The organism is Streptomyces sp. R33, assembly GCF_041200175.1.
Taxonomy (GTDB): Bacteria; Actinomycetota; Actinomycetes; order Streptomycetales; family Streptomycetaceae; genus Streptomyces; species Streptomyces katrae_B.
Genome location: NZ_CP165727.1, coordinates 4,097,692 through 4,154,591, shown reverse-complemented (window position 1 = coordinate 4,154,591; position 56,900 = coordinate 4,097,692). Strand labels below are relative to the sequence as shown.

The 56,900-nt window shown below is 71.7% G+C and carries 49 protein-coding genes, 1 tRNA gene and 1 pseudogene (2 of these 51 only partly in view); 36 read left to right on the top strand and 15 right to left on the bottom strand.

Features of this window, described 5'->3' with window-relative positions; all coding sequences use genetic code 11:
- From AB5J51_RS18960 to AB5J51_RS18935, 6 genes are all read left to right on the top strand, one after another.
- Nucleotides 1–802, top strand: the 3' portion of a protein-coding gene (locus AB5J51_RS18960; protein WP_369778124.1) for a TadA family conjugal transfer-associated ATPase. Its footprint begins 347 nt before the window's first position; the window shows 802 of its 1,149 coding nt (coding positions 348–1,149); the start codon falls outside the window, past its left edge; its stop codon occupies nt 800–802.
- Nucleotides 799–1,683, top strand: coding sequence for a type II secretion system F family protein (locus tag AB5J51_RS18955; RefSeq protein WP_369778123.1), 885 nt, complete (start codon nt 799–801; stop codon nt 1,681–1,683). The genes AB5J51_RS18960 and AB5J51_RS18955 overlap by 4 nt, the downstream gene beginning before the upstream one ends.
- Nucleotides 1,683–2,459: a type II secretion system F family protein gene (locus AB5J51_RS18950; protein ID WP_369778122.1), complete on the top strand. Its 777-nt coding sequence runs from the start codon at nt 1,683–1,685 to the stop codon at nt 2,457–2,459. Before AB5J51_RS18955 ends, AB5J51_RS18950 begins: the two co-directional genes overlap by 1 nt.
- 86 nt (nt 2,460–2,545) lie before the next feature.
- Nucleotides 2,546–2,743 (top strand): DUF4244 domain-containing protein, encoded by a 198-nt coding sequence (locus tag AB5J51_RS18945; protein WP_053787843.1) that lies wholly within the window; start codon nt 2,546–2,548, stop codon nt 2,741–2,743.
- Nucleotides 2,730–3,107 carry a TadE family type IV pilus minor pilin gene (locus AB5J51_RS18940; protein WP_063607422.1) on the top strand — a complete coding sequence of 126 codons (378 nt, stop codon included), beginning with the start codon at nt 2,730–2,732 and terminating at the stop codon, nt 3,105–3,107. Before AB5J51_RS18945 ends, AB5J51_RS18940 begins: the two co-directional genes overlap by 14 nt.
- A complete protein-coding gene (locus AB5J51_RS18935; RefSeq protein ID WP_369778121.1) occupies nt 3,104–3,562 on the top strand; it encodes an Rv3654c family TadE-like protein in 459 nt (152 codons plus the stop codon). Before AB5J51_RS18940 ends, AB5J51_RS18935 begins: the two co-directional genes overlap by 4 nt.
- On the opposite strand, the gene AB5J51_RS18930 is transcribed toward AB5J51_RS18935, so the two are convergent.
- Complete coding sequence (locus AB5J51_RS18930) at nt 3,559–6,024, bottom strand: DEAD/DEAH box helicase (RefSeq protein WP_369778120.1); 2,466 nt, start codon at nt 6,022–6,024, stop codon at nt 3,559–3,561. The two genes, AB5J51_RS18935 and AB5J51_RS18930, sit on opposite strands and share 4 nt — an antisense overlap.
- 81 nt (nt 6,025–6,105) lie before the next feature.
- On the opposite strand from AB5J51_RS18930, the gene bldG reads away from it, so the two are divergent.
- The 11 genes from bldG (at nt 6,106) to AB5J51_RS18875 (ending at nt 22,368) form a co-directional block, all read left to right on the top strand.
- Nucleotides 6,106–6,447: an anti-sigma factor antagonist BldG gene (bldG, locus tag AB5J51_RS18925; RefSeq protein ID WP_030152678.1), complete on the top strand. Its 342-nt coding sequence runs from the start codon at nt 6,106–6,108 to the stop codon at nt 6,445–6,447.
- Nucleotides 6,448–6,564: 117 nt separating this feature from the next.
- Nucleotides 6,565–6,999 (top strand): ATP-binding protein, encoded by a 435-nt coding sequence (locus AB5J51_RS18920; RefSeq protein ID WP_053787846.1) that lies wholly within the window; start codon nt 6,565–6,567, stop codon nt 6,997–6,999.
- A 276-nt stretch (nt 7,000–7,275) separates the two neighbouring features.
- The gene (locus tag AB5J51_RS18915) at nt 7,276–9,681 is read left to right on the top strand and encodes a sodium-translocating pyrophosphatase (protein WP_053787847.1); all 2,406 of its coding nucleotides are present in this window, start codon (nt 7,276–7,278) and stop codon (nt 9,679–9,681) included.
- Nucleotides 9,682–9,866: 185 nt separating this feature from the next.
- The gene (locus AB5J51_RS18910; RefSeq protein ID WP_053787848.1) at nt 9,867–10,433 is read left to right on the top strand and encodes a hypothetical protein; all 567 of its coding nucleotides are present in this window, start codon (nt 9,867–9,869) and stop codon (nt 10,431–10,433) included.
- Between the two features lie 170 nt (nt 10,434–10,603).
- Entirely contained in the window at nt 10,604–12,109 is a 1,506-nt protein-coding gene (locus AB5J51_RS18905) for a class I SAM-dependent methyltransferase (protein ID WP_053787849.1), read from the top strand.
- A 201-nt stretch (nt 12,110–12,310) separates the two neighbouring features.
- Entirely contained in the window at nt 12,311–12,508 is a 198-nt protein-coding gene (locus AB5J51_RS18900; RefSeq protein ID WP_369778119.1) for a hypothetical protein, read from the top strand.
- A gap of 312 nt (nt 12,509–12,820) precedes the next feature.
- Nucleotides 12,821–15,643 (top strand): type I DNA topoisomerase, encoded by a 2,823-nt coding sequence (topA, locus tag AB5J51_RS18895; protein WP_136224670.1) that lies wholly within the window; start codon nt 12,821–12,823, stop codon nt 15,641–15,643.
- A gap of 161 nt (nt 15,644–15,804) precedes the next feature.
- Nucleotides 15,805–19,047: a dTMP kinase gene (gene tmk, locus AB5J51_RS18890; protein WP_369778118.1), complete on the top strand. Its 3,243-nt coding sequence runs from the start codon at nt 15,805–15,807 to the stop codon at nt 19,045–19,047.
- 101 nt (nt 19,048–19,148) lie between these two features.
- Entirely contained in the window at nt 19,149–20,360 is a 1,212-nt protein-coding gene (locus AB5J51_RS18885; RefSeq protein ID WP_369778117.1) for a DNA polymerase III subunit delta', read from the top strand.
- Between the two features lie 198 nt (nt 20,361–20,558).
- Entirely contained in the window at nt 20,559–22,127 is a 1,569-nt protein-coding gene (locus tag AB5J51_RS18880) for an alpha/beta hydrolase (protein WP_136224668.1), read from the top strand.
- Nucleotides 22,128–22,294: 167 nt separating this feature from the next.
- Nucleotides 22,295–22,368 (top strand) — tRNA-Thr (locus tag AB5J51_RS18875).
- A gap of 392 nt (nt 22,369–22,760) precedes the next feature.
- Here AB5J51_RS18875 and AB5J51_RS18870 read toward each other — a convergent pair.
- Nucleotides 22,761–22,991: a hypothetical protein gene (locus AB5J51_RS18870; protein ID WP_369778116.1), complete on the bottom strand. Its 231-nt coding sequence runs from the start codon at nt 22,989–22,991 to the stop codon at nt 22,761–22,763.
- 7 nt (nt 22,992–22,998) lie between these two features.
- Nucleotides 22,999–23,319 carry a hypothetical protein gene (locus AB5J51_RS18865; protein WP_369778115.1) on the bottom strand — a complete coding sequence of 107 codons (321 nt, stop codon included), beginning with the start codon at nt 23,317–23,319 and terminating at the stop codon, nt 22,999–23,001.
- Between the two features lie 338 nt (nt 23,320–23,657).
- On the opposite strand from AB5J51_RS18865, the gene AB5J51_RS18860 reads away from it, so the two are divergent.
- From AB5J51_RS18860 to AB5J51_RS18845, 4 genes are all read left to right on the top strand, one after another.
- The gene (locus AB5J51_RS18860; protein ID WP_136224666.1) at nt 23,658–24,905 is read left to right on the top strand and encodes a serine hydrolase; all 1,248 of its coding nucleotides are present in this window, start codon (nt 23,658–23,660) and stop codon (nt 24,903–24,905) included.
- Nucleotides 24,906–24,909: 4 nt separating this feature from the next.
- The gene (locus AB5J51_RS18855) at nt 24,910–25,371 is read left to right on the top strand and encodes an N-acetyltransferase (RefSeq protein WP_053787857.1); all 462 of its coding nucleotides are present in this window, start codon (nt 24,910–24,912) and stop codon (nt 25,369–25,371) included.
- A 56-nt stretch (nt 25,372–25,427) separates the two neighbouring features.
- The gene (locus AB5J51_RS18850) at nt 25,428–25,943 is read left to right on the top strand and encodes a SigE family RNA polymerase sigma factor (RefSeq protein WP_053787858.1); all 516 of its coding nucleotides are present in this window, start codon (nt 25,428–25,430) and stop codon (nt 25,941–25,943) included.
- A 61-nt stretch (nt 25,944–26,004) separates the two neighbouring features.
- Complete coding sequence (locus tag AB5J51_RS18845; protein WP_053787859.1) at nt 26,005–27,240, top strand: hypothetical protein; 1,236 nt, start codon at nt 26,005–26,007, stop codon at nt 27,238–27,240.
- 36 nt (nt 27,241–27,276) lie between these two features.
- On the opposite strand, the gene AB5J51_RS18840 is transcribed toward AB5J51_RS18845, so the two are convergent.
- Nucleotides 27,277–28,980 carry a bifunctional 3'-5' exonuclease/DNA polymerase gene (locus AB5J51_RS18840; RefSeq protein ID WP_369778114.1) on the bottom strand — a complete coding sequence of 568 codons (1,704 nt, stop codon included), beginning with the start codon at nt 28,978–28,980 and terminating at the stop codon, nt 27,277–27,279.
- Between the two features lie 310 nt (nt 28,981–29,290).
- On the opposite strand from AB5J51_RS18840, the gene AB5J51_RS18835 reads away from it, so the two are divergent.
- Nucleotides 29,291–30,460, top strand: a complete 1,170-nt coding sequence (locus AB5J51_RS18835) for a DUF2786 domain-containing protein (protein ID WP_107093525.1) — start codon at nt 29,291–29,293, stop codon at nt 30,458–30,460.
- Nucleotides 30,461–30,753: 293 nt separating this feature from the next.
- Nucleotides 30,754–30,969: a DUF397 domain-containing protein gene (locus AB5J51_RS18830; RefSeq protein ID WP_051696354.1), complete on the top strand. Its 216-nt coding sequence runs from the start codon at nt 30,754–30,756 to the stop codon at nt 30,967–30,969.
- Between the two features lie 156 nt (nt 30,970–31,125).
- On the opposite strand, the gene AB5J51_RS18825 is transcribed toward AB5J51_RS18830, so the two are convergent.
- On the bottom strand, nt 31,126–31,644 hold the full coding sequence (locus tag AB5J51_RS18825) for an ATP-binding protein (protein WP_078987427.1): 519 nt from the start codon (nt 31,642–31,644) through the stop codon (nt 31,126–31,128).
- Nucleotides 31,645–31,983: 339 nt separating this feature from the next.
- Between AB5J51_RS18825 and AB5J51_RS18820 the strand changes: the two genes are divergently transcribed.
- The 6 genes and pseudogenes from AB5J51_RS18820 to AB5J51_RS18795 form a co-directional block, all read left to right on the top strand.
- Nucleotides 31,984–32,868 (top strand): helix-turn-helix transcriptional regulator, encoded by an 885-nt coding sequence (locus tag AB5J51_RS18820; RefSeq protein WP_078987426.1) that lies wholly within the window; start codon nt 31,984–31,986, stop codon nt 32,866–32,868.
- A gap of 89 nt (nt 32,869–32,957) precedes the next feature.
- The gene (locus tag AB5J51_RS18815; protein ID WP_053787295.1) at nt 32,958–34,415 is read left to right on the top strand and encodes an aldehyde dehydrogenase family protein; all 1,458 of its coding nucleotides are present in this window, start codon (nt 32,958–32,960) and stop codon (nt 34,413–34,415) included.
- Between the two features lie 74 nt (nt 34,416–34,489).
- On the top strand, nt 34,490–36,571 hold the full coding sequence (gene mrdA / locus AB5J51_RS18810) for a penicillin-binding protein 2 (RefSeq protein WP_136224662.1): 2,082 nt from the start codon (nt 34,490–34,492) through the stop codon (nt 36,569–36,571).
- Nucleotides 36,572–36,656: 85 nt separating this feature from the next.
- Nucleotides 36,657–37,214, top strand: coding sequence for a DinB family protein (locus AB5J51_RS18805; RefSeq protein ID WP_133897304.1), 558 nt, complete (start codon nt 36,657–36,659; stop codon nt 37,212–37,214).
- A 303-nt stretch (nt 37,215–37,517) separates the two neighbouring features.
- The gene (locus tag AB5J51_RS18800; protein WP_136224661.1) at nt 37,518–38,276 is read left to right on the top strand and encodes a MerR family transcriptional regulator; all 759 of its coding nucleotides are present in this window, start codon (nt 37,518–37,520) and stop codon (nt 38,274–38,276) included.
- A 145-nt stretch (nt 38,277–38,421) separates the two neighbouring features.
- Nucleotides 38,422–39,081 (top strand): annotated as a pseudogene (locus AB5J51_RS18795) (DedA family protein); the annotation flags it as partial.
- A gap of 137 nt (nt 39,082–39,218) precedes the next feature.
- On the opposite strand, the gene AB5J51_RS18790 reads toward AB5J51_RS18795, so the two are convergent.
- The 3 genes from AB5J51_RS18790 to AB5J51_RS18780 all read right to left on the bottom strand — a co-directional run bounded on the left by AB5J51_RS18790 (nt 39,219) and on the right by AB5J51_RS18780 (nt 42,614).
- Nucleotides 39,219–40,022 (bottom strand): hypothetical protein, encoded by an 804-nt coding sequence (locus AB5J51_RS18790; protein ID WP_369778113.1) that lies wholly within the window; start codon nt 40,020–40,022, stop codon nt 39,219–39,221.
- 275 nt (nt 40,023–40,297) lie between these two features.
- A complete protein-coding gene (locus AB5J51_RS18785; protein WP_053787290.1) occupies nt 40,298–41,938 on the bottom strand; it encodes a threonine/serine exporter ThrE family protein in 1,641 nt (546 codons plus the stop codon).
- A gap of 184 nt (nt 41,939–42,122) precedes the next feature.
- Nucleotides 42,123–42,614: an inorganic diphosphatase gene (locus tag AB5J51_RS18780; RefSeq protein ID WP_030300754.1), complete on the bottom strand. Its 492-nt coding sequence runs from the start codon at nt 42,612–42,614 to the stop codon at nt 42,123–42,125.
- Nucleotides 42,615–42,776: 162 nt separating this feature from the next.
- Between AB5J51_RS18780 and dacB the strand changes: the two genes are divergently transcribed.
- The 6 genes from dacB (at nt 42,777) to folE (ending at nt 50,318) form a co-directional block, all read left to right on the top strand.
- Nucleotides 42,777–44,225, top strand: a complete 1,449-nt coding sequence (gene dacB, locus AB5J51_RS18775; RefSeq protein WP_053787289.1) for a D-alanyl-D-alanine carboxypeptidase/D-alanyl-D-alanine-endopeptidase — start codon at nt 42,777–42,779, stop codon at nt 44,223–44,225.
- 47 nt (nt 44,226–44,272) lie between these two features.
- Nucleotides 44,273–45,400 (top strand): zinc-dependent metalloprotease, encoded by a 1,128-nt coding sequence (locus tag AB5J51_RS18770; protein ID WP_053787288.1) that lies wholly within the window; start codon nt 44,273–44,275, stop codon nt 45,398–45,400.
- A 291-nt stretch (nt 45,401–45,691) separates the two neighbouring features.
- A complete protein-coding gene (gene tilS, locus AB5J51_RS18765; protein WP_053787287.1) occupies nt 45,692–46,753 on the top strand; it encodes a tRNA lysidine(34) synthetase TilS in 1,062 nt (353 codons plus the stop codon).
- Nucleotides 46,754–46,818: 65 nt separating this feature from the next.
- Nucleotides 46,819–47,379 (top strand): hypoxanthine phosphoribosyltransferase, encoded by a 561-nt coding sequence (hpt, locus tag AB5J51_RS18760; RefSeq protein ID WP_030158549.1) that lies wholly within the window; start codon nt 46,819–46,821, stop codon nt 47,377–47,379.
- 197 nt (nt 47,380–47,576) lie between these two features.
- The gene (ftsH, locus tag AB5J51_RS18755) at nt 47,577–49,598 is read left to right on the top strand and encodes an ATP-dependent zinc metalloprotease FtsH (protein ID WP_053787286.1); all 2,022 of its coding nucleotides are present in this window, start codon (nt 47,577–47,579) and stop codon (nt 49,596–49,598) included.
- A 111-nt stretch (nt 49,599–49,709) separates the two neighbouring features.
- Nucleotides 49,710–50,318 carry a GTP cyclohydrolase I FolE gene (gene folE / locus AB5J51_RS18750; protein ID WP_053787285.1) on the top strand — a complete coding sequence of 203 codons (609 nt, stop codon included), beginning with the start codon at nt 49,710–49,712 and terminating at the stop codon, nt 50,316–50,318.
- 48 nt (nt 50,319–50,366) lie between these two features.
- Here the strand turns inward: folE and AB5J51_RS18745 are convergent, their stop codons facing one another.
- From AB5J51_RS18745 to AB5J51_RS18720, 6 genes are all read right to left on the bottom strand, one after another.
- On the bottom strand, nt 50,367–50,855 hold the full coding sequence (locus AB5J51_RS18745; RefSeq protein WP_136224658.1) for a DUF3180 domain-containing protein: 489 nt from the start codon (nt 50,853–50,855) through the stop codon (nt 50,367–50,369).
- A gap of 72 nt (nt 50,856–50,927) precedes the next feature.
- The gene (gene folK, locus AB5J51_RS18740; protein ID WP_234382180.1) at nt 50,928–51,536 is read right to left on the bottom strand and encodes a 2-amino-4-hydroxy-6-hydroxymethyldihydropteridine diphosphokinase; all 609 of its coding nucleotides are present in this window, start codon (nt 51,534–51,536) and stop codon (nt 50,928–50,930) included.
- Entirely contained in the window at nt 51,533–51,892 is a 360-nt protein-coding gene (gene folB / locus AB5J51_RS18735; RefSeq protein WP_030158540.1) for a dihydroneopterin aldolase, read from the bottom strand. The genes folK and folB overlap by 4 nt, the downstream gene beginning before the upstream one ends.
- A 130-nt stretch (nt 51,893–52,022) precedes the next feature.
- Nucleotides 52,023–52,466, bottom strand: a complete 444-nt coding sequence (locus AB5J51_RS18730) for a nuclear transport factor 2 family protein (protein ID WP_133897297.1) — start codon at nt 52,464–52,466, stop codon at nt 52,023–52,025.
- 49 nt (nt 52,467–52,515) lie between these two features.
- The gene (folP, locus tag AB5J51_RS18725; protein WP_053787283.1) at nt 52,516–53,388 is read right to left on the bottom strand and encodes a dihydropteroate synthase; all 873 of its coding nucleotides are present in this window, start codon (nt 53,386–53,388) and stop codon (nt 52,516–52,518) included.
- A 190-nt stretch (nt 53,389–53,578) separates the two neighbouring features.
- Complete coding sequence (locus AB5J51_RS18720; RefSeq protein WP_053787282.1) at nt 53,579–55,438, bottom strand: phosphatidylglycerol lysyltransferase domain-containing protein; 1,860 nt, start codon at nt 55,436–55,438, stop codon at nt 53,579–53,581.
- Between the two features lie 152 nt (nt 55,439–55,590).
- Here AB5J51_RS18720 and AB5J51_RS18715 point away from each other — a divergent pair, with 152 nt between their 5' ends.
- On the top strand, nt 55,591–56,700 hold the full coding sequence (locus AB5J51_RS18715) for an esterase family protein (RefSeq protein WP_030300728.1): 1,110 nt from the start codon (nt 55,591–55,593) through the stop codon (nt 56,698–56,700).
- Nucleotides 56,701–56,728: 28 nt separating this feature from the next.
- On the opposite strand, the gene AB5J51_RS18710 is transcribed toward AB5J51_RS18715, so the two are convergent.
- A protein-coding gene (locus tag AB5J51_RS18710; RefSeq protein ID WP_053787281.1) for an ABC transporter ATP-binding protein crosses the window boundary here: on the bottom strand, nt 56,729–56,900 show its 3' end. It continues 791 nt past the right edge of the window; the window shows 172 of its 963 coding nt (coding positions 792–963); the start codon falls outside the window, past its right edge — the gene reads right to left on this strand; the stop codon is at nt 56,729–56,731.

The window sequence follows — 56,900 nt, the reverse complement described above, 5'->3', positions numbered from 1 at the left end:
CGCCCGGCCCTGGGTGGACGCCCGGATGCCGGACGGCACCCGGCTGCATGCCGTGCTGCCGCCGGTGGCGGTCGGCTCGGCCTGTCTGTCGCTGCGGGTGGTGCGCCCGCGGGCGTTCACGCTGGAGGAGCTGGTCGAGGCGGGCACGCTGCCGCCCGGCGGCCAGTCGCTGCTCCGGGACATGGTCGAGGCCAGGCTGTCGTTCCTCGTCTCCGGCGGGACCGGCACCGGCAAGACCACCTTGCTCAGTGCCCTGTTGGGGCTGGTCGGCCCCAGCGAGAGGATCGTCCTCGCCGAGGATTCGGCCGAGCTGCGGCCCGACCATCCGCATGTGGTGCGGCTGGAGAGCCGCCCGGCCAACCAGGAAGGGGCGGGCCTGGTCACCCTGGCGGACCTGGTCCGGCAGGCGCTGCGGATGAGGCCGGACCGGCTCGTCGTCGGTGAGGTCCGGGGCGCCGAAGTGGCCGATCTCCTGGCGGCTTTGAACACGGGCCACGAAGGAGGCTGCGGCACGGTCCACGCGAATGCAGCGGCGCATGTGCCGGCCCGGCTGGAGGCGCTCGGGACAGCCGCCGGGCTCGACCGTGCTGCCCTGCACAGCCAGTTGGCGGCCGCGTTGACCCTGGTGGTCCATCTGGTCCGGGACCGGGCCGGGCGGCGCAGGGTGGCCGAGGTGCATGTGCTGGAGCGGGACGCCGCCGGGCTGGTGGTCACCGTACCGGCGCTGCGCTGGTCCGCCCGGGGGTTCGCACGGGAGCGGGGCTGGGAGCGGCTGCGTCCGCTGCTGCGGGGTGCGCGGTGAACGGCGCGGCCGCGGTGCCGGTGCCGCTGTTCGCCGGGGTGCTGTGCGCGGGGACGGCCGCTTGGGCCCTGGCCGGGGGAGACCGGGTGGCCCGGCGGGCCCGGGTGGTGCTCGCCGGGGTCGGGCCCGTGGTGCCCCGCGGACCGCTGCGCCGTGAGCGGCTGGTGATCGCCGTACGGGTGCGCGCCGCGCGGTGGCGGGAGTGGTCCTGCCTCGGGGCCGGGCTCGCGGTCGCGCTGCTGGGCCGGTCGGTGATCCCGCTGGTGGTGGGCGCGGCGGCGGTGCCGCTGGTGCGGCGGTGGCTGCGGGTCCGGCAGCGGGAGCGCGAGCGCAGTGCACGGGCCGCCGAGGTGATCGCGCTGTGCGGGGCTGCGGTGGGCGAGCTCCGGTCGGGGGCCCAGCCCGGGCAGGCGCTGACGGCTGCGATGCGGCGGACGGCCGCCGGCCCCGGCGGGCCGGGCGCGGCGGAGGCGGCGGTGCTGGCCGCCGCGGCGTTCGGCGGGGACGTTCCGTCGGCATTGCGGCAGGCGTCACGGGAGCCCGGCGCGGAGGGGCTGGCCGGGATGGCCGCCTGCTGGCGGATCTCGGTGGACGGAGGTGCGGGGCTCGCTGCCGGACTGGACCGGCTGGAGGGGGCGCTGCGCGCCGAGCGGGACCGGCAGGAGTCGCTGCGGGCCCAGCTCGCGGGGGCCAGATCGACGACGGCGGTGCTCGCCCTGCTGCCGCTGGTCGGCCTGCTGATCGGCACCGGGCTCGGGGCGGATCCGCTCCACGTGCTGCTGCACACCCCGGTCGGGTGGGGCTGCCTGCTGGCGGGCGGGGTGCTGGAGGCGCTGGGGCTGCTGTGGTGCCGGCGGATCGTGCGGGCGGGGGAGCGGTGATGGGGGACCTCGTGATCCACAGGCTGGGGATGGCGTTGTGCGTCGCGGCGGCGGTGCTGTGCACGACCTCGGTGGTGGTGGCGCAGGTGCGGGCGCGGGCGGCCCGCCGCAGGATGGCCGCGCTGCTGTCGGCGGAACCGGAGCGGCGGGCACCGGTGTTCGGGTCCGCGATACGGGCGGCGGTGGCCGTATGGGCGGGCCCGGCCGGGGCGCTGCTGGCGGCCTGGCTGCTGGTCGGCGGGTTGCCGGGGGTGCTGGTCGGCTGCGGTGCGGCGATCGGTGTGTGGCGCTGGCTACGGCGGGCGCGGCCGTCGGCCGGGGTGGATCCGCAGGAGGCGGAGCGTCAGCTGCCCTTCGCGGCCGATCTGTTGGCCGCATGCCTCGCGGCCGGTGCGGCGCCGGTGGAGGCCGCGGAGGTGGTCGGCGAGTCGCTGGGCGGCCCGGTGGGCGAGCGGCTGGCGCTGGCCGGGGCGGAGCTGCGGCTCGGCGGCGAACCGGGGGACGCATGGGGGAGGTTGGCCGAGATACCGGGCGCCCGGGCGCTCGCGGAATGTCTCGAGCGGGCCGCCCGGACGGGGGCTCCGGCCGCGGAGCCGGTCTCCCGGCTGGCGACGGCGCTCCGGGAGGACCGCGCCCGGCAGGCCGGCGCCCGCGCCCAGCGGGCGGCGGTACTCGTCACCGCTCCGGTGGGGCTGTGTTTCCTCCCCGCGTTTCTCGCGGTCGGAGTGGCCCCGGTGGTGATCGGAATGGCCTCCGGTCTCCTCTCGGGCACCTGAAGTCACTGCATGAACTCGGACCTCAACTCCGGGCCTGAAATGACAACTGAGATCACGTCGAGAACGAAAATCAACGGGAGGTCGTTATGAGGATCATCTGGTTGCGCCTGCGGGCCGCGCTGAGCGGTCGGGCGAACGATGCGGGGATGTCCACTTCCGAATACGCCATGGGCACGATCGCGGCGTGTGCATTCGCGGCCGTTCTGTACAAGGTGGTGACGAGCGAGGTGGTCTCCACGGCACTTCAGTCGACCATCGGAAAGGCACTCGATGTGCCGTTCTGAGGAAACACGAGGGAGCCCGGGCGACCGGGGATATGTGACGGCGGAGGCCGCCCTGGTGATCCCCGCGCTGGTGCTGTTCGCGGCCCTGCTCGTGTGGGCGCTGATGGCGGCGGCCGCGCAGATCCGGTGCGTGGACGCGGCCCGGGCCGGAGCCCGGGCGGCGGCCCGTTCGGAGCCGCCGGGCGTGGCGGTGGCGGCGGCCCGGGCGGCCGCCCCGCCGGGGGCGGAGGTCGGGGTGGAGCGCGAGGGGGACCTGTGGAGGGTCCGTGTCGCGGCGCCGGCGCCGGGCCCGGGCGGGCTGCCGGTGCGGCTCGGGGCGCAGGCGGTGGCGCTGGCCGAGGACAGCGCGGGGCCGCCGCCATGAGCCGGGACCGGGGTTCCGCGACGGTGTGGGCGGCCCTGGCGGCAACGGTGCTGGGGGCGGTGTTCGGCGGTGTGCTGCTGCTCGGCCAGGCCGTCGTCGCCCGCCACCGCGCGGCGGCGGCCGCCGATCTGGCCGCCCTCGCGGCGGCGGCGACCTGGGCCCACGGTCCGGAGGCCGCCTGCGCCGCGGCCCGCCGGGTCGCCGGGGCCCAGAGTGCGGCCGTGACCGCCTGCACCCTCCAGGGCGAGGTGGCCGAGGTGACGGCCCGCCCCGCAACGGGCCCGTTCGACCCGACGATCAGCGCCCGAGCGGGACCGCCCCTGCCCGGCGCCGAGCCGGGACCGGCTGTCGTACGAGCCCCGGCAGGCCTCGCCGGGCCTGCGCCGCCCGGGATTCGGGAGGCCGGGGGCCGGCCCGCCCCACCGCCCCCGGGAGGCGGTCCGGGGCCGGACTAGGCGGGGGGTTCAGAGGGCGGGGCCTGTGCGAGGAGGCGGGTGAGCAGGCGGATCGCGCCGCGTTTGTGGAGGGGGTCGTTGCCGTTGCCGCACTTGGGGGACTGGATGCACGAGGGGCAGCCCGCCTCGCATTCGCAGGCAGCGATCGCATCGCGGGTCGCCGTCAGCCAGGCGCGGGCCGTGTGGAAGGCGCGCTCCGCGAAACCGGCGCCGCCGGGGTGGCCGTCGTAGACGAACACGGTCGGGAGGAGGGTGTCGGGATGCAGCGGGACGGAGACCCCGCCGATGTCCCAGCGGTCGCAGGTGGCGAACAGCGGCAGCAGGCCGATGGAGGCGTGCTCGGCGGCGTGCAGGGCGCCGCCGAGGATCTCCGGGTTGATCCGGGCCTCGTCGAGCTGGTCCTCGCTCACGGTCCACCACACGGCCCGGGTGCGCAGGGTGCGGGGCGGCAGGTCCAGCTTCGACTCGCCCAGCACCTCGCCGGTGATCAGTTTGCGGCGCAGGTACGAGACGACCTGGTTGGTCACCTCGACCGAGCCGAAGCAGAGCCGGGCCGGGCCCCAGGGGATCTCGGTCTCGGTCTCCAGGACGGAGATGGAGGTGGTGTCGCGGGCGGTGGTCGAGAAGGGCGGGCTGGACTCCTCGACCAGCGCGACCGAATCGTCCAGGTCCAGGTGCTTCACCAGATAGGTGCGGCCCTGGTGGAGGTGGACGGCCCCGTCGTGGACGGCGGTGTGGGCGGCCGACTCGTCGACGGTGCCCAGGAGGCGCCCGGTGGCCGCCTCGACGATCTGCACCGGGCGGCCGCCCTCGCCCCGGATGTCGGTCAGGTCCGAGGCCCGCTCCCGGCGGGTCCAGTGCCAGGCCGTGGCCCTCCGGCGCAGCAGCTTCGCCGCCTCCAGCTGCGGGATCAGCTCCTGGGCCGCCGGGCCGAACAGGGCGAGGTCCGCCTCCGTCAGCGGGAGCTCGGCGGCGGCCGCGCACAGGTGCGGGGCCAGGACGTACGGGTTGTCCGGGTCGAGGACCGTGGCCTCCACCGGTTGGCGGAACAAGGCCTCCGGATGGTGGACCAGGTACGTGTCGAGGGGGTCGTCCCGGGCGATCAGCACGGCCAGGGCCCCCTGGCCCGAGCGCCCGGCGCGGCCCGCCTGCTGCCACAGGGAGGCCCGGGTGCCCGGGTACCCGGTGATCAGGACGGCGTCCAGGCCCGAGACGTCCACGCCCAGCTCCAGGGCCGTGGTGGCGGCCAGGCCCAGCAGCTCGCCGGAGTGCAGGGCGCGCTCCAGGGCCCGTCGCTCCTCGGGCAGGTAGCCGCCCCGGTAGGCCGCGACACGCCCGGGCAGCGACCGGTCCACCTCGGCGAGCCGCTCCTGGGCGATCACCGAGATCAGCTCCGCGCCGCGCCGGGAGCGGACGAAGGCGACCGTACGGACCCCCTGGACGACCAGATCGGTCAGCAGGTCGGCGGTCTCGGCCGTGGCGGTGCGGCGTACCGGGGCGCCCTTCTCGCCCCGCAGATCGGTCAGCGGCGGCTCCCACAGGGCGAAGACCACCTCGCCGCGCGGGGAGGCGTCGTCGGCGACCTCGGTGACCGGGACGCCGGTCAGCCGGGACGCCGCGGCCGCCGGGTCGCTCGCGGTGGCGGAGGCCAGCAGGAAGACCGGATCGGAGCCGTAGCGGGCGCACAGCCGCCGCAGCCGGCGCAGCACCTGGGCGACGTGCGAGCCGAATACGCCCCGGTAGGTGTGGCACTCGTCGATGACCACGTAGCGCAGGGAGCGCAGGAAGGACGACCAGCGGGGATGGGCGGGCAGGATCCCCCGGTGGAGCATGTCGGGGTTGGTGAGCACGTAGTTCGCGTACTGGCGCACCCATTCGCGTTCTTCTACCGGCGTGTCGCCGTCGTAGACCGCGGGCCGGACGGCGTTGCCCAGGGGCGCGGCCAGCGACCGTACGGCGCGCCACTGGTCGGCTGCCAGAGCCTTGGTCGGGGCCAGGTAGAGGGCGGTCGCACCGCGCCCGTTCGGCGCTTGCGCGCCGTCCGCCAGGGCGGAGAGCACGGGCGCGAGGTAGGCCAGCGACTTGCCCGAGGCGGTTCCGGTGGCGACGACCACCGACTCGCCGTCCAGGGCGTGCTCGGCCACCGCGGCCTGGTGTTCCCACGGATGGTCGATCCCGGCGGCCTGAATTGCGGCTACGACATCCGTTCGGATGCGGTCGGGCCACACTGCATGACGACCCGCCCGAGGGGGCAAGTGCTCCGTATGGGTGATGCGCGCAGCTCGAGAAGGCCCCCGTGAAAGGCGGTCCAGGACCGTGCCGGGGGTGGGTCGTGGGTCCTCGGGTGCCGTGGGCCGACCGGGACGGTGAGTATTGGCCATTGGAAGCGAGTGTGTCACCGGCGTGCGGGACAATGGTCCGAAGGCGTCGTGCGCGCCTGCCGGTAAGTGATTGAATGCCATCGCGGCAGCCAATCCCTCCCCTGCCTACGGGTGGGGAGGCCCCTGGGGGGCGCCGCTCGATAGCAAGGTGCTGGAGGATCCGTGGACCTGTCCCTGTCGACTCGCACTGTCGGCGACCGCACGGTCGTGGAGGTCGGTGGCGAGATTGATGTGTATACCGCGCCCAAGCTGCGCGAGCAGTTGGTCGAGTTGGTGAACGACGGCAGCTACCACCTGGTTGTCGACATGGAGCGAGTGGACTTCCTCGACTCCACCGGGCTTGGTGTGCTCGTGGGAGGCCTCAAGCGTGTCCGTGCGCACGAGGGCTCGCTGCGACTGGTGTGCAACCAGGAGCGCATCCTGAAGATCTTCCGCATCACCGGTCTGACCAAGGTGTTCCCGATCCACACGACGGTGGAAGACGCCGTCGCCGCCACCGACTGACGGCTCACCGTCCGCGGCGCCGCAGGGCGCCGCGGAGGGAGCCGAACAGGAGCGGGGGCGCGGGCCGAAGCGGTCCGGGCCCCTGTAAGGCACGCCCGTAGTCCGAGGGGGACGCGCATGGCCATCGTTGAACTGCGCTTCAGCGCCCAGCCCGAACACGTCCGGACGGCCCGCCTCGTCGCGGCCGCCGTGGCACGGCGGGCGGGCGTGGACGAAGCCGTGCTCGACGAGGTCCGCCTCGCCGTGGGCGAGGCCTGCTCGCGCGCCGTCGGTCTGCATGTCAGCAACGGGCTGACCGCGCCCGTCCGGGTGATCCTGACCGAGGAGGAGAAGCTGTTCTCCATCGAGGTCGGCGACGAGGTGCCCGGACCGGCCGGCGGCCCGACGGGGGCTGTGCCCGGCCTCGACGCCGCCCTGGACCCGGATACGGACACCGAGGACGAGATGGGTCTCGCGGTGATCAGCGGGCTCGTCGACGACGTCGAGGTGACGAGCGGTGAGTCGGGCGGGACCATCCGGATGAGCTGGCCGGTGTCGGGCGCATCCGCCTAGGACACGGCCTGGCCCGCAGTCGGTGCGGAGATTCTTCCGATCTTAATCAAGGCCCTGCTGAGCAGGGCCTTTTTTCATCACCTCCACGGCATTTCCTAGATCAATGACCGGGCGTCAATGCCTTTGCCCCATTACTTCTTTCGGGGGTAATGGAGTGACGCGATCTATTGCTGAGGAGCAAGAGCAGGCCAATTCCGTTTCCCGCGCACTGTTTTGATCGGGAAGAGCTCCCTACAATCCGTCCACATCTTGAGCTCATCACGTCAAGGAGGACGAATGACGGGGCTCTTCACCCCCAACGCGCCGGTCGGAAACTCCGATCTGGCAGCCGCAGTACTCACCGATGACAATCGGCTCATCGTGATGGTGATCGCGGCCGTGGCACTTGCCGCACTCGTCGTCGCGCAGATCCTGGTCCGCCAGGTGCTCGCCGCGGACGAGGGCACCGACAGCATGAAGAAAATCGCCGCAGCCGTCCAGGAAGGCGCCAACGCCTACCTCGGCCGGCAGCTGCGCACCCTCGGGATCTTCGCGGTCGTCGTGTTCTTCCTGCTCTTCCTGCTGCCCGCCGACGACTGGACCCAGCGGGCGGGACGTTCCGCCTTCTTCCTCGTGGGCGCCATCTTCTCGGCGGCCACCGGCTACATCGGCATGCGGCTGGCGGTCCGCGCCAACGTCCGCGTCGCCGCCGCCGCACGCGAGGCCACCCCCGCCGAGGGCGAGCCCGCCAAGGACCTCACCGACGTCGCCCACAAGGCCATGCGGATCGCCTTCCGCACCGGCGGCGTCGTCGGCATGTTCACCGTCGGCCTCGGCCTCCTCGGCGCCTCCTGCGTCGTCCTGGTCTACGCCGCCGACGCCCCCAAGGTCCTGGAGGGCTTCGGCCTCGGCGCCGCCCTGATCGCGATGTTCATGCGCGTCGGCGGCGGCATCTTCACCAAGGCCGCCGACGTCGGCGCCGACCTGGTCGGCAAGGTCGAGCAGGGCATTCCGGAGGACGACCCGCGCAATGCCGCGACCATCGCCGACAATGTGGGCGACAACGTCGGCGACTGCGCCGGTATGGCGGCCGACCTGTTCGAGTCGTACGCCGTCACCCTCGTGGCCGCGCTCATCCTCGGCAAGGCCGCCTTCGGCGACCTGGGCCTGGCCTTCCCGCTGATCGTCCCCGCCATCGGCGTCATCACCGCCATGATCGGCATCTTCGCGGTCTCCCCGCGCCGCGCCGACCGCAGCGGAATGACCGCCATCAACCGCGGCTTCTTCATCTCCGCGGTGATCTCGCTGGTGCTGGTCGCGATCGCCGTCTTCGTGTACCTGCCGGCGAGCTACAAGGACCTGGTCGGCGTCGAGGACGCCGCGATCACCAACCACTCCGGCGACCCGCGCATCCTGGCCCTCGTCGCCGTCGCCATCGGCATCGTGCTCGCGGCCCTGATCCAGCAGCTGACCGGGTACTTCACCGAGACCAACCGCCGTCCCGTCCGGGACATCGGCAAGTCCTCCCTGACCGGCGCGGCCACCGTCGTCCTCGCCGGCATCTCCGTCGGCCTGGAGTCCGCCGTCTACACGGCGCTGCTCATCGGCCTCGGCGTGTACGGGGCGTTCCTGCTCGGCGGCACGTCGATCATGCTGGCGCTCTTCGCGGTGGCCCTGGCCGGCACCGGCCTGCTCACCACCGTCGGCGTCATCGTCGCCATGGACACCTTCGGGCCCGTCTCCGACAACGCCCAGGGCATCGCCGAGATGTCCGGCGACGTCGAGGGCGCCGGTGCGCAGGTCCTGACCGACCTGGACGCGGTGGGCAACACCACCAAGGCCATCACCAAGGGCATCGCGATCGCCACCGCCGTGCTCGCCGCGGCCGCGCTGTTCGGCTCGTACAACGACGCGATCGCGGGCGCGATCAAGGAGGTCGGCGCCAAGGCCGGGGAGATGAACCTCAGCCTGGACATCGCCCAGCCCAACAACCTGGTCGGGCTGATCCTGGGCGCGGCCGTCGTGTTCCTGTTCTCGGGCCTGGCCATCAACGCCGTCTCCCGCTCCGCGGGCGCCGTCGTCTACGAGGTGCGCCGCCAGTTCCGCGAGCACCCCGGGATCATGGACTACACCGAGAAGCCCGAGTACGGGCGCGTCGTGGACATCTGCACCAAGGACGCGCTGCGCGAACTCGCCACGCCCGGCCTGCTCGCCGTCCTGACCCCGATCGCCGTCGGGTTCTCGCTCGGCGTCGGCGCGCTCGGTTCGTTCCTCGCGGGTGCCATCGGCACCGGCACCCTGATGGCGGTCTTCCTCGCCAACTCCGGTGGCGCGTGGGACAACGCCAAGAAGCTCGTCGAGGACGGCCACCACGGCGGCAAGGGCAGCGAGGCCCACGCCGCGACCGTCATCGGCGACACCGTCGGCGACCCCTTCAAGGACACCGCGGGTCCCGCGATCAACCCGCTGCTCAAGGTGATGAACCTGGTGGCGCTGCTGATCGCCCCGGCGGTCGTGCAGTTCAGCTACGGCGCCGACGCGAGCGCGACCGTGCGCGCGATCGTCGCCGTCATCGCCATCGCCGTCATCATCGGCGCGGTGTACATCTCCAAGCGCCGCGGCATCGCCGTGGGCGACGAGGGCGACGGCTCCGAGCCCGCCGAGCGGGTGGCCCAGCAGGCCGATCCCGCGGTGGTTTCCTGACCCGACGGGTGACTCCGGGGGGCGACCCCGGGAGCAACCGGAGGGCCGACCGGCCCGAGGACTCGAAGATACGCCCGAACGGCGGACAGGCGGCGCGGACTGACGCGTCGTCTGTCCGCCTTTCTGCGTGCCCGGATGGCGGGCGTGTATCTTCCGGGCCGAGAGCCTTCGAAGGGACCAATCCGGTGAACAAGAAGTTTGCGGCCGCAGTGTCCGGCGGTGCGGTACTGATGCTCGTGCTGTCCGGCTGCGGCGGCGATGAGACGGACGACAAGGCCGACGCCTGGGCCAAGAAGGTTTGCGACAAGTGGCAGCCCGAGCTGAAGAAGATCGAGACCGCCGGCACCGACATCAAGCGCGTGGCCACCCAGAACAGCGAGCCCGCCGAGGTGAAGACGACCGACTCGGCGGCGTTCGGGACGATGTCCGAGTCGTACAAGGCGATGGGTGCCGCCCTGCAGGGGGCGGGAGTTCCGCCGGTCAAGGACGGCGAGACGACCCAGGCCTCGGCGGTCAAGAGCTTCGAGGAGGCCTCCAAGGGCTACGCCGACCTGAAGGCGAAGATGGACGGCCTGGACCCGCAGGACAAGACCAAGTTCGCCGCGGGCCTCAAGGAGGTGGCCGGTGGACTCGAGGCGGCCTCCAAGGGCGGCAAGGACGCGCTCAACACGCTCAAGGCCGGCGGCCTGGACAATGCGATGAACAGCCAGAAGGGCTGCCAGGTCGCGGCGTCGTCGCCGCCGCCGAAGTGAGGTAGCAGGCCGGCAGGGGCAGTACGCACGCGAGGGCGGCGGTACGCAGGCCGCGACGGCAGTAGGCGCACCAGGGCGGCCGGGTTCGAGGAACCCGGCCGCCCTGCTCCGTGCCGGGCCACCGGCCGCGCGGGGCACGCATCCGCGGCGCCAGCCGACACAATGGACCGGTGAGTACCACCAGCCTTCCCTCGCCCGACCGCGCCGCCGAGCTCCGCACGGCCCTGCTCGCCGCCGGTTTCACCGCCGACGGCCTGCTCGACCTGCTCGGCGCCCCCGCCTACGCCGCACTGGCCCGCAGCGAGACGGTCCCCGCCCTGCGCGCCACCCGCGGCCGCGGCGACGGCCCGCTCGCGAGCCTGGTCCGGCTGTTCCTGCTACAGCAGCCGGAGCCGTACGTGCACGCCGCCGAGGCGCTGCCCGTCGAAGCCGCGCTGGCGGACGGCTGGCTGCGCCGGGAGGGCGACGAGGTGCACGCCACCGTCGACGTGCGCCCGTACGGCGGCCCCGACGGCGAGGACTGGTTCATCGTCTCCGACCTCGGCTGCGCCGTCGGCGGGGCCGGCGGGATCGGCAGCCGCGAGGAGGGTGTGGTCCTCGGCGTCGGCGGGGCCTCCACCACCCTGGCCGGGATCACCGTCCGCACCCCGGTCGCCACCGCCCTCGACCTCGGCACCGGATCCGGCATCCAGGCCCTGCACGCCGCTCAGCACGCCACCCGGGTCACCGCCACCGATGTCAACCCCCGGGCCCTGGAGTTCACCCGGCTGACCCTGGCGCTGTCCGGCGCCCAGGAGGCCGAGCTGCTCCTCGGGTCGCTGTTCGCTCCGGTCGGCGAGGCCACGTACGACCTGATCGTGTCGAATCCGCCGTTCGTGATCTCTCCCGGCGCCCGGCTGACGTACCGCGACGGCGGGATGGGCGGCGACGACCTGTGCCGCACCCTCGTCCAGGATGCCGGGGCGCACCTCAACCCCGGCGGGTACGCGCAGTTCCTCGGCAACTGGCAGCACGTGGAGGGCGAGGACTGGCACGACCGGGTCCGCGCCTGGGTGCCGCGCGGCTGCGACGCGTGGATCGTGCAGCGTGACGTGCAGGACGTCACGCAGTACGCGGAGCTGTGGCTGCGCGACGCGGGCGACCACCGCACCGACCCCGCCGAGTACGCGAGCCGGTACGAGGACTGGCTGGACGAGTTCGAGGCCCGCAAGACCAAGGCCGTCGGCTTCGGGTGGATCACGCTGCGCCGCAGCGATGCGGACGAGCCGTCGATCGTGGTCGAGGAGTGGCCGCACTCGGTGGAACAGCCGCTCGGCGACGCCGTGGTCGCCCATTTCGCGCGGCAGGACTACCTGCGGGACCACGACGACGCGGCCCTGCTGGAGGCCCGCTTCGTCCTGGCGGAGGAGGTCGTCCAGGAGCAGGTCGGCGCGCCCGGCGCAGAGGACCCGGAGCACGTGGTGCTGCGGCAGAACCGCGGGATGCGGCGCGCGACCAAGGTCGACACGGTCGGGGCGGGATTCGCCGGAGTGTGCGACGGCTCACTCACGGCGGGCCGGATCCTGGACGCGATCGCACACCTGGTGCAGGAGGATCCCGTCGTCCTGCGGGACCGGACTCCGGGGTCCATCCGGATGCTGGTCGAGCAGGGCTTCCTGGAGCCGGCCGACAGCTGACCGCCTCCCGGCGCCGCGGCCGCGGCCCGTCATCGGCGGCGGCCCGGACGTGGCCGGATCCGTGACGTAACCCGGGGTTCGCACGCCGTATCCCGCCTGTCGGCAGGCTCCCGCCCAGGGGGACGGCCAGGGGCGGCGGGGGCGGTCCGCGGGGATCCGTACGAGACCCCGAAAGCGCTCGGAGGGTAAGGGGGGAACGGCATGGAGAACGGTCCGGCGGTCTTCGCGGCAACCGTGTTCCTGCTGTTCGGGAAGGCTCTGCCGGGCTGGACGGGGGCGCGTTCCCTGCGCCGCGCGCCGGTGGCCGAAGGTGTGCGCCCCGCCGTCGCCCTACCGCCGGCGCTGCTCGCGTCCGGGGTGTCCCCGGCGCTCGGCTCCCGGTGCCTCGCGCGGCTGTGATCACCGGCCCGGTGACGGGCCGATCCCGGCCGGTGACCTGCTGATCCCGACGCGCCGACCGGCCCGGATCCTCGTCCGAAAACAGGACGTCAGAGGGGGTGCGAGGGCGGGGCCAGACGGCCCCCTGGCCACTCGGCCCGGTGATCGCGACGGGTCCGCCGCGGTATCCGGGCGGCAGAAATGGCACTTGTCGGGTTACCGTTCGAGTGGCCGTTGCGGGCTTCTGCCGTTTGACACGGGGGCGGGTTGTACCGTCACACTCCGCAGCGTCGCCGTACCGCGACCGAGTGCCGACCGGAGAGAAGAGCCAAGTTGTCCCCGACTAGCGAGACCGCAAAGGGCGGCCGCCGACTCGTCATCGTCGAGTCCCCTGCCAAGGCGAAGACGATCAAGGGCTACCTCGGCCCGGGATACGTCGTCGAGGCGAGCGTCGGGCACATTCGCGACCTCCCGAACGGCGCCGCCGAGGTCCCCGACAAGTACACGGGCGAGGTCCGCCGCCTCGGTGTGGACGTCGAGCACGACTTCCAGCCGATCTACGTCGTCAACGCCGACAAGAAGGCCCAGGTCAGGAAGCTCAAGGAGCTGCTGGCCGAGTCCGACGAACTCTTCCTCGCCACCGATGAGGACCGCGAGGGCGAAGCCATCGCGTGGCACCTGCAGGAAGTCCTCAAGCCCAAGGTCCCCGTCCACCGGATGGTCTTCCACGAGATCACGAAGGACGCGATCCGCGACGCCGTCGCCAACCCGCGCGAGCTGAACCAGCGCATGGTCGACGCCCAGGAGACCCGCCGCATCCTCGACCGCCTGTACGGCTACGAGGTCTCGCCGGTCCTGTGGAAGAAGGTCATGCCGCGGCTGTCGGCCGGCCGTGTCCAGTCGGTCGCCACCCGTCTCGTCGTCGAGCGGGAGCGCGAGCGCATCGCCTTCCGCTCCGCCGAGTACTGGGACCTGACCGGAACGTTCTCCACCGGCCGTGCCGGTGACGCCTCCGACCCGTCGACCCTGGTCGCCCGCCTGAACACGGTGGACGGCAAGCGCATCGCGCAGGGCCGTGACTTCGGCTCGAACGGGCAGCTCAAGAGCGAGGTCCTGCACCTCGACGAGGCGAACGCCCGGGCGCTGGCCGCTGCGCTGGCGGACACCTCGTTCGCCGTCCGGTCGGTCGAGTCCAAGCCGTACCGCCGCTCCCCGTACGCCCCGTTCCGCACGACGACGCTGCAGCAGGAGGCCTCGCGCAAGCTCGGCTTCGGTGCGAAGGCGACGATGCAGGTGGCGCAGAAGCTGTACGAGAACGGCTTCATCACCTACATGCGTACGGACTCCACCACGCTCTCCGACACCGCGGTGTCGGCGGCGCGGGCGCAGGTCACGCAGCTCTACGGGGCCGACTACCTGCCGGAGAAGCCGCGCGTCTACGCCGGAAAGGTCAAGAACGCGCAGGAGGCGCACGAGGCGATCCGTCCCTCGGGTGATCGTTTCCGCACCCCGGCCGAGACGGGTCTGACCGGCGACCAGTTCCGCCTGTACGAGCTGATCTGGAAGCGGACCGTCGCCTCCCAGATGAAGGACGCGGTCGGCAACTCGGTCACCGTCAAGATCGGCGGCCGCGCGTCGGACGGCCGCGACGCCGAGTTCACCGCGTCCGGCAAGACGATCACCTTCCACGGGTTCATGAAGGCGTACGTCGAGGGCGCGGACGACCCGAACGCCGAGCTCGACGACCGCGAGAAGCGGCTCCCGCAGGTCGCGGAGGGCGACGCGCTGTCGGCCGAGGAGATCACGGCGGACGGCCACTCGACCAAACCGCCGGCCCGCTACACCGAGGCGTCGCTGGTCAAGGAGCTCGAGGAGCGGGAGATCGGCCGCCCGTCGACGTACGCGTCGATCATCGGCACGATCCTGGACCGCGGGTACGTCTTCAAGAAGGGCACGGCGCTCGTGCCGTCCTTCCTGTCGTTCGCCGTGGTCAACCTGCTGGAGACGCACTTCGGCCGGCTCGTCGACTACGACTTCACGGCCAAGATGGAGGACGACCTCGACCGCATCGCGCGGGGCGAGGCCCAGTCCGTGCCGTGGCTGAAGCGGTTCTACTTCGGTTCCGAGGACGCGTCGGAGGTCGTACCGGCCGACGGCGACCACCTCGGCGGCCTGAAGGAGCTCGTCACGGACCTCGGCGCGATCGACGCCCGGGAGATCTCCTCCTTCCCGGTCGGCGAGGGCATCGTGCTGCGCGTCGGCCGCTACGGGCCGTACGTGGAGCGGGGCGAGAAGGACGCGGAGGGCCACCAGCGGGCCGACGTGCCGGACGACCTGGCGCCGGACGAGCTGACGATCGGGTACGCGGAGGAGCTGTTCGCGAAGCCGAGCGGCGAGTTCGAGCTGGGCAAGGACCCGGTGAGCGGGAACGAGATCGTCGCGAAGGACGGCCGCTACGGGCCGTACGTGACGGAGATCCTGCCCGAGGGCACCCCGAAGACGGGCAAGAACGCGGTGAAGCCGCGGACGGCCTCGCTGTTCAAGTCGATGAGCCTGGACACGGTCACGCTGGACGACGCGCTGAAGCTGATGTCCCTGCCGCGTGTGGTGGGCGCGGACGCGGAGGGCGTGGAGATCACGGCCCAGAACGGCCGCTACGGCCCGTACCTGAAGAAGGGCACGGACTCGCGGTCGCTGGAGACCGAGGACCAGCTGTTCTCGATCACGCTGGACGAGGCGCTGGCGATCTACGCGCAGCCGAAGCAGCGCGGGCGGGCCGCGGCCAAGCCGCCGCTGAAGGAGCTGGGCACCGACCCGGTCAGCGAGAAGCCGGTGGTGGTCAAGGACGGCCGCTTCGGGCCGTACGTGACGGACGGCGAGACGAACGCGACGCTGCGGCGGGACGACGACGTCGAGACGATCACGCCGGAGCGGGGCTACGAGCTGCTCGCGGAGAAGCGGGCGAAGGGCCCGGCGAAGAAGACGGCGAAGAAGGCCCCGGCCAAGAAGGCCACGGCGAAGAAGGCCACGGCGACGAAGACGGCTGCGGCGAAGAAGACGACGACGGCGAAGAAGGCCGTCGCGAAGAAGGCCCCGGCCAAGAAGACGGCGACGAAGAAGACGGCCGCGGCCACCCCCGCCCCGTCGGACGACTAGCCTCCGGCACCGCTGCCGGGGGCTCCGCCCCGGACCCGCGGGTCCGGGGCGGAGCCCCGTGACCGTCCTGGCCGGCCAAGGGCCACAAGTGGGGCCGGAGTCACACAGGACGGTTATCCACGGGCTCCGCACCCGCCAAGCGCAGCGGATAGGCTGGGCGGATGACGCGAGCCGAGCAGCCAACGGTCGTGACCGCCCCCGCGAACCCCACCTACGACGAAGCCCTCGCCGCGGATTCCCGCGAGCGCGCGGTGCGCGCACTGCTGCGCACCCCCAGGCTGCGCCGGCTGTGGAGCGCCCAGCTGGTGAGCGGCATCGGCGATGCCCTCGCCCTGCTGGTGCTGGTGCTGCTGGCCTTCCAGACGGCGGTCTCCGAGGAGACCTTCGGCAGCGGCTACCAGGGCTGGGCCCTCACCGTCGCCGCCGTCTTCGGGGTCCGGATCCTCGCCACCCTGCTCTTCGGCGCCGTACTGCTCGGCCCGCTGGCCAAGCTCCTCGCGCCGAAGGAGGCCGGCGGCAAGCTGGACCGCCGCTGGACGATGGTCGGCGCCGACGGGATCCGGCTCGGTCTGTTCGTCGTCGCCCCGCTCTGGCTCGACTGGATCCCGGCCCACGCGCTCACCGCGCTGCTGGCCACCGTCTTCGTCTCCGGCGTCGCCGAGCGGCTGTGGACCCTGGCCAAGGACAGCGCGGCTCCCGCCCTGCTGCCCTCGCCGCCGCCGGAGGGCGCGACCGTACGCCCGCTGCCGGACCACCTCGACGCGCTGCGCCGGCTGACCCTGCGGACGTCCTTCGCCGCGATGCCCGTCGCCGCCGCCGTGCTGCTCGTCGCGACGCTCGTCGGCAAGGCCCTCGGCCTCGGCGTGGACTGGTTCGCCGAGAACCAGGCCGCCCTCGGCTCGTACGTGGCCTCCGGCCTGTTCGCGGCGTCCGTCTCCCTGCTGCTCCCGCTGGTGCTGCCCGCGGCGAAGACCCCGCGCCCGCGCTCTCCTCTGGAGGGCGGGCGGGCCCCCAAGGCGGGGGACCGCCCGGAGAAGGGCCGTACGGGGGCCGTTCCGCTGCTCGTGCTGGCCAGCGCCGCCGTCGCCGGAGCCGTGTCCAGCGCCGCCGCCGTGGCCGTCCTGCACGCCTTCGACCTGGGCGGCGGCCCCGCCACCTTCGCCCTGCTCGTCCTGGCCCTGCTCGGCGGTACCGCCGCCGGCATCCGCGCCACCCAGGCCGGCAAGGTGCTCCCCGCGCTCTCCCGGCGCCGGCTGCTGGCCCTGGCCATCGCGGTGGCCGGACTCGCGCTGCTGCTGACCGGGCTGGTCCCGGACACGGCCACCGTGCTGTTCCTGTCGCTGCTCGCGGGCACCGCCGCGGGCGTGGCCGCCAACACCGGCCACACCCTGCTGGACCAGGAGACCGAGGAGTTCCGCCGGGCGCGGGTCACCGAGCACCTGCAGGCCGTCGTACGGGTGGCCGTGGGCGTCGGCGCCGTCCTCGCCCCGGTCCTGGCCGCGGCGATCGGCCCGCACCGGCTGGCCGCCGGGGACGTCGTCTTCGCACACGGCGGGGCCGCCTTCACCCTGATGCTGGTCGGCGCCCTGCTGCTGCCCGTCGCCGTCGTGGTCCTCGCCAAGGCCGACGACCGCAGCGGTGTACCGCTGCGCCGCGACCTGCGCGAGGCGCTGCGCGGCGGGGAGCCGGTGCAGGCCGCGTCCGACGCCGGGTTCTTCATCGCCCTGGAGGGCGGCGACGGCGCCGGCAAGTCCACCCAGGTCGAGGCGCTGGCCGACTGGATACGGGGCAAGGGGCACGAGGTCGTCGTGACCCGCGAGCCGGGAGCCACGCCGGTCGGCAAGCGGCTCCGCTCGATCCTGCTCGACGTCTCCTCGGCCGGGCTGTCGAACCGCGCCGAGGCGTTGCTGTACGCCGCCGACCGCGCGGAGCACGTGGACACAGTCGTGCGGCCCGCCCTGGAGCGCGGCGCGGTCGTCATCTCCGACCGCTACATCGACTCCTCGGTGGCCTACCAGGGTGCCGGGCGCGACCTGTCCCCGACCGAGATCGCCCGGATCTCCCGCTGGGCCACCGACGGGCTCGTCCCCAACCTGACCGTGCTGCTCGACGTAGCGCCGGAGGCGGCGCGCGAGCGGTTCACCGAGGCCCCGGACCGGCTGGAGTCGGAGCCGGCCGAGTTCCACCAGCGGGTGCGGGCCGGCTTCCTGACGCTGGCCGCGGCCGACCCCGGGCGCTACCTGGTGGTCGATGCCGGCCAGGACCCGGAGTCCGTGACCACCGTCGTGCGCCACCGCCTGGACCGGATGCTTCCGCTCTCGGAGGCCGAGGTGGCGGCCCAGGCCGAGGCCCGGCGCAAGGCCGAGGAGGACGCCCGGCGCAGGGCCGAGGAAGAGGCCGCGCGCAAGGCGGAGGAAGAGCGGCTGCGCGCTGCGGAGGAAGCACGCCTGAAGGCCGAGGCCGAAGCCGCCCGGATCAAGGCCGAGGCCGAGGCCGCCCGCAGGGCGGAGGAAGAGCGGCTGCGCGCCGAGGAGGAGGCCCGTGTCCGGGCCGAGGCCGAGCGGCTGCGCGTGGAGGCCGAGGAGAAGGCCCGCGCGGCGGAGCTGGAGCGGCTGCGCAAGCAGGCGGAGGAAGAGGCCCGGCTGCGTGCCGAGGCCGAGGAGCGGCGGCTGGAGAAGCAGCGGCGGGCCGAGGAGGCCCTGCTCAGGGCGGAGGAGGCGCGCCGGCTGGCGGAGGCCTCGGCGGCCGCGGCGGCGGCCCAGGCAGCGGCAGCGGCTTCGGCCCCTGCCGCGGCGCCGGCACCGGCCCCCGCTCCGGCACCGGCCCCCGCTCCCGAGGCGCCCGCCCCCAAGGTGGCCATGACCAAGGAGCCGCTCCCGGACGATGCGGTGACGGTGGAGACTCCGCTGGTCAAGCGGGTCGTCCAGCCGGACGACGTGACCCAGACGGTCCCCGTGCCGAAGATCGACCCGGCGGCGGAGACCTCCGTTCTGCCGGCCGTCCCGTCGGCCGGCCCGGCCGACGAGACGGCGGTCCTGCCGCCCGTACGCCCGTCGTCCCGTACGAGCCCGCAGGCCGGCCCGGCTCCGGCCGGGCAAGCCCGCTCCGCCACGCGGCCGACGGCCCGCCGTCCGGAGGAGAGCCCGGCCGACCGGGTGCCGCCGGGGATCTTCCGGGACTCCGGCGACGACGTGACCCGCGAGCTCCCGCTGCTCGGCGACGACGGCGGCCCGAGCGGGCAGGGCGCGCAGAGCCGGCCGGCTCAGTCGGCGCGGCCGAGCCGGCCGCGTCCCGCCTGGGCCGAGGAGACCCCGCTGGACGATCTGCCGACCCTGGCGGACGAGCTGCTGGGCCCGCGCCGGGACGACGAGGACGAAGAGGGCGGTCCGCGCCGCCGCCGCTGACGGGGATTGTCAGTGGCGCACGCCACACTGGGGGCGGGCACGAGCAGGACGAGCGGTACGGACGGCCAAGGGAAGACGGCCGGTGAAAGGCGGTGGGCGGGATGCCCGTATGGGACGACCTGGTGGGACAGGAGCGGGTGCAGTCGCAGCTGGCCGCCGCCGCCCGTGACGCCGACGCCCTGGTCACCGCCGTCGAGGCCGGGGCGCCGCCGCCCGCCACGTCCAAGATGACGCACGCCTGGCTGTTCACCGGTCCGCCCGGCTCCGGGCGGGCCACCGCCGCCCGTGCCTTCGCGGCGGCCCTGCAGTGCACCAGCCCCGACCGCGCCCTCGGGGGCGAGCCGGGCTGCGGGTTCTGCGACGGCTGCCACACCACCGTGGTCGGTACGCACGCCGATGTGGAGATCGTCCGTACCGATCTGCTGTCCATCGGTGTGAAGGAGACCCGTGATCTGGTCCGCCGGGCGCAGCTCTCGCCGGCCGTGGGCCGCTGGCAGGTCATCGTCCTCGAGGATGCCGACCGGCTGACCGAGGGCGCGGGCAACGTGCTCCTCAAGGCCGTGGAGGAGCCCGCTCCGCGGACCGTGTGGCTGCTGTGCGCACCCTCCCTGGAGGACGTGCTGCCCACCATCCGCTCCCGTTGCCGCCATCTGACCCTCCGTACCCCGCCCGTCCACGCCGTCGCCGATGTGCTGGTCCGGCGCGACGGCATCGAGCCCGCCGTCGCCGCGGCCGTGGCGCGCGCGACCCAGGGCCACATCGGCCGGGCCCGCCGGCTCGCGCAGGACGAGGCCGCCCGGGCCCGCCGGGCCGCCGTGCTGAAGCTCCCGCTCCGCATCGACGACGTGGGCGGCTGCCTCAAGGCCGCCCAGGAGCTGGTCGACGCCGCCGCCGAGGACGCGAAGCAGGTCGCGGAGGAGGTCGACACCAAGGAGACCGAGGACCTGAGGGCCGCACTCGGCGCCGGGGCCGGCACCGGCGGCCGCATGCCGCGGGGCACGGCGGGCGTGATGAAGGAGCTCGAGGACCGGCAGAAGCGCCGCCGCACCCGTACCCAGCGCGACACGCTCGACCTGGCGCTGACCGACCTCACCGGCTTCTACCGGGACGTGCTGGCCCTCCAGCTCGGCTCTTCGCTGGCGATCGCGAACGAGGAGATACGGCCCGACCTGGACCGGATCGCCCGCGCGTCCGGACCGGAGCGCACCCTGCGCCGGATCGAGGCGATCATCGCCTGCCGCGATGCCCTGGACCGCAACGTGGCCCCGCTCCTCGCGGTCGAGGCGATGACGATGTCCCTCCGAGCCGGCTGAGCTGCACCGGGGCCGCCTCGCACCGGGGCCGCCTCGCCTTCAACCGCCGTTGACCGTTTCACCCGTTTGAGCGATCCGCCGAGGTCGGGCCGGGTACGGCGGGATCGGTGCGGGGCTGCGGCGAGCCCGCGGCGGCGGGCGGCCGGTCGGCGGGGGCGCGTCCGGGCCGCGTCGCCCGGCAGGACGTAGGCTCCGAGGATGGACACCAGTCGCCTGCTGCGTACGACCGGAACCGTGATCGCAGCTGCGGGGCTGCTGCTCTCGGGGTGCACCTCGGACGGGTCGGGAGGGCCGAAGGCCGTCGCGTCCTCGGCCGGGGGCACTGCGCCGGCGGCCGCCTCGACCGCGGTCCCGGCCGCGCTGCGCCCGTACTACGAGCAGAAGCTGAGCTGGCGCGACTGCGGTGTCCCCGGGTTCCAGTGCGCCACGATGAAGGCCCCGCTGGACTACGCGCACCCCGAGTCCGGCCAGGACGTCGACATCGCCGTGGCCCGCCGCCAGGCCACCGGTCCCGGCAAGCGGCTGGGCTCCCTCGTGGTGAACCCGGGCGGCCCCGGCGGCTCCGGCATCGGCTACCTCCAGGCGTACGCGGGCATCGGCTACCCGGCAGCCGTCCGCGCCCGGTACGACATGGTGTCCTTCGACCCGCGCGGGGTGGACCGCAGCAGCCCGGTCCAGTGCCTGACCGGGCCGGAGATGGACAAGTTCACGCAGGTGGACCAGACGCCGGACAACGCGGCGGAGCGGGCCGAGCTGGTGGCCGCGTTCAAGCAGTTCGCGGCCGGCTGCCAGTCCCGCTCGCAGCGGGTCCTGCCGCACGTCTCCACGGTCGAGGCGGCCCGCGACATGGACGTGCTGCGTGCGGTGCTGGGCGACGAGAAGCTGGCGTACGTCGGCGCCTCGTACGGGACCTTCCTCGGGGCGACGTACGCGGAGCTGTTCCCCGGGCGGGTCGGCCGGCTCGTCCTGGACGGCGCGATGGATCCCTCCCGTCCGGCGCTCGAGATGAACCGGGACCAGACCGGGGGCTTCGAGACGGCCCTGCGCTCCTTCATCAAGGACTGCGCGAAGCAGTCCGACTGCCCGCTCGGGAAGGGCGGGCCGGAGGCGATGACGGAGCAGCTCAAGGAGTTCTTCCGCAAGGCCGACGCGCAGCCCGTGCCCAGCGGCGATCCGGACCGCCCGCTGGGCGAGTCCCTCGCCACGACGGGGGTGATCGCGGCGCTGTACGACGAGAGCGCGTGGCCGCAGCTGCGCGAGGCGCTGACGGCGGCGATGAACGGCGACGGGTCCGGCCTGCTGGGCCTGGCCGACAGCTATTACGAGCGGGAGGCGGACGGCAAGTACGCGAACCTGATGTTCGCGAACGCCGCCGTGAACTGCCTGGACCAGCCTCCCGCCTTCGCCGGCCCGGATGCGGTCGACGCGGCTGTGCCGTCCTTCCAGAAGGCCTCCCCGGTGTTCGGCGCGGGCCTCGCCTGGGCCTCGCTGAACTGCGCGTACTGGCCGGTCAAGGCCACCGGCGAGGCCCGCGCCCTGACGGCGAAGGGCGCCCCGCCGATCGTGGTGGTCGGCACGGTCCGGGACCCGGCGACCCCGTACAAGTGGGCCCAGGCGCTGGCGCAGCAGCTCGACTCGGGCGTCCTGCTCACGTACGACGGCGACGGCCACACGGCGTACGGCCGCGGCAGCGCCTGCATCGACACGGCGATCAACCAGTACCTGCTGGCGGGAACCCCGCCGAAGGACGGCAAGAAGTGCACCTGACGCCCCTGCCCCGCCCCAGGCGGTGAGATGCCCCCGATCGATCCCCATATGCCCCCTACGTCCCACCCCTCCACAACGTGGTTCGGGGCACCCCGTTTCAGCCTGTAGACTTGGCGCCGCTGCTGATGAGAGCTCCTCTCCGAGGGAACACTTGTCTGACCAGCGGTGCCGCCTTAGCTCAGTTGGCCAGAGCAACGCACTCGTAATGCGTAGGTCTCGGGTTCGAATCCCGAAGGCGGCTCTGTAGAAGCCCCAGGACTCACTCGCCGTGACCTGGGGCTTTTGCTATTCCCGGGGCCGGTCGGCGCATGCAGCGGCCGGGCCCGAAACCCGGTGCGTGAGCGGAGGGGCTGTCAGCCCGTGCGCGTGGCGAACATGCAAGCCGCCTTCGCCACCAACGCAGCCATCGGCGTCCGGGCGACCAGGGCCATCGACGGTGAGCAACAACGACCAGGCCCGCTTCGTGGCCGCCACGGGACACGAGGCACCCCGCCTGGCCACGAGGCAGGTGCCCGGATGGCATCCTCGACCGCTTACTTGCCGTGATCGTGGGGGTTTCTCGCTTCCCGGGGCGGCGTCGCGGCCCCATCTGCCGCTTCAGGGACGCGAGTTCGGTCAGGCCGCGCCGGGGATCTATCCGGGGTGGGTGGGCTCTTTTCTGAGGTGGGTTCGCAGCGCCCAGCGGGCGAGGCTTCCGATGGCGAGGGCGGCGATGATCGAGCCCCAGTCGATGACGTGGGGCAGTCCCGGGAAGAAGGCGAAGAAGGCGAGGGTGGCGGCGGCGCCTGCGAGGAAGGCGCCGATTCCGGAGCGCCGGAGTCTGGTGTCTCGGGCAGGGTCCTCGGGCCTGCTCTGCGGGCTCATGTGCGGCTCACTTCGTGATGTGGTGGCACTGGCCGGCCCACCGGACGCCGTTGACGTGGATGTACGCGCATGCTTTGCCGTAGCGGGGGAGTTTCTGGGGTGCGTTGTCCCGCATCGGGTTGATCTTGCACTCGGTGTGCGTCTTGCCGCGGGACGTGCGGTAGATCTTGTTGTCGGTGTCCGCGTAGGTGAAGTCGATGCGCCAGTTGCAGAAGCCCGCGTTGAGGGCCCCGACGAAGCCGCAGTCGACTCCGGCGTTCTGGTAGGTGATGGTCTTGCCCTCGCCGCGGATGATGTGGGTGAACATGCATCCGGTGGGGACCTTCATGGTGACTCCGCCGACTTGGTATTCGGAGGTGGCCACGGGGGTCGAGCCGATGGCGCCGGCGTGTGCAGGCGCGGGGGGTAACAGGGCGAACGTGGCTGTCGCGGCGAGAGCGACGGTGATCTTTGCTGAAGGCGCTTGCCCATGCGTGTCTTCTTCTGGCGGAGTTTCCGTATATACCGGAACTCGTTTTGTGCGTTCAGGTTTCTGCACTGGAGCGCAGTCCACTGCGAAGAGTGACTGGGCGATTACGGGGTCGACGGGGCTCCCGGTCGCTCGGGGGGCGGGACGGAGCTAGGTTGGGAAGGCTGGACCCGGGCGACGCGTGGCAGGAGGCCGGCATGTCGACACGGTTGCGCAAAGTGGCGGTGGGGATGGCCGCAGCGGGCCTGGTGGTGGTGCCTCTGGGGGTGGGGGCGGGGTACGCGCTGGACGGGTCGGTGGGCTCCGGTGCTTCGGTTTCGGCTCCGGTGACCCCCAGTGCCTCGGCTTCGGCCCCGGTTGCCGCCGACGGGGAGTTTCCACAGCTCACCCCCGCCGTGGCGCGGCAGTTGGACGACGCCGTCCGGAAGGTGATGAGCGAGGCGAAGATACCCGGGGTGATGGTGTCGCTCTCGGCCCCCGGCAAGGGCGAGTACGTGCGGGCCTTCGGTGTCGCCGACAAGGCCACCGGCCAGCCGGTCAGCACGAACATGTACATGCGCATAGGCAGCGTGACCAAGACCTTCACCGTGACCGCCCTGCTCCAGCTGGTCGACCAGGGCAAGGTCGGGCTGGACGACCCCATAGGCAAATACGTGAGCGGGGTGCCCAACGGGGACCGGATCACGCTGCGCGAGCTCGCCGGGATGCGGAGCGGGTTGTTCAACTACTCCGAGGACGAAGGTTTCTTCAAAGCCCTGACGAGCAATCCCCGACGGCCCTTCACCCCGCAGGAGTTGCTCGCGTACTCCTTCAAGCACCCGGTGCTGTTCGAGCCCAACGCGAAGTTCTACTACTGCAACACCAACCTGATCCTGCTGGGGCTGGTGGTGGAGAAGCAGAGCGGGCAGAGGCTCAACGACTACATCAACCAGAAGGTCGTCCGCCCCGCCGGTCTGCGGCACACGCTCTTCCCCGTAGGCCCGGAGTTCCCGAGTCCGCACTCCCAGGGGTACACGGACCAGACCGCGAGCGGGAAGGTCGAGGACGCGGCCGACTGGAACCCCTCCTGGGGCTGGGCTGCGGGCGCCATGATCTCCGATCTCGGTGACCTGAAGACCTGGGCCAGGGTCCTGGCCACGGGCACGCTGCTGAAGCCCGCCACCCAGGCCGAGCGCCTGAACGTCGTCGAGGCGCTGCCCGGCGCCGGTTACGGCCTGGGCATCTTCAACGTCCAGGGCTGGATCGGCCACAACGGCTCGTTGCCCGGCTACCAGGCGCTGGTCGTGTACCTGCCGCAGGCGAAGGCCACGCTGACGCTGACGCTGAACACGGACATCTCCTACGAGGGTTCCGAGCCCAGCACCCTCTTCGGCGAGGCGATCACCAAGATCGTCACCCCGGACCACGTCTTCAGCCTCCCCGCCCAGCCCGTTACCGGACACTGAGTGCATGGATGATGTGAATGTGGTGGTGCGCGTTGCAGGTGACGGGGATGTCGACGTCGCGGGTGGGCTGTTCCGCGGGTACCTCGATTTCTACGAGGTGAAGGTCGAGGACCCGGACCGGCCCCGCGCCTTCCTCGCGGAGCGGATCCGGGCCGGCGAGTCCCTGGTGCTGCTCGCCGACGTCCCGGAGGCCGGCACGGTCGGGTTCGCGCAGGTCTACCGGACCTTCTCGTCGCTCGCCCTGCGGCCCGTCTGGATCCTGAGCGACCTGTACGTCGACCCGTCCGGCCGCCGCACCGGCGCAGGACGGGCGCTGCTGCGCGACGTACTGCGCCGGGCCCGGGAGGCCGGGGTGGCCGGGGTGCAGCTGGAGACCGCTTACGACAACCACGTCGCGCAGAGCCTGTACGAAGCGGAGGGTTTCGAACGCGACGCGTTCCACGTCTACTTCCACGGACTGGGGTGAAACATTCCGGCACCCCCACCGCGTCGTTGGGGTGAGGCGGACGCTAGGGGGAGCGAATGCGGCAGGGGCGCAGGGACGGGTTCCGCGAGTTCGCGGCGGGCCGGTCGGGGCATTTGTACCGGTCGGCCTGCCTGCTGACCAGCGGGGACACGCACCTCGCAGAGGACTTGGTGCAGGAGACCCTGGGGCGGATGTACCTGCTCTGGGGGCGGATCTCCCGTATCGACAATCCGGCGGCGTACGCGCAGACCGTGCTCGTGCGGGTCTTCCTGACGCACCAGCGGCGCAGGTCGGCGGGGGAGCGGCCGGTCGGGGAGTTCCCCGAGTCGGGCGCACCCGCGGCCGTCGGCGCCGATCCGGCGCTGCGGCTGACGCTGCTGGACGCGCTGGGGCGGCTGGCGCCCAAGGACCGGGCGGTGCTCGTGCTGCGGTACTGGGAGGACCGCAGCGTGGAGGAGACCGCCGACGCGATGAACGCCAGCTCGGCGGCTGTGCGGACCCGCACCACGCGGGCGCTGGGCCGGCTGCGGGAGCAACTGGGCGGATCACTGGCTGAGTTCGTCGGCCTCTGAAGCCCCTTCGCCGCCTCGATCGTCCCTTGTCCTTGCTACTCGGTGGAAGGTCTTGTTCCGCATGCCCTTTGAAGATGAGCTCAGCGAAGCCCTGCGGCGTACCGGGGACGAGTTCACGCCCGACCCGCGCGCCCTCGTCGCCGCCGGTGAACAGCGCGGACGGCGGCTGGTGGCGCGCCGCAGGGCCGCCGTGGTCGGCGGGTCGGTGGTGGCCCTGGCGGTGATCGGCGCGGGCAGCGCCTACACCAGCGGCCTGTTCGGCGGCTCGGGCGGCGCCGCGGCGGCCGCCGTCGCGCCGCAGGCCGACCCGACGCAGCCGCCCAAGGTGAAGGAAAAGGCGGGCGGCGGCGCCGTCTCCGCCGATCAGCTGATCGACGTGTTCAGGCAGCTGCTGCCCGGTGGCACGGTGTCCGGGGCCAAGGCGCGGGGTACGGGCGAGACGGCCCACCCGAGCGTCTCCGGGCTCTACGACGACGGGGAGGGGCCGGCGGCCCTCGGAGTCGCCCTCGCGCGGGTCGACCCGAAGGGGCAGATGGCCGCCGACTCGGTGACCTGCCCCGACAAGAACGTCCTGGACTTCGACGACTGCACCCTCGAGACGCTCGAGGACGGCTCGAAGCTCATGGTCTTCCAGGGCTACGAGTACCCCGACCGCCGGGAGCCCACGAAGGTGTGGCGGGCCACGCTGGTGACCCCGCAGGGCTACCAGGTGGACGTACAGGAGTGGAACGCTCCGGCCGAGAAGGGCCAGCCCGTCTCACGGGCCAATCCGCCCCTGGCCCCTGAGAAGTTGAAGGAGTTCACGACCTCGCCGCTGTGGCGGCCGGCGCTGAGCGACCTGCCGGCCGCCGAGCCGGATCCCGGTGCTCCGGCGCCGGCCGGGGCGCGGGGCGCCGCCGCGGTGTTGGAGTCCCTGCTGCCGAAGACCGGGATCACGGTCGCCTCCAAGGGCGGCGAGGGGGAGCACGGCTATGTCGTGCTCGACGACGGCAACGGCACATCGCTCGTCCAGGTCAACGTGCAGGCCGGCATGGGTGAGTTGCTCAAGGACCACTTCGGGTCCGGTGCCGTCACCCTGCCCGACGGCACGAGGGTGAAGTCCGAGCAACGGGACGGTGAGAAGGGCGGCGCGAACGTCGTGTGGTGGACCGTCGACACGCTGCGGACGGACGGCCGGCGCGTGGTGGTCTCCGCCTTCAACACCGGCAACCAGAACAAGCCCGCGACCCGGGACAAGCCGATCCTGACGATGGAACAGCTGCAGCAGATCGCGCTCGACCCGAAGTGGTTCGGCTGATCATCCGCGGCGAGTGGTGCTCCCTCGCGTCCGCTCCTACTTGGCGTCCGCGTACGACTCCACGATCGCCGTGGTGAACGGGAACCGGACCGGGGTGTCCCCGAAGGCGATCCGGCCGGCCCGGTCGCCGGCGGCGCGGATCGCCTCGGCGACGGCCCCGGCCTCCTCGGCGGGGCAGTGCACGATCACCTCGTCGTGCTGGAAGAACACCAGCTCGGCCCGCATCCCGGCGCGCGCGATGGCCTGCCGGAGGGCCGCGAGCAGCAGGAGGGCCCAGTCGGCGGCGCTGCCCTGGACGACGAAGTTGCGGGTGAAGCGGCCGCGGGCCCGGGTGTTGGTGGAGGCGTAGCTCGGGGTCCAGCCGTCCTCCCTGTCCTGCGGGATCCCGGCTTCGCCGTCCTCGGCGGCGCCGACCGGCGGCGGGCAGGTCCGGCCCAGCCAGGTCCGTACGAGGCGACCCTCCTCGCCCGCCTTGGCGGCGTCGTCCACGTACGCCACGGCCTGCGGGAAGCGTCGGCGCAGCGCGGCCAGGTTCTTCAGGCCGTCGCCGGAGGTCTGTCCGTACACGGCGCCGAGGACGGCGAGTTTGGCCATGTCCCGGTCGCCCGAGAAGCCCTGGCGGGAGATGGCCGTGTACAGGTCCTCGGGGCGCCCGGCCACCTCCATGAAGGCGGGGTCGCGGGAGATCGCGGCGAGGACGCGGGGCTCCATCTGGTCGGCGTCGGCGACGACGAGCCGCCAGCCCGGGTCGGCGACGACGGCCCTGCGGATCACCTTCGGGATTTGCAGGGCCCCGCCGCCGTTGGTGACCCAGCGGCCGGTCAGGGTGCCGCCGGGGACGAACTCGGGGCGGAAGCGGCCCTCGTGGACCCAGTCCTGGAGCCAGGACCAGCCGTGGGCGGTGTAGATCCGGTACAGCTTCTTGTACGCCAGGAGGGGCTCCACGGCGGGGTGGTCGAGCTCTTGGATCTCCCAGCGGCGGGTGGACTTGAGCCGGATCCCGGCCTCGGCGAAGGCCTTGATCACGTCCGCCGGCAGATCCGGGCGTACGCGGCGGCCGAAGGCGATGGAGATCTCGTCGGCCAGCTCGGCGAGGCGGCGGGGCTCGCCGCCGCCGGCGTAGCGCTCGCCGAGGAGCTCGGTGAGCAGGGCGCGGTGGACGTCGGCCCGCCACGGGAGGCCGGAGCGGTGCATTTCGGCGGCGATCAGGAAGGCGGCGGACTCGGCGGCGATGAGCAGGCGCAGGCGGTCGGGGTGGGCGGTGGCGGCGGTGCGTTTCGCCTGGTCGTCGTAGATCGCGACGAGCGCGTCGAGGGGGAGGGGGGTGGAGGTGGGCTGGGGGTCGAAGAAGTCGAAGAGGGAGTCCTGGGTGGTGGGGGTGGCGGCGCGCTGTGGGGGATCGGCGGGTACGGGGGCGCCGGTGAGCCGGGCCCAGGCGGCTGCCGCCGAGCGGGGTTCGCCGGAGCGGCCCTCGTGGGCGAGGAGGAGGAGCTCGGCGTCTTCGATGTCGTGACAGCGCTCTACGCGGATGCCGGCTGCGAGGAGGCGGGGGTACAGGGCGGTGGTGCTGCGCCAGATCCAGCGGGTGGTGGTGGGGGCGGAGCGGATCGCGTCCGCGGGGTTCTGGACGGTGAGGGGGCTGGGGGCGGGGCCGGTGGCGGGGGTGGGGGTGAGCGGCATGGCGTGCCAGAGGCCGTCGCCGGCTTCGGCGAGGGCCCAGTGGGGGGTGCGGTCGCTCATGGGTGCGAGTGTCCCACCGGGGTCTGACACCTTGCCCGTCCGGCACTCCGGGGCCTGGGTTCCGCTGCGCGGTGCCATCTCCCCGCCCCGCCCTTTCTCCGTTTCCCGGGCTCTGCCCGGACCCCGTGCCGGGGGCTCTGCCGCGGACCCCCGCGCGTCGAACGCCGGCGGGGCTGGATCGGGCGGGCGGGTCGGGGAGCCGGGGATCCGCCCCCGGGCCCCGCGCCTCAAGTGTCGGCGGGGCTGGATCGGGCAGGGCGTGGGGTCGGGGGCGCTGGGGGGTGGGGTGGGGGCGTGTAAAGCTGAGGGGGTGAGAGAGATCGTCGATCGTGCCTGTGAAGCCGCCCTCTACAGCCAGGACGATGCCGGGCTGGATGCCGGGGCCTCGGTGCTCGTCGGGGACGGTGGGCAGTGGGGCGGGGTCGGGCGGGAGCTGCTCGGGCGCGGGGAGGCGTACGTACGGCAGGCCTGGGAGCGGGGGTGGCAGCCCGCCGACGTGCTCCGGCTGGTCGGGCGGGACCTCGGCGAGCGGCATCTGCGGATCACCCGCGACCTGATCGCCGCCGAGGCGCGCCGGTACGCCCGGCTCCCCGAGCGGTGGACCGATGCCGAGGTGTGGTGGACAGAGGACGGCGAGTACGGGGAACGGCTCGTGCAGCGGGAGAAGGCCGATCGGTTCAGCCTTGCCACGGCCTTGCTCGAAGTCTTCCGGCTGTTGATCCGGTTGCCCTCCATCGAGCCCGTGGGGGCCCTCCCCGGGGACCCGGCCGGCGATGCCCTGGAGCACGCGCACATCGAGCCCCGCATGCTCGGCCGCATCCGGGCCCTGCTCGCCAAGGCCGAGGCGACCACCTTCCCGGAGGAGGCCGAGGCGCTCAGCGCCAAGGCGCAGGAGCTGATGGCCCGGCACACCGTCGACGAGGCCGTGCTCGCGGCGAGCGGCAAGGGGCCCGCTCAGGTGCCTGCGGCCTGCCGGATCGGGGTCGAGGCGCCGTACGAAGAGGCCAAGGCCGTGCTGCTGGACGCCGTCGCCACGGCCAACCGCTGTCGGGCCGTGTGGAACAGCGCCTACGAGTTCTCCACCGTGGTGGGGTTCGAGAGCGACCTGGAGGCCGTCGAGCTGCTCTACACGTCCCTGCTCGTGCAGGGGACCGCCGCCATGACCCGCGCCGAGGCCGCCCAGCGTTCCGGCGGGCGCAAGCGGACCAAGACGTTCCGGCAGTCCTTCCTGCTCGCGTACGCCAGCCGGCTCGGCCAGCGCCTCGCCGAGACGGCCGAGCACACCGTCGCCGAGGCCCCCGACAACCTGCCCGCCCTGGTGGCCCGTGACGTCGCCGTCACCTCCCGGGCGGACGAGATGTTCCCCCGGACCACGACCACCCGGCTGCGCGGGGCCACCGACCACGCGGGCTGGGAGGACGGCACGGCCGCCGCCGACCGCGCGCACATGGGCGGCAAGCACCGCCCGCTGCCCCGCTAGGGGGTGTCGCCGCGCTCGCCGGCCTCGCGTCTGAACGGGTACCGGGCGCGTGCTCGACGCGTACTGAAGGGCGTGCCGTGCAGGCCCGCGCATCCCCGCTGCGCCTTGATCCAATCCTTATAAGCGTCTGATTCGCCCCTGATCCACCCGAGTTCTTCCCTGACAGTGATCAGGGGAGCACCCTCCGCGTGCACGTGCATCTGCCCATGCATGCGCTTGTGAACACAGCTATGATCCGGTGCAGTTGACATCTGCACTATCGGGGGCTTCCTGTGGACCACGCGTACAACGGGATGGCAGCTGCAGAACTCGACGGAGTGACCTGGCAGAAGAGCAGACACAGCAACTCGCAAGGTTCCTGTGTCGAGTTCGCCAAGCTGCCGGGTGGAGCTGTCGCCGTGCGCAACTCGCGCTTTCCGGACGGGCCCGCGCTCGTCTACACGCCGGCCGAGATAGAGGCGCTGCTGCTGGGCGTCAAGGACGGCGAGTTCGACCACCTGATCGCCTGATCGACCGATCGGCACATCGCCCGATCGCCCCGAGGAACGGCGCACCGATCAAGCCATGCACGTGCACTGGCCGGGACTGATCGAAATGATCAACCCCGGCCAGTCGTCGTATGCCCGCATGTCCGCATGCCCGTATGTGCCTGTGTGCGCCGCTGCCTACTCGTGCAGCATGAACAGCGCCCAGACCACCTTGCCGGTCAGCCGTCCCGCGAGCGGGTGCCAGCCCCAGCTGTCGCTGTACGCATCCACGAGGAACAGCCCGCGCCCCGACTCCAGGTCGCAGTTCTCCTGCGTCCGCTCCGGCGCGAACGACCCGCCCGGCCGGTCCTCGCTGGGGTCCCGTACCGCGCACACCAGCCGGGTGCTCCACCGCATCAGGTGCAGCCGTACCGAGGCCTCCGGCTCGCCCGCGCCGCCGGTCGCCGGCCTGGTGTCCTCCGGCAGGGCATGGCGCAGCGCGTTGGTCACGAGTTCGGAGACGACCAGGGCCACGTCGTCGAAGCGGTCGTCGAGGCCCCACTGGCACAGGGTGGACCGGGTGAACGAACGGGCGCCCCGCACCGCCTCGAAGCGGGCGGGCAGAGCGCAGGAGGCGGACCCGGAGACAGCCGTGGGGTCGACCGGGGGCAGCCCCTGCCGTAACGGCTCGAGCATGGTCGATCCATTCGTCCCCATGCGAGGCACTCCCGGGATTCGCGGGCGGAGCGGCGCGCTCCGTCCAGAAAGAACTGCGGGGTGGGTCCGGCGCCGGCGCGAAGAGCACGCAGGTGCGCGGCACCATCGTTCCGAATGCAGAAGCTGGATGCAAGGGCAGATGCACGTGCACGCGCCGGACCTGTCCACTCCCGTGATGGTTCTTGCTCATTTCTTCCTACGCATACTTACGGACTTCTTTTGCGGCGGGCGGGATTCCGTTACAGAACGAGTACGGGCCGATGCGTTTTGGTGGCAGACTGCGGGACCTGGGGTACGGGGGCCCCGGCGACGCACACCACGCGCAGACCACGCGTACACATGGCGATGGGGAGGGCAGGACAAGTGACCGCAGAAGCAAGCGGTTCTGTGGTGCGCCGCATCCTCCTGGGCTCTCAGCTCAGGCGACTCCGAGAATCCCGCGGCATCACCCGTGAGGCGGCCGGCTACTCGATCCGCGCATCCGAATCGAAGATCAGCCGCTTGGAGTTGGGAAGGGTGAGCTTCAAGGCAAGGGACGTGGAGGACCTCCTCACGCTCTACGGAGTCACGGACGGCGCGGAGCGGGAGTCCCTGCTGGGACTGGTCCGCGAAGCCAACGCAGCCGGCTGGTGGCACAGTTACGGCGACGTGCTGCCCGGGTGGTTCCAGACGTACATCGGCCTGGAGGGCGCGGCCTCGCTCATCCGGATCTATGAAGTCCAGTTCGTCCACGGCCTGTTGCAGACCGAGGCCTACGCGCAGGCCGTCGTCAGCCGTGGCATGCCCGGCGCCACGAAGGCCGAGATAGACCGCCGCGTCGCGCTGCGCCTGGAGCGCCAGAAGGTGCTCGTCTCCGAGAGCGCCCCGGTCTTCCACGCCGTTCTGGACGAGGCCGCGCTGCGCCGCCCGTACGGCGACCGCGACGTCATGCGCGGCCAGTTGGAGCACCTCATCGAGGTCTCCCAGCGGCCCAACGTGCAGCTCCAGGTGATGCCGTTCTCCTTCGGCGGGCATGCCGGCGAAAGCGGAGCCTTCACCCTGCTGCGCTTCCCGGAGTCCGACCTCCAGGACATCGTCTATCTGGAACAGCTCACCAGTGCCCTCTACCTGGACAAAGACGAGGAAGTGGCGCAGTACGAACGGGCGATGGAGCGGCTTCAGGCCGACTGTCCCGACCCCGAACGGACCCGGGATCTTCTCCGCGGCCTGCTCCAACTGTCTTGATTCGCACGTAGTATGACGTCTGATCAGTGCATGATGACCGATCGGTCTCCGGTGCAGCGCACGGGTGCGCGCTCGCAGTAAGGGATGGCATGTCCATATTCGACGACCTGGCTCACCAGTACATCGACGGCGAATGGCTGGCCGGCACCGGTTCGTGGGACATCATCGACGTCAACCCGTACAACGGGGAGAAGCTCGCGGCCATCACCGTGGCCACCGTCGAGCAGGTGGACCGGGCCTACCTCGGCGCCGAGCGCGCCCAGAGAGAGTGGGCCGCCACCAGCCCGTACGCCAGACGCGCCGTCCTGGAACGCGCCCTGCGGATCACCGAGGAGCGCGAGAAGGAGATCATCGAGGCGATGATCGACGAGCTCGGCGGGACGCGTCCCAAGGCCGAGTACGAGGTCCACCTCGCCAAGGAGTTCATCCGCGAGTCGATCCAGCTGGCCATCCGCCCCGAGGGCCGGATCCTCGCTTCGCCCGTCGCGGGCAAGGAGAACCGGGTCCAGCGCCTCCCGGTCGGCGTCGTCACCGTGATCAGCCCCTTCAACTTCCCGTTCCTGGTCACCCTGAAGTCGGTCGCCCCGGCCCTGGCCCTGGGCAACGCGGTGGTGATCAAGCCGAACCAGAACGCACCCGTGGTCGGCGGCGGGGTCATAGCCAAGATCTTCGAGGACGCGGGCCTGCCGGCCGGACTCCTCAACGTGCTGGTCACCGACATCGCCGAAATAGGCGACGCGCTCCTCACGCACCCCGTCCCGAAGGTCATCTCCTTCGCCGGCTCCGACCGGGTCGGCCGGCACGTCGGCTCCGTCGCCGCCCGGCACTTCAAGCGGACCGTCCTGGAGCTCAGCGGCAACAGCGCCCTCGTCGTCCTCGACGACGCCGACCTCGACTACGCGGTGGACGCGGCCGTCTTCAGCCGCTTCGTCTACCAGGGCCAGGTCTGCATGGCCGCCAACCGGATCCTCGTGGACGCCTCGATCGCGGAGGAGTTCACCGAGAAGTTCACCGCCCGGGTGCGGAGCCTGAAGACCGGCGACCCCCGCGAGGCGGACACCCACATCGGCCCGCTGATCAACTCCTTCCAGGCCGACGCCCTGACCGCGCTCGTGGACCAGGCCGTGGAATCCGGGGCGCAGGCCCTCGTCCGCGGATCTACGCGCGGCAACCTGGTCGAGCCGACCGTGCTGGCCGGCCTCCCCGAGGACTCCCCGCTGCTCGGCCAGGAGATCTTCGGCCCGGTGGCGCTGCTGGTGGTCTTCGACGGCGAGGACGAGGCCGTACGGCTGACCAACGCGACCCCGTACGGTCTGAGCGGCGCCGTGCACACGCGGGACGTGGAGCGGGGCGTGCGCTTCGCCCAGCGGATCGAGACCGGGATGATCCACGTCAACGACTCGACCATCGGCGACGAGCCGCTCGCCGCGTTCGGCGGGGAGAAGTCCTCGGGCCTGGGCCGGCTGAACGGCGAGGCCACGATCGAGGCGTTCACCACCCAGAAGTGGATCTCGGTGCAGCACGGCAGGACGAGTTTCCCCTTCTGACCGCGCTTCCCCTTCCGCGCTCGCTCTAGACTCGTGCGAGTCAGCGGCGGGCAGCGTTCCGGGGGAGACCTGAGTTGAGCAACATTCCGGAGACGGGGCGCACACCCCGGGTCCAGAACCGCCTGGTCGTGATCCAGGTGGTCGTCTTCTCGCTGCTGCTCACCCTCGGCGGGCGCCTCTGGTACCTCCAGGTGCGCAACGGCCAGGAGTACACGGACGAGGCGAAGAACAACCACACCCAGCAGGTCGTCCAGCCCGCCGTGCGCGGCTCGATCCTGGACTCCCGGGGGGTCCCGCTGGCCGACAACGAGACGCGCATGGTCGTCTCCGCCAGCCGTACCGACCTCACCAGGATGAAGGACAAGGGCAAGGGCGTCCTGACCCGGCTCGCCGGCGTCCTGGGCCTCAATCCCGAGGACGTGGTCAACAGCGTCCGGCTGTGCGACGCCAAGACGCCGAAGCCGTGCTGGAACGGTTCCCCGTACCAGCCGATCCCCGTCACCGACGAGGCGACCACGGACCAGGTGCTGGAGATAAGGGAACACGCCGAGCAGTTCCCCGGCATCACCGCCGAGCCGACCGCCCTGCGCCGCTACGCCGGCCCCGACGGGGCCAACACCTCGCAGGTGCTGGGCTACCTCTCGCCGGTCACCGATGCGGAGATCACCAAGGCCAAGAAGACCGACTCCCCGTACCTGCGCTCCGACCAGGTGGGCCGCTCCGGCCTGGAGCGCACGTACGACAAGGAGCTGCGCGGCAAGGCCGGCGTCACGCGCTACGAGGTGGACAACCTCGGGCGGGTCATCGGGCAGGCGCAGGCCGACAAGCCGACGCCCGGCTCGAACGTCGTCACCTCGATCGACTCGCGCGTGCAGGCGGTGGCCGAGCGCGAGCTGAACAACGCGATGATCGAGGCCCGCAAGGGGTACGACAAGAACACGCGCAGGAATTACGAGGCCGACTCGGGCGCGGTCGTCGTCATGGAGGCCAAGACCGGCCGCATCGTCGCGATGGCCTCCAACCCGACCTACGACCCGAACGCGTGGGTCGGCGGCATCTCCGCCAAGGACTACGCGTCCCTCACCGACAAGGACTCCAACTACCCGCTGCTCAACCGCGCGATCCAGGGCCAGGCGGCCCCGGGCTCGATCTTCAAGGTCGTCTCCTCGACCGCCGCGGTGAACGCCGGGTACCCGTTCAACGGGCGGTACGGCTGCCCCAGCTCGTACTCGGTGGGCAGTCAGAACTTCACCAACTTCGAGTCCCAGGGCTACGGCGACATCACCATCGGGCGGGCCCTCGAGGTCTCCTGTGACACCGTCTACTACGCCCTCGCGGACAAGGAGTGGAAGAAGGACGGCGGGATCAACCCCAAGAAGGACCCGAGCGACTGGTTCCTCAAGACGGCCCACGAGTTCGGCCTGGGCAAGGCCACCGGCATCGACCTGCCGAACGAGGTGAACGGCCGGGTCCCCGACCGCCAGTGGAAGAAGGACTTCTTCGAGGCGAACAAGGCCGCCTGGTGCCGGGACGGCAAGAAGGACGGCTCGTACGCCGAGAAGATCGCGTACGAGAACTGCCGCCAGGGCAACCAGCTCCGCGAGGGCGACGCGATCAACTACTCCATCGGCCAGGGCGACACCCTCGTCACCCCGATCCAGATGGCGTCGATCTACGCGGCCATCGCCAACGGCGGCACGATGCACCAGCCGAGCGTCGGCAAGGCGATCGTCAGCGCCGACGGCACCTCGGTCAAGGAGATCGCGCCGAAGGAACAGGGCCGACTGCCCATGGACGCGGAGCTGCGCGACGACATCGACGGCGCGCTCGCCTCGGTGGCCACCACGGGCAGCGCGGCCTGGCGGTTCGGCGGCTGGCCGCAGAAGCAGATCCCGATGCACGCGAAGACGGGCACCGCGGAGGTCCAGGGCAAGCAGACCACCTCGTGGTTCGCCTCCTACACCGAGGACTACGCGATCGTCATGACGATCTCCCAGGGCGGTACGGGCTCCGGGGCCTCCGGGCCGGCGGTGCGCAAGATCTACGAGGCGATGTACGGGCTCGACGAGAAGGGCGGCCAGGACTTGTCCAAGGCCCTGCTCCCGAAGCCGCAGACGGCGCTGCCGGCGATCCGGCCGGAAGGCGTCGCCGAATGACCCCGGTTGAGGACAGAACCTGACCGCATCCCTCCGTAGCGTGGTTGTTGTCAGCAGGAGCACACCGAGAAGGCGGTAGATCAGCATGGTCACTCACGTTCCGGCAGAGTCCTACGGCGACGAGCGCGGCGCGCTCCTGTCCTTCGCGGAGGCCCAGCGCGGCGCTCTGCGGCGGGCGGTGCTCGGCCTCACCGAGGAGCAGGCGGCGAGCCGCCCGAGCGCGAGCGAGCTGTCGCTGTCGGGGCTGCTGAAGCACGTCGCGGAGACGGAGCTGAACTGGCTGCGGATGGCGCAGCAGCTGCCGAACGAGCGGCAGCGCACGAAGGAGACCTGGGGAGACAGCTTCCGACTGGTCGAAGGCGAGAGCATCCCCGGGATCCTGGAGTTCTGGGACGGGGTCGTGGAGGAGCTGGAGAAGTTCATCCGCGCGGTGCCGAGCCTGGACGACACGTTCCCGCTCCCCGAGGCGCCGTGGTTCCCGAAGGAGGGCCGGGTCTCGATGCGCTGGCTGCTCCTGCACCTGGTGGAGGAGCACGCGCGCCACGCCGGCCACGCGGACGTCATCCGCGAGTCGCTGGACGGCAAGACGGCCTTCGAGCTCGTGGCCGCGGCCAACGGCGACACCTGGCCGCCTGCGCGCTAGGGGTGTCGTCAAAGTCCCGTCTGGCCGGCGGGGTCTGGCACGCGCGCTCGCGGCGTTGTCGTCGGTCGACGACGCGAGCGTCGCCTCCCTCCTCCGCCTTGCGATCACACGCACCAGACCCCGCCGGCCCCGCCCTCACGGGCGGACGACGCTACTTTGACGACACCCCCTAGGTGTGTCGGGGCCGCTCGGATGCGGCCCCGCTCCGCCCCGCCCCGCGGACCCGCTTCGGAGGAGACTTGCACCTCACGTGGCGTGAGGACTCAGAGTGAAGGGCGTACCCGAACCAGAGGAGCGGAAACGATGAGCTACTCCGTGGGACAGGTCGCCGGTTTCGCCGGAGTCACGGTGCGCACCCTGCACCACTACGACGAGATCGGCCTGCTCTCCCCGAGCACCCGCAGCAGCGCGGGTCACCGGCGTTACGACGACGCCGACCTCGACCGGCTGCAGCGGATCCTGTTCTACCGGGAGCTCGGTTTCCCGCTCGAAGAGGTCGCGGTCCTGCTGGACGATCCGGACTCGAACCCGAGGGAGCACCTGCGCCGGCAGCATGCCCTCCTGTCCGACCGGATCGCCCGGCTCCAGCAGATGGCCGAGGCCGTGGAGCACGCCATGGAGGCAGAGAGAATGGGCATCAACCTCACGCCCGAGGAGAAGTTCGAGGTCTTCGGGGACTTCGACCCCGACCAGTACGCGGACGAGGCGCACCAGCGCTGGGGCGACACGGACGCGTACAAGGAGTCCGCTCGCCGGGCGGCCGCCTACACGAAGGAAGACTGGAAGCGTTTCCAGGCCGAGGCGGACGAGATCAACCGGAGGTTCGCCGAGCTGCTGGACGCCGGTGCGTCCGCGGAATCCGACGAGGCCATGGACGTGGCCGAGGAGCACCGCGGCTGGATCGACCGGAACAGCTACACCTGCTCGCACGAGATGCACACGTGCCTGGGTGAGATGTACGTCGCGGACGAGCGCTTCACGGCCTACTACGACACGGTCCGTCCCGGTCTGGCGGTGTTCGTACGGGACGCGATCGTCGCGAACGCCATCCGCAAGGCGTAGAAAGCCGGATGTTCCCCACACGGCCCCCTCCCGGTGACTGGAACCGGGAGGGGGTCCTGTGCGTTGATAATTGAAACCGCCGTCATGTCCGATGCACCCGCGGACGCCCGCCGCGATACCCCCGATCCAGGAGAGCCCGGAACTCGTGTACACGCTTGCGCTCGCCCCTGAGTGGCTGTCCCCGGACTATCTGATCTCGCACTACGGCTTGATCGGCATCCTGGTCATCGTCTTCGCGGAGTCCGGGCTGTTCGCCTTCCTGCCCGGCGACTCCCTGCTGTTCACGGCGGGTCTGCTGGTCGCGAACGGCGAGTACATCAAGCAGCCGCTGTGGCTGGTCTGCACCCTGATCTCGGTGGCCGCGATCGTCGGTGACCAGGTGGGTTACATGATCGGCAAGGTCTTCGGACCGAAGCTCTTCAACCGGCCGAAGTCGAAGCTCTTCAAGCGGGAGAATCTGGACAAGGCGCACGAGTTCATGGACAAGCACGGCCCGAAGGCCATCGTGCTCGCCCGCTTCGTGCCGATCGTCCGTACGTTCGCCCCGATGGTCGCGGGCGCCGGCTCGATGAAGTACCGCACGTTCCTGACGTACAACGTCATCGGCGGTATCGCCTGGGGTGCCGGGCTCACGGTCGCGGGCTTCTGGCTCGGCCAGATCGCCTTCATCAAGACCAACATCGAGGCGATCCTCGTCCTGATCGTCCTCCTCTCGCTCATCCCGGTGATCTTCGAGGTGTTGAAGGCCCGCAAGGAGGCGAAGGCGAACGGCGGCGCCGATGCGGCGCCGGCCGGCGGCGAGCGCCGCCGCCACGCCAAGCGGTAGACCGCACGCCGGGAATCCGGCGGCCGCACGCGCCGAAGGGCGGGCACCCTCACGGGTGCCCGCCCTCGGGCTTTTGCCGTTGTTCCTGCGGTCGGCTCGAACCGTCGCGGTAGCGATCAGAAGGGCCAGGGCAGGGGGATCGGCAGCGGGTTCGGGATCTTGGGCAGCGGGATCGGCAGCTTGGGCAGCGGCGGTACCGGGATCGGCAGCTTGGGTACGGGCGGCAGCGGGATCGGCAGCTTGGGTACCGGCGGTACCGGGATGGGCAGCTTGGGTACGGGCGGCAGCGGCAGCGGGATCTTCGGCACCGGGATGGGCAGCTTGGGTACCGGGGGCAGCGGCAGCGGGATCTTCGGCACCGGGATGGGCAGCTTGGGTACCGGCGGCAGCGGCAGCGGGATCTTCGGCACCGGGATGGGCAGCTTGGGTACCGGGGGCAGCGGCAGCGGGATCTTCGGCACCGGGATGGGCAGCTTGGGTACCGGGGGCAGCGGCAGCGGGATCTTCGGCACCGGGATCGGGAACTTCGGTACCGGGGGCAGCGGCAGCGGCGCCTTCGGCAGCGGCAGGCCCGGGGGCGGCGGCAGCGGGATCGGCAGCTTGGGCGGCACCGGTCCCGGGGGCAGCGGTACCGGAAGCTTCGGCGGAAGCGGCAGCGGCGGCAAGGGCAGCTTCGGCGGCGCCGGATGCTTATTGTGGCCGCCGCTCCCCTTCCCCTTTCCGTGCTTGTTGTTCTGCTTTCCGTTGCGGTTCTTGTTCCGGCCGTCATTCTTGTCGTGGACGAGGTCGGTGTGACTGGCTGCGGCAGTCTTGTGCGGCGTCGCGGCGAATGCGCTGGCGGGCAGCGCCACGACTCCGGCCGTCAGGGCGGCCGTCGTCGCCAACGTCACGAAATGCCGGGTCAAGGCTGTCTTCGGCATGGGATTCTCCTTGTGCGTCGAGAGGGGTGAATCCCGGCTCCGGAGCTGGTCCGGCCGGTGCCGGGATCTCGCGAACCTGGTCGGCCCGTGCCTCAAGTAAGCGCGGGTCGCCGCACGAAGACATGTCCCGGGAATTCGGGGCTTGACAGGTTGTTTCGACGCATTCCTGGATTTCACGGAACCCGCACTGCGGTTTTCCGGAAAGGCGCACATGCCGCGGCGACGGCATCCCGAAACCGGAATCCCGTGGAACGATCAGCTGGTCGAAAAGGGCCTCAGAAGCCGCGGGTGCGCTTCGCGGCGCGGCGCTTGGCCGCGCTGGCGGCCCCCGGGATCCGCATGAACAGCCGCGAGGTCTCGGAGCCGAGGTTGACCCCGATCGCGATGGCCAGGGCGATGGCGGCGGCGTTCACCAGTGAGCCGAGGCCCTCGTTCAGCCGGTTCTCGGCGATGAGCAGCAGCCCGTAGTACGTCGCCGAGCCCGGCAGCAGCGGGCCGATGGCCGCCGTCGTGTACGGAAGGGCCGAGGCGAAGCGGTAGCGCGAGAAGAGCTGGCCGAACAGGCCGACCAGCCCGGCGGCGATGGCCGTGGAGGGCACGGGCGGGATGCCGCCCGCGTAGTGCAGGGCCCCGAAGGTCACCCAGGCGACCCCGCCGTTCAGCGTCACGATCCACACGGTGGAACGTTCCTGCTGAAGCAGGATCGCGAACGTGAACACCAGCACCATCGAGGCCGCGATCTGGATCAGCGGCCGCTGGGTGATCTGGAGGACCTCCTCCGGCTTCGGCGAGGCGCCGAGCTGGAGCCCGAGGTACAGCACGACCAGCACGCCCATGATGATGCCGATGAAGAGGTACATGACCTCCAGCAGCCGGGCGGAGGCGGTGATGTAGAAGCCGGTCAGGCCGTCCTGCACGGCGGCGACCAGGGCCCGCCCGGGCAGTAGTGCGAACAGCCCGCCGGTGATCACCGCGGAGGCGCGTACGTCGGTCTCGGTCAGCTTCAGGGCCACGCCGATCGCGGCGGGCGGCATCGCGGCCACCACGAACTGGTAGAACTCCGGCAGCCCGCGCCCGGCGCACAGCCAGGCCAGCCGGTCGCCGAGCATCGCCCCGATCGCGGCCGCGAAGAAGACGAACACGCCACCGCCGACCAGTGTGGAGGCGGCCCCGGCGAGCAGCCCGGCGGCGGCCGTGAGGACCCAGGAGGGGTACGGGTGCCGGTTGCGGCGGATCTCGGCGAGGCGCCGGTAGGCGTCCTCGAGCGAGAGCTCGATCTCGTGCGCGCTGATGTCGTCCACCAGCTGGTAGACGGCGGCCAGGCGGGTGTAGTCGGTGCCGCGGCGGCGCACGGTCCGGCTCGCCGAGACCGGGTCGTCGATGAGGGAGGGCTGGTGGGTGATCGACAGCAGCGTGAAGGTGACCGTGGGCTCGCAGCGGTCCAGCCCGTACGAGCGGGCCACCGCGAACATCGCGGCCTCCACGTCCTCGGCGCCCTCGCCGCCCGCGAGCAGCAGCTCGCCGATGCGCAGGGTCAGGTCCAGTACGCGGCCCACGGCCGGCCCGGTCTCGCTGTGCTTGTGCACGGCCTCGGGGACGGGCCGTACGTCGACCGGCATGCGCAGCATGGTGCGCATGCGGTCCTGCCAGGGGGACTCCGTCATGCGGGAGACGGGGAGCCCGTGCCCGGGAAGGTGGGCGGGCGGGGAGTTCTGGGCGCTGTAGGTGGCCGGCGGCGCGAACGCGGAGCCTTCGGGTTCTGCGGGCACCGGGGGGAGTCCCTCCGGCACGGCGAACTCCGAGGTCGGCTGGTCCGCGTCGACCGGCTCCGGCTCGATTCCGGGCGGCGGGGTGAAGGCGCTGTGCGCCTCGTCGGACGTGGGCTTTCTGTCCTCTGCCCCGTCGGCCTCCGCCACGCGTCCTCCACTCCGTGATCACCAGCGGTACCAGTATGCGGAACGCTGCCATCCGCGGCGATACCGGCCCGGCTGCGGACCGGATCCGGGTACGGCAACGGGCGGCACCCCCTCCGTGAGGGAGTACCGCCCGGGGTGTCACGGGGGCGGCGGGAGATCCCGCCTACCCGTCACCCGGCACGGCTCAGTGGCCGCCCTGCGCCTCGAGGCGCTTGAAGGAGGCCTCGATCTCGGCCTCGGCCTCGGCGCGGCCGACCCAGTTGGCGCCCTCGACCGACTTGCCCGGCTCCAGGTCCTTGTAGACCTCGAAGAAGTGCTGGATCTCCAGGCGGTCGAACTCCGACACGTGGTGGATGTCGCGCAGGTGCTCCACGCGCGGGTCCGAGGCCGGCACGCAGAGCAGCTTGGCGTCGCCGCCCGCCTCGTCGGTCATGTTGAACATGCCGATCGCGCGGCACTTGATCAGGCAGCCCGGGAAGGTGGGCTCGTCCAGGATGACGAGGGCGTCCAGCGGGTCGCCGTCCTCACCGAGGGTGTTCTCGACGAAGCCGTAGTCCGCCGGGTAGCTGGTGGAGGTGAAGAGGCGACGGTCCAGACGGATCCGGCCGGTCTCGTGGTCCACCTCGTACTTGTTCCGCGAACCCTTGGGGATCTCGATGGTGACGTCGAACTCCACGTCCTGCTCCTCCATGATCAGCTTCATTGCTTCGAGACTGCGTTGATTCATCTGCGCGCGCGTCCGGCCCAGCCCTGCGGGTGGGGTGCCATGCTCGCGGCAAGACGCAGTGGTTAAGTGTCCCTCACGCATATGTGTGATCGCGAAAGGGGCTGGTCCGAGGTGCCATTGGTCAAGACGTGGCAGCTCATCGCGGTGTCGGCCGTCTCCGGCCTCGCCCTGTCGGTGGCTGCGGTGGCCGCTGCCGGTCCTTGGGACTCCGGCCAGCGTAAGGCCGAGCGGGACAGGGCCGCCTCCTGGGGCCTTACGGGTGGCGCAGATCACGGGGCGGACCACGGCGGCGGGGCCGTTCCGCAGGCCGCACCCAGCGCCCCCGGGGTGCTCCCGGGCATCGGTTCGGGCGCCGCGCTCAAGGCCGGGAGCGGGGTCGCGGCCACCGACCCCGGGCGGCTCGCCGCGGCCCTGCGGCCGCTCCTGGCCGACCCCGCGCTCGGGACGGTCCGTACCGCCTCGGTCGTCGACACCGCCACCGGCCAGGTGCTCTTCGAGTCCGGGCCGCGCGAGGCCATGACCCCCGCCTCCACCATCAAGATCGCCACCGCGACGGCCGCGCTGGCCGCGCTCGGCCCCGAGCACCGGATCCGGACCACCGTGGCCCCCGGCGCCGACCCCGGGGAGATCGTCCTGGTCGGCGGCGGCGACCCCTCCCTCACGGCCAAGAAGAAGAGCCCCGCCGGATCCGGCGGCAGCCTCGTCGCGCTCGCCGCCGACACCGCCCAGGCCCTCAAGGCCGCCGGCACCGACACCGTGCGGCTCGGCTACGACGACACCCTCTTCACCGGGCCCGCCCTCCACCCGATCGGCGAGAACCCCAACATCGCGCTGGTCACGGCCCTCGCAGCGGACGAGGGCCGCCCCGACGACTCCACCTCCGGCCCCGTCGAGCGGGTCGAGGACCCCGCCAAGGAGACCGCCCGCTCCTTCGCCGCCCTCCTCAAGGAACGCGGCATCAAGGTCAGCGCCGACCCCGCCAAGGCCAAGGCCCCCGCCGGCGCCCAGCCGCTCGCCACCACCCTCTCCACCCCGCTCGCCGGGCTCGTCGAGCGGATGCTGACCAACAGCGACAACGACATCGCCGAGGTCCTGGCCCGCCAGACCGCCCTCGCCTCCGGACAGCCCGCGAGCTTCGAGGGCGCCGAGAAGGCCGTCAAGGACCGGCTCACCGGCCTCGGCATCGACACCGCCGGCGCCCGCTTCGCCGACGGCAGCGGCCTCAACCGCGCCGACAAGATCAACACCGGCCTGCTGACGGGGCTCCTGGCCAAGGCGGCCGACCCGCAGAAGCCGGAGCTGCGGCCCGTGCTCACCGGACTGCCCGTCGCCGGATTCACCGGGACCCTGCGCACCCGCAACGCCGGAAGCTCCCCGGCCGCCGGCCTCGTCCGGGCCAAGACGGGCACCCTGAACGGGGTGAACTCCCTCGCCGGGACCGTCGTCGACCCCTCCGGCCGACTCCTCGCCTTCGCGTTCCTGACCGCGAACACCACCGACGCGGGGGCCGCGGAGAAGGGCCTCGACAAGCTCGCGGCGGCCGTCGCCCGCGCCTCGTAGGGATCCGGGGGGCTCCGCATCGGAGCTGGCCCACGTACCGTTGACGCATGACGAGCATCGGTGGTGCCGAGATGGTCGACTGGAATCTCGCGGTGGCGACCGCGGCCCGGCTGGTGCGGCCGGGTCCCGAGGTCAGCCGCGACGAGGCCCGGGCCGTGGTGGCGGAACTGCGCAGGCATGCCAGGACCTCCGAACGCCACGTACGCGAGTTCACGCGGATGATCCCCGAGGGCGCGGCCGTCCCCGACACCCCCGTCCTCGTCGTCGACCGGGCCGGCTGGGTCAAGGCCAACGTGGCCGGCTTCCGCGAGCTCCTGGCCCCCCTCCTCGGCAAGATGCAGGACCGCCGCGCCGGCGCCCCCGGCGGCGCCGTCCTCGGCGCGGTCGGCGGCAAGGTCACCGGCGTCGAGCTGGGCATGCTGCTCAGCTTCCTGGCCTCCCGCGTGCTCGGCCAATACGAGACCTTCGCCCCGGCCGGCCGCGAGCTGCCGGGCTCGGCCACGGGCGGCGGCCGGCTGCTGCTCGTCGCCCCGAACATCGTGCACGTCGAGCGCGAGCTGGACGTGCGCCCGCACGACTTCCGGCTGTGGGTCTGCCTGCACGAGGAGACGCACCGTACGCAGTTCACCGCGGTGCCCTGGCTCCGCGACCACCTCGAGGGCGAGATCCAGACGTTCCTCGGCGCCACCGAGATGGACCCGGCGGCCATCCTCGAGCGGCTGCGCGAGGCCGCGCAGTCCTTCGCCGGCGCCCGCCCCGACTCCGAGCAGGGCGACGAGGGCCGCTCCCTGGTCGAGCTCGTCCAGACCCCCGAGCAGCGCGAGGTGCTCGGCCGGCTGACCGCCGTCATGTCCCTGCTGGAGGGCCACGCCGACTACGTCATGGACGGGGTCGGCCCCGCGGTCGTGCCCTCGGTCGCCGAGATCCGGGAGAAGTTCCAGCAGCGCCGGGCCAGCGGCGCGGGCCGCCTCGACGCCACTCTGCGCAAGCTGTTGGGGCTCGACGCCAAGCTGCGCCAGTACCGCGACGGCGAGCGCTTCGTACGCGCCGTCGTCGACCAGGTCGGCATGGACGGATTCAACCGGGTCTGGACCTCGCCGAACACACTGCCGACGAAGGCGGAGATCGCCAAGCCCGCGGACTGGGTCGCGCGGGTGCACCGCAAGGGCGAATAGAAGCGAAGGGGAGTGACTCAGGGGGCGTAAACATGTCTCACTGGGGGAAGCAGCGTCACCCGTCCGAGGGACCGTGAGGCGCGGAAGGCCGTGCGATGCTCAAGGAACGGCTCGGTTCTGTCACCATCGACGCACTCTGAGTGACAACCCCTCATCTCGCGGGGGCTCCCGGCGGGGGCTCCTCACGGGGGCCGGGGCACCGGGCAGCGTCGAACAGCACCGAACAGCAGCGGTTCCAGCACCACACCCCCAGCCTTCGAGGCATCCGAACTCCACCGAAGGGCACCGGACATGGGTCCCCATCCTGCGGTCGCGGCGATACGCCTGGCGGTCCGCCGCGTACTCCACGACGTCCTCACCGACCTCACCGACCGTCCTGCCGGCCTCTCCACGGCTCCGTCCGGGAGTACCCCCGCCGCCGCAGCCGGCTCCCCGCCGCTCGTACTCGTCGCCTGCTCCGGCGGTGCCGACTCCATGGCGCTCGCCTCCGCCCTCGCCTTCGAGGCACCCAAACTCGGCATCCGGGCCGGCGGCATCACCGTCGACCACGGGCTCCAAGTGGGCTCCGACCTGCGCGCCGCCGAGGTCGTCACCCGCATGACCGCACTCCGCCTCGACCCGGTGGAGTCCGTCGCCGTGCGCGTCGGCCGCGACGGCGGACCCGAGGCCGCCGCCCGCGACGCCCGCTACGCCGCCCTGGACGAGGCCGCGGACCGTCTGGGCGCCGCCGCCGTGCTGCTCGGTCACACCCGGGACGATCAAGCCGAAACCGTCCTGCTGGGGCTCGCCCGCGGCTCCGGCATCCGCTCGCTGTCCGGCATGGCCGAAGTCTCCGGCGGCCCGGGCCGCAGCCACCGCTACCGCCGCCCCTTCCTCCAGGTCGACCGGCAGACCGCCCGCAAGGCCTGCATGGTCCAGTCCCTGCCGGTCTGGGACGACCCGCACAACATCGACCCCGCCTACACCCGCTCCCGGCTCCGCCACGAGGGACTGCCCGCCCTCGAGAAGGCGCTGGGCAAGGGCGTGGTCGAGGCGCTGGCCCGCACCGCCCAGCTGTCCCGCGACGACGCCGACGCCCTCGACGCCTGGGCCGCCGAGGCCGAGGCCGGCGTACGGGACGAGGACGGCCGCCTGGAGTGCGCGAAGCTCTACGCCCTGCCCCCGGCCGTCCGCCGCCGCGTGCTGCGCAGGGCCGTGGTCGCGGCCGGTTCTCCCGCAGGCTCCCTCTTCGCCCGCCACATCGAGGAAGTGGACCGGCTCATCACCGGATGGCGGGGTCAGGGCGCCATCAACCTGCCCGGCCGGGTCGAAGCCCAGCGGCAGGGTGGCAGACTTGTCATCCGGCAGGGCTGATTGGTGCTGAACCACGGCTGAGTCCTCCGGGGGAACCCCCGGAGCCCCGGCCGTCGACGAAAGTGATGCGGGTGGACGAGAAGGACATGGGCAGCGACCTCCAGTCGGTGCTCATCACCAAGGAAGAGATCGACGCGAAGCTGGCCGAGCTGGCGGCGAAGATCGATGCGGAGTACGCGGGCAAGGACCTGCTCATCGTCGGCGTCCTCAAGGGCGCGGTGATGGTGATGGCGGACCTGGCGCGCGCCTTGTCCACCCCGCTCACCATGGACTGGATGGCGGTGTCCTCGTACGGCGCCGGGACCCAGTCCTCCGGTGTGGTCCGGATCCTCAAGGACCTGGACACCGACATCAAGGACAAGCACGTCCTGATCGTCGAGGACATCATCGACTCGGGCCTGACCCTGTCCTGGCTGCTGTCGAACCTGGGCTCCCGCCAGCCGGCCTCGCTCGAGGTCGTCACGCTGCTGCGCAAGCCCGACGCCGCCAAGGTCGCGATCGACGTGAAGTGGGTCGGCTTCGACATCCCGAACGAGTTCGTCGTCGGCTACGGCCTCGACTACGCGGAGAAGTACCGCAACCTGCCGTTCGTCGGGACCCTCGCCCCGCACGTCTACGGCGGCTGACGCCGCGGGCCCCGGCCGGGGCCCGCACAGGGGAACCCTGGAACGATTCCTGCCGTTGGAGCAGGGGAAAGCAGTTCTGTCAGCCGTCCCACGAGGCCGCGGGTGACAATACAGGGGTACATTCCGAAGAACAGTCTTTACTCACAGCAGCATTTACCTACGGGCAGGAGGGACGGGGCGCCTGGCGCCCCGTATGGATGGACGTGAAGCGATACTTCCGTGGGCCGGTCATGTGGATCGTGCTGGCCGTCCTCGCCGTGGTCGTGTTGATGAACGTCGTCGGCTCCGGCGGCGGCTACAAGTCGGTGGAGACCAGCGAGGTCATCAAGGCGATCAACAGTGGCCAGGTGGAGAGCGCCAAGCTCACCACCGGTGACAGCCAGATGATCAAGATCGAGCTGAAGAAGGACCAGAAGCTCGGCGACAACGACGGCACCAAGTTCCAGGCCAACTACATCGGGGACCAGGGCGTCGGGCTCGCCAAGGACCTCCAGACCAAGTACGAAGCCGGTCAGATCCCGAACGGGTACACCGTCTCGCCGGACAAGACCAGCCCGTTCCTCAGCGTGCTGCTCTCCCTGCTGCCCTTCGTCCTCATCGTCGTCGTCTTCCTGTTCCTGATGAACCAGATGCAGGGCGGCGGCTCCCGGGTGATGAACTTCGGGAAGTCCAAGGCCAAGCTCATCACCAAGGACACCCCGAAGACGACGTTCGCCGACGTCGCGGGCTCGGACGAGGCCGTCGAGGAACTCCACGAGATCAAGGAGTTCCTGCAGGAGCCGGCCAAGTTCCAGGCCGTCGGGGCGAAGATCCCCAAGGGCGTGCTGCTCTACGGCCCGCCCGGCACCGGCAAGACCCTGCTGGCGCGTGCCGTCGCCGGCGAGGCGGGCGTGCCGTTCTACTCGATCTCCGGTTCCGACTTCGTCGAGATGTTCGTCGGTGTCGGTGCCTCGCGTGTCCGCGACCTGTTCGAGCAGGCCAAGGCCAACGCCCCGGCGATCGTCTTCGTCGACGAGATCGACGCCGTCGGCCGGCACCGCGGTGCGGGCCTCGGCGGCGGCCACGACGAGCGCGAGCAGACCCTGAACCAGCTGCTCGTCGAGATGGACGGCTTCGACGTGAAGGGCGGCGTCATCCTGATCGCCGCCACGAACCGCCCGGACATCCTCGACCCGGCGCTGCTGCGCCCGGGCCGCTTCGACCGGCAGATCGCGGTCGACCGTCCCGACATGCAGGGCCGTCTGGAGATCCTCAAGGTCCACCAGAAGGGCAAGCCGGTCGCTCCGGACGTCGACCTCTCGGCCGTCGCCCGCCGCACCCCCGGCTTCACGGGTGCCGATCTGTCCAACGTCCTGAACGAGGCGGCGCTCCTGACCGCCCGCTCGGACCGCAAGCTGATCGACAACCACATGCTGGACGAGGCCATCGACCGCGTCGTGGCGGGCCCGCAGAAGCGGACCCGGATCATGTCGGACCGGGAAAAGAAGATCACCGCGTACCACGAGGGCGGTCACGCCCTGGTCGCGGCGGCCTCCCCGAACTCCGACCCGGTCCACAAGATCACGATCCTGTCCCGCGGCCGGGCCCTGGGCTACACCATGGTCCTGCCCGACGAGGACAAGTACTCGACCACGCGCAACGAGATGCTCGACCAGCTGGCGTACATGCTGGGCGGGCGCGCGGCCGAGGAGCTGGTCTTCCACGACCCGACCACCGGCGCGGCGAACGACATCGAGAAGGCCACGGCGACGGCCCGCGCGATGGTGACCCAGTACGGCATGACCGAGCGCCTCGGCGCGATCAAGTTCGGCGGGGACAACACCGAGCCGTTCCTGGGCCGCGAGATGTCGCACCCGCGGGACTACTCGGAAGAGGTCGCGGCGCTGGTCGACGAAGAGGTCAAGAAGCTCATCGAGACCGCGCACAACGAGGCCTGGGAGATCCTGGTCGAGAACCGCGACGTCCTCGACAACCTGGTCCTCGCGCTCCTCGAGAAGGAGACGCTGGGCAAGGAGGAGATCGCCGAGGTCTTCTCGACGATCGTGAAGCGCCCGGCCCGACCGGCGTGGACCGGCTCTTCGCACCGCACCCCGTCGACCCGTCCGCCGGTGCTCTCTCCCAAGGAGCTCCAGCTGACGAACTCGGCGAACGGCACCTCGGCCAGCGCGCCGGCCGTGTCCGTGGAGAAGGAGCCGTCCCCGGAGGACCGCGCCGAGTAGCCCTCGGCCGGACCGTCCCGGAATGGATGCCGCGCCCCCCAGGTTCTAGCCTGGGGGGCGCGGCACTTTTGCGTGTCCGCGAGCGCCAGTGCACACAGGAACGAGGAAGAGATGACCGACCCAGTGACCCTGACCGGTGACGAGGGCACGATCGGCGAGTTCGACGAGAAGCGCGCCGAGGCGGCGGTCCGCGAACTTCTGATCGCGGTCGGCGAGGACCCGGACCGCGAGGGCCTCCTCGAAACCCCGGCGCGCGTGGCGCGGGCGTACAAGGAGATATTCGCCGGCCTCTACCAGAAGCCCGAAGAGGTCCTGACGACCACGTTCGACCTGGGCCACGACGAGATGGTCCTGGTCAAGGACATCGAGGTCATGAGCAACTGCGAACATCATCTCGTGCCGTTCCACGGCGTCGCGCACGTCGGCTACATCCCGTCCATCGACGGCAAGATCACCGGTTTGTCGAAGCTGGCCCGTCTCGTGGACGTGTTCGCCCGCCGCCCGCAGGTGCAGGAGCGGCTGACCACGCAGATAGCGGACTCCCTGATGGAGATCCTGGAGCCGCGCGGGGTCATCGTCGTCGTCGAGTGCGAGCACATGTGCATGACGATGCGCGGGGTCCGCAAGCCCGGCGCGAAGACCATCACCTCGGCGGTCCGCGGCCAGCTCCGCGACCCCGCCACCCGCAACGAGGCCATGAGCCTGATCATGGCGCGCTGACCAGCTGACCAGCTGACCCCTGGCCCCCGGCCCCGGCCGGAGGCCGCTTCAGGCGCGCGAGGGGGAGTGGGGGATGGTGTCGTCGTCTTCCGGGAGCTTCAGGACGTGCTCCAGGAAGAGGGCGGCGGCGATGACCGCCGCGCCGGCCAGGACCGAGAAGGCGGCGTACCAGGCCTGGTCGCGGCGGGCGGGCACCTCCAGGCCGTTGGCCCACAGGAAGACGCCCACGCCGCCGTACATGCCCGCCACGAGGGCCGCCACGAGGGCGCTGGCCTGACCGAAGACGACCGCGCGGGCCGCCATCAGCGGCTCCACGCCCTTGGCGCCCGGCCGCCGCTCGCGCTGCGCCTTGAGGCGGGACCGCAGCGAGAGGGCGGTGGCCAGCAGGACGACCGCGATGGCGCCGAGGACGATGGGCGCGGCCAGCGGGACGCCCGGCAGGGTCCCGTACGCGTTCCACAGCCGGGCGCCCGCCCAGGACAGCACCCCGGCGACGGCGAAGATCCCCGCCAGGACCGCCGGCCTCAGTTGCTTCACGTGCCCGTTCCCCGCTTTCCGCGCCAAGTCGTCAGTCGCCGCAGTCCACAGGCTGCAGCCACAGGTTAACGACTACTCGGGGAGGCGGAGTTCCAGGTCCGGCCGCGGCGTGACCCCGGCCAGGCCGATTCCGGCCAGCAGGGAAGCGACCGGGCCGTGCCCGGGGATCTGCGCCTCGGGGTCGACGTCGTTCCACGGGGCCAGGACGAAGGCCCGCTGGTGGGCCCGCGGGTGGGGGAGGGTGAGGACCGGGTCGGCCGAGACCACCTCGGCGTACGACACGATGTCGACGTCGATGGTGCGCGGGCCCCAGCGCTCGTCGCGGACGCGGTCGAAGGCCTCTTCGATGGCGTGGCCGCGCTCCAGCAGGGAGGACGGGGGCAGCGTGGTCCGTACGCGGACCACAGCGTTGAGGTACGACGGCTGGGAGCCGGGCTCGACGCCCCACGGCTCGGTCTCGTAGACGGGGGAGACGGCCTTGACCCGCAGGCCGGGGGTGTCGCCGAGGGCGTCGATGGCGCCCTGGAGGGTCTCCAGGCGGTTGCCGAGGTTCGCGCCGAGCGCGATGACGGCCCACTTCGGGTTGGAGAGGGTCGTGTCGGCCGCGTCCACCGTCTCCACGACGGATGCGGGCACCGGCTGGACGGTGGGGTCGCTCTGGGCGTTCAGTCCGTTGTTCACACGCGGCTCCGGGTGATCGTGATGGTCACGTCGTCGAAGGGGACGGTGATGGGGGCGTCCGGTTTGTGGACGACGACCTCCACCTGTGCGACCGCTTCGTGCTTCAGGCACTGCTGGGCGATCCGCTCGGCGAGGGTCTCGATCAGGTCGACGGGCTCTCCCTGGACCACATCGACGACTTCCTCCGCGACTACCCCGTAATGCACGGTCTTCGCCAGGTCGTCGTCGGCCGCCGCGGGGCGGGTGTCGATGTGGAGCACCAGGTCGACGATGAAGGTCTGGCCTTCCTCGCGTTCCCGGGGGAAGACGCCGTGGTGCCCGCGAGCCTTGAGGCCGCGCAGCGCGACACGATCCACGCGAATCACTCCTGCTTTCGTAGGTGCTTCCGGTCCGGGACTCCCCGGATCCATGGGCCTACGCCGAGTGCGGTCGGCGTCGTCCGTCTTCGAATTTACCTGCGAACGACCCCGGATCCCGCCGGAGGGGTCAGGCGGAGTCCTCCTCCTCGTCCTCGTCGGAGTCCGTCAGGACGGGAGAACCGTGGTGGGACCAGAGCCGCCAGCCCCCGGATGTGCGTCGGAACACATTCGTGGCGACGACCAGCTGGCCGACGAGCGGGCCGAGCTCTCCGCCGTCCTCGGCGGGCCCGCCGCTGAGGATGTTCTCCGTGCACGTCACCAGTGCGGTGTCGCCTATGACGGCGACTTTCGTGTCGGTGAGGAAGAACTGGATGTAGTCGGTGTGGGACATGATCAGCGCGTACGAGCGCAGCACCTCGCCGCGGCCCGAGAGCACCGGCCAGCCCGGGTGCACGCAGGAGATCTCGTCCTCGAGCCAGAGCGCCGACAGTGCGTCGAAGTCCCCCTGCTCCATGGCCTCGTAGAAGGCCGTGTTGACCTCTTCGACGGCTTCGATGTCGGTAAGGCTCACCGTTCCCCTCTCCTGGCTGCCGTACGGGTTCCTCCGCCGGCGGGGCGGATCACAGGGCCCCTTCCACGGCGCGGGCCACCCGAACCGCGTCGGCGGTGGCCCGTACCTCGTGGACCCGCACGGCCCAGGCGCCCTGGTGGGCGGCGATGGCGGAAACGGCGGCGGTGGCGGCGTCGCGCTCGCGGGCGGGCGGCGGGGCGGCGTCGGCGGCGCCGGCCAGGATCCGGCCGAGGAAACGCTTCCGCGAGGCGGCGACCAGCAGCGGGAAGCCGAGGGCGCGCAGCTCGGGGAGGTGGGCGACGAGGGCGAGGTCGTGCTCGGCCATCTTCGCGAAGCCGAGGCCGGGGTCGACGACGAGCCGCTCGGGGGCGATCCCGCCGGCCACGACCGCGTCGATGCGGGTGCGGAGCTCGGCGGTGACCTCCGCGACGACGTCCTCGTAGACGGCGAGGCGGTTCATGCCGTCGCTGAAGCCGCGCCAGTGCATGACGACGAACGGCACCTCGGCGGCGGCCACGGCCGGGATCATGCCGGGGTCGGCGAGCCCGCCGCTGACGTCGTTGACCAGCAGCGCGCCGGCGGCGACGGCCTGGGCGGCGACGGAGGCGCGCATGGTGTCGACGGAGACGGTGACCCCCTCGGAGGCCAGGCCGCGCACCACGGGGACGACGCGGCGCAGCTCCTCCTCCTCGTCCACGCGGGAGGCGCCGGGGCGGGTCGACTCGCCGCCCACGTCGACGAGGTCGGCGCCCTGGGCGACGAGGTCGAGGCCGCGCTTGACGGCGGCGGTGGTGTCGAACCAGCGCCCGCCGTCGGAGAAGGAGTCGGGGGTGACGTTGACGACGCCCATGACCCCGCAGCGGTCCCATTCCGGCAGGCCTGCGACCCGGCCCCTGCCGGCGGCCCCGCGCTTGATGTTCATGGCTCCAGGGTAGGGCCGCGTCCCTGACCGGGCCGTACGCGGGTTCCGGGGCCCGCAGCCCGGGTGCGCAAACGCGGGGGCCCGTAGGCGCAAACGCCGGAGCCCGTACGCGCAAACGCCGGAGCCCGGCCTGCCGCGGGTGCGGCGGGTCGGGCTCCGGGGGCCGGGGCGCGGGGGCCCGGGCCGGGGGTCAGGCGACCTGGACCTCGCGTTCGGGCTGCGCCTGGGCGGGGACCTTGGCGGTCACGTGCGTGTGGGCGCAGGTGCGCACCGGCTTGGGCCGTCGCCGGCTGGCGAACAGCCGGGGCAGGGCCACCGTCACGAAGCCCTCGGCCTGCATCACGGCGAAGCCGATGCGGGGCAGGTCGCTGCTGGTGCGGTAGACCATGAACCGCGGCTCCCAGCGGGGGCGGAACTTCTCGTTGAACTTGTACAGCGACTCGATCTGGAACCAGCGCGACAGGAAGACCAGCAGGCCGCGCCACATCCGCAGCACCGGCCCGGCACCGATCTTCTCGCCGCGGGCGAGGGCCGCGCGGAACATCGCGAAGTTCAGCGAGACCTTCTCGATGCCCAGGGACGGCGCCTCCACCAGGGAGGCCACGATCAGCAGCTCGTTCATGCCCGGGTCGGCGGCGCGGTCGCGGCGCATCAGCTCCAGCGACATGCCGTCCTTGCCCCAGGGGACGAAGTGCAGGACGGCCTTGAGGTCGCCGAACGGGCTGGGGTCGTTCTCCTCGACCCGGTGGGCGGTGGCGATGAAGCAGTCGCCGTCGCCCTCCTCGCCGACCCGGCCCAGCGCCATGGAGAAGCCGCGCTCGGTGTCCGTGCCGCGCCAGGCCTCGGCGGCGCCCCGTACGCGCTCCAGCTCCTCCTCGGTCAGCTCGCTGACGCGGCGGACCTTGGTGGTGTAGCCGTTGCGCTCGATGCGCTTCACCATCTGGCGGACGTTGCGCATGGGGCGGCCGGAGAGGGAGAAGTCTTTGACGTCGACGATCGCCTCGTCGCCGAGCTCCAGGGCGTCCAGCCCGGTCTCGCGGGTCCAGACCTCGCCGCCGGTCTCGCTGCAGCCCACGACGGCCGGGGTCCAGGAGTGGGCCTTGGCCTCCTCCATGAACCGCTCGATGGCGCCGGGCCAGGCCTCGACGTCGCCGATGGGGTCGCCGGAGGCGAGCATCACGCCGGAGACGACGCGGTAGGTGACGGCGGCCTTGCCGCTGGGGGAGAAGACGACGGCCTTGTCGCGGCGGAGCGCGAAGTGGCCCAGCGAGTCGCGGCCGCCGTGCTTGGCGAGCAGCTCGCGCAGCTTGAGCTCGTCGTCGGCGGTGAGCTGCGCGGCCGGGTGCTCGGGGCGGAAGGCCAGGTAGATGGTGGTGAGCGCGGTCAGCATGCCGAGGGCGCCGAGGGAGTAGCCCACGGTCCAGGACACGCGGCCGGCGTAGTCGACGGGGCCCTCGAAGCCGAAGAGGCCGTACACGACGTGGCTGATCTGCTCGTAAATACCCGGATGGCCGACGACGCGGCCCGGGTGGGAGTTGACGATGACCAGACCGAGGCCGATGGAGCCCGCGCTCATCAGCACGAAGTTGGCGAGCGCCTTCCAGCGGCTGCGCGGGTCCGGCAGCGCCTTGAATTCACTCTGGTGCCGCACGATCAGCCCGAGGAGGACCGCCGCGATGACGACGCCGATGACGGAGTGCCGGTACGTGAACTGCGCGACGGCGCCCGCCGGGAGCAGGACCACGGCGGCCCGCCAGGCACGGCGCTTGCGGCGCTTGAGGCCGTGGGCGAGCAGGAGGAGCAGGACGCCCGCGCTGATGGCGAGGGCGGCTGCGAACGGGCCCAGCGAACCGGGCAGCACCTCGGTGACCGCGTGGAACCGGCTGTGCCGGAACCGCGGGAACACGCCCGCCGCGATGTCCAGAAGGCCGACGATCATGACGGCCGTACCTACCAGGCCGGGCACCGACTCCGGTCGTGGGCCGCGGAAGATTCGGCGGACCTGCTTCGGAACCTGTCCCGACTTATCGCCATCTATCCTGCTAGACATCGCTTCCCGTTGCTCCGCGAGAGATCATGTGGCCGAAGGCCGCGACAGCCTCCGGAGTGTGGTGCGTCCACTAGGACGACATCGGGGTCGAGCGGGTTCACTCTTCCGCCGAGAAAAACTAGTCCTGCCATCAGAAAGTCGACTGACTGCTCATGGGTCTCACCAGTAATACGGTTCTGGCGCTGGCCATCGTCGCCGGTGTGCTGCTGTTCGCAGCCACGGTGTGGTTCTGGCCCCGGCTCTCGGGCCGCACCTGGCGTGCGCTGCTCGGCCGGATCGGCCTCCTGCTCGCGACCCAGCTGGCGTTGTTCTCGGCCGTCGGCCTGGCGGCGAACAAGTCCTTCTCCTTCTACGGCTCGTGGGCGGACCTGTTCGGCCAGCAGACATCTGTCGGCAAGGTCGTGGACCACTCGATGAGCAGCAAGGACATCAAGGTCGTCGACAAGCAGAAGCTCGACGTGCCGGGCGGCGCCCAGCCCCAGGTGGGCGGACAGATCCTGAAGGTTGCCATAACCGGGCAGAAGTCGAAAATAACGAGCCCCGGGTACGTGTGGCTGCCGCCGGAGTACTTCCAGCCGCAGCACAAGGACAAGAACTTTCCGGCCTCCATCGTGCTGACGGGCTACCCGGGCACCGCCGAGAACCTGATCAAAGGGCTGAACTACCCGATGACGGCCTTCAAGCAGGCCAAGGCGGGCAAGATGAAGCCGATGATCCTGGTGATGCTCCGCCCGACGATCGCGCCGCCGCGTGACACCGAGTGCGTGGACATACCCGGCGGACCGCAGACCGAGACCTTCTTCGGCCAGGACCTGCCGCAGGCCATCCAGGACACCTTCCGGGTCGGCAAGAAGCCGCAGAACATGGGCTTCATCGGCAACTCCACGGGCGGCTACTGCGCCCTGAAGATCGCCGCGCACTACCCGCAGACCTTCGGCGCCGCCGCGGGTCTGTCCGCGTACTACGACGCCGCGAACGACGCGACGACCGGCAACCTGTTCCAGGGCGACGACAAGCTGAAGAAGCGTGCGGACGTCCTGCACAGCATCGAGCACAAGCAGCCGTCGGGTACGTCCTTCCTGGTCACCAGCAGCGAGCAGGGCGAGCCGAACCTCGGTGACACCAAGAAGTTCATCAAGCTGGTCAAGGGCCCGGACCGGGTCTCCTCGATCATCCTCGACAGCGGCGGCCACAACTTCAACACGTGGCGCCGCGAGATCCCGCCGATGCTGGTGTGGATGAGCAACCGCATCCAGGCCTGACCCGCAGGCCGGGTCAGGCCTTCTGGCCCTAGGCCTCTTGCAGTTGGGCCCGGCGCAGGGCCCGGTGGACGCCCTCCGGGGTCAGTACGCCGACCAGCGCGCCGGTGTCCGGGTCCGTGACCCCGATCCGGCCGGAGTCCTCCTGCAGCAGCAGCGCGAGCGCCTCGCGCAGACTCGCCCCCAGCGCCACTTCGGCGGTG

Bases quoted from the DNA above. Each gene is read 5' to 3' on its own strand.
- AB5J51_RS18950 (WP_369778122.1), top strand. From the start codon at position 1,683: ATGGGGGACCTCGTGATCCACAGGCTGGGGATGGCGTTGTGCGTCGCG.
- AB5J51_RS18945 (WP_053787843.1), top strand. From the start codon at position 2,546: ATGAGGATCATCTGGTTGCGCCTGCGGGCCGCGCTGAGCGGTCGGGCG.
- AB5J51_RS18940 (WP_063607422.1), top strand. From the start codon at position 2,730: ATGTGCCGTTCTGAGGAAACACGAGGGAGCCCGGGCGACCGGGGATAT.
- AB5J51_RS18935 (WP_369778121.1), top strand. From the start codon at position 3,104: ATGAGCCGGGACCGGGGTTCCGCGACGGTGTGGGCGGCCCTGGCGGCA.
- AB5J51_RS18930 (WP_369778120.1), bottom strand. From the start codon at position 6,024: ATGGCATTCAATCACTTACCGGCAGGCGCGCACGACGCCTTCGGACCA.
- AB5J51_RS18920 (WP_053787846.1), top strand. From the start codon at position 6,565: ATGGCCATCGTTGAACTGCGCTTCAGCGCCCAGCCCGAACACGTCCGG.
- AB5J51_RS18915 (WP_053787847.1), top strand. From the start codon at position 7,276: ATGACGGGGCTCTTCACCCCCAACGCGCCGGTCGGAAACTCCGATCTG.
- AB5J51_RS18900 (WP_369778119.1), top strand. From the start codon at position 12,311: ATGGAGAACGGTCCGGCGGTCTTCGCGGCAACCGTGTTCCTGCTGTTC.
- tmk (WP_369778118.1), top strand. From the start codon at position 15,805: ATGACGCGAGCCGAGCAGCCAACGGTCGTGACCGCCCCCGCGAACCCC.
- AB5J51_RS18885 (WP_369778117.1), top strand. From the start codon at position 19,149: ATGCCCGTATGGGACGACCTGGTGGGACAGGAGCGGGTGCAGTCGCAG.
- AB5J51_RS18880 (WP_136224668.1), top strand. From the start codon at position 20,559: ATGGACACCAGTCGCCTGCTGCGTACGACCGGAACCGTGATCGCAGCT.
- AB5J51_RS18870 (WP_369778116.1), bottom strand. From the start codon at position 22,991: ATGAGCCCGCAGAGCAGGCCCGAGGACCCTGCCCGAGACACCAGACTC.
- AB5J51_RS18865 (WP_369778115.1), bottom strand. From the start codon at position 23,319: ATGAAGGTCCCCACCGGATGCATGTTCACCCACATCATCCGCGGCGAG.
- AB5J51_RS18860 (WP_136224666.1), top strand. From the start codon at position 23,658: ATGTCGACACGGTTGCGCAAAGTGGCGGTGGGGATGGCCGCAGCGGGC.
- AB5J51_RS18855 (WP_053787857.1), top strand. From the start codon at position 24,910: ATGGATGATGTGAATGTGGTGGTGCGCGTTGCAGGTGACGGGGATGTC.
- AB5J51_RS18850 (WP_053787858.1), top strand. From the start codon at position 25,428: ATGCGGCAGGGGCGCAGGGACGGGTTCCGCGAGTTCGCGGCGGGCCGG.
- AB5J51_RS18845 (WP_053787859.1), top strand. From the start codon at position 26,005: ATGCCCTTTGAAGATGAGCTCAGCGAAGCCCTGCGGCGTACCGGGGAC.
- AB5J51_RS18840 (WP_369778114.1), bottom strand. From the start codon at position 28,980: ATGAGCGACCGCACCCCCCACTGGGCCCTCGCCGAAGCCGGCGACGGC.
- AB5J51_RS18830 (WP_051696354.1), top strand. From the start codon at position 30,754: ATGGCAGCTGCAGAACTCGACGGAGTGACCTGGCAGAAGAGCAGACAC.
- AB5J51_RS18825 (WP_078987427.1), bottom strand. From the start codon at position 31,644: ATGGGGACGAATGGATCGACCATGCTCGAGCCGTTACGGCAGGGGCTG.
- AB5J51_RS18820 (WP_078987426.1), top strand. From the start codon at position 31,984: ATGGCGATGGGGAGGGCAGGACAAGTGACCGCAGAAGCAAGCGGTTCT.
- AB5J51_RS18815 (WP_053787295.1), top strand. From the start codon at position 32,958: ATGTCCATATTCGACGACCTGGCTCACCAGTACATCGACGGCGAATGG.
- AB5J51_RS18805 (WP_133897304.1), top strand. From the start codon at position 36,657: ATGGTCACTCACGTTCCGGCAGAGTCCTACGGCGACGAGCGCGGCGCG.
- AB5J51_RS18800 (WP_136224661.1), top strand. From the start codon at position 37,518: ATGAGCTACTCCGTGGGACAGGTCGCCGGTTTCGCCGGAGTCACGGTG.
- AB5J51_RS18790 (WP_369778113.1), bottom strand. From the start codon at position 40,022: ATGCCGAAGACAGCCTTGACCCGGCATTTCGTGACGTTGGCGACGACG.
- AB5J51_RS18770 (WP_053787288.1), top strand. From the start codon at position 44,273: ATGACGAGCATCGGTGGTGCCGAGATGGTCGACTGGAATCTCGCGGTG.
- tilS (WP_053787287.1), top strand. From the start codon at position 45,692: ATGGGTCCCCATCCTGCGGTCGCGGCGATACGCCTGGCGGTCCGCCGC.
- hpt (WP_030158549.1), top strand. From the start codon at position 46,819: ATGCGGGTGGACGAGAAGGACATGGGCAGCGACCTCCAGTCGGTGCTC.
- ftsH (WP_053787286.1), top strand. From the start codon at position 47,577: ATGGACGTGAAGCGATACTTCCGTGGGCCGGTCATGTGGATCGTGCTG.
- folE (WP_053787285.1), top strand. From the start codon at position 49,710: ATGACCGACCCAGTGACCCTGACCGGTGACGAGGGCACGATCGGCGAG.
- folP (WP_053787283.1), bottom strand. From the start codon at position 53,388: ATGAACATCAAGCGCGGGGCCGCCGGCAGGGGCCGGGTCGCAGGCCTG.
- AB5J51_RS18720 (WP_053787282.1), bottom strand. From the start codon at position 55,438: ATGTCTAGCAGGATAGATGGCGATAAGTCGGGACAGGTTCCGAAGCAG.
- AB5J51_RS18715 (WP_030300728.1), top strand. From the start codon at position 55,591: ATGGGTCTCACCAGTAATACGGTTCTGGCGCTGGCCATCGTCGCCGGT.